General features: G+C 66.2%; 57 protein-coding genes and 1 tRNA gene (1 of these 58 cut by a window edge). 38 read left to right on the forward strand and 20 right to left on the reverse strand.

All coding sequences use genetic code 11. The features are described 5' to 3' along the window. From RT551_RS04535 to RT551_RS04550, 4 genes are all read right to left on the reverse strand, one after another. Positions 1-232, reverse strand: partial view of a hypothetical protein gene (locus RT551_RS04535; protein WP_313455999.1) — the 5' portion only. 266 nt of this gene lie to the left of the window's left edge; only the first 232 of its 498 coding nucleotides appear in the window; it begins with the start codon at positions 230-232; the stop codon falls past the left edge of the window. A 5-nt stretch (positions 233-237) separates the two neighbouring features. Then, a complete protein-coding gene (locus RT551_RS04540; protein WP_313456001.1) occupies positions 238-1635 on the reverse strand; it encodes a PhoH family protein in 1398 nt (465 codons plus the stop codon). 82 nt (positions 1636-1717) lie between these two features. Beyond that, positions 1718-2197: a peroxiredoxin gene (locus RT551_RS04545; protein WP_313456003.1), complete on the reverse strand. Its 480-nt coding sequence runs from the start codon at positions 2195-2197 to the stop codon at positions 1718-1720. Between the two features lie 79 nt (positions 2198-2276). Further along, positions 2277-2837 carry a glycine cleavage system protein R gene (locus tag RT551_RS04550; protein ID WP_311190870.1) on the reverse strand — a complete coding sequence of 187 codons (561 nt, stop codon included), beginning with the start codon at positions 2835-2837 and terminating at the stop codon, positions 2277-2279. 160 nt (positions 2838-2997) lie between these two features. On the opposite strand from RT551_RS04550, the gene dapA reads away from it, so the two are divergent. Both dapA and RT551_RS04560 read left to right on the forward strand, forming a co-directional pair. Then, on the forward strand, positions 2998-3891 hold the full coding sequence (gene dapA, locus RT551_RS04555; RefSeq protein ID WP_313456005.1) for a 4-hydroxy-tetrahydrodipicolinate synthase: 894 nt from the start codon (positions 2998-3000) through the stop codon (positions 3889-3891). 29 nt (positions 3892-3920) lie between these two features. Beyond that, complete coding sequence (locus tag RT551_RS04560) at positions 3921-4436, forward strand: hypothetical protein (protein WP_313456006.1); 516 nt, start codon at positions 3921-3923, stop codon at positions 4434-4436. A 584-nt stretch (positions 4437-5020) separates the two neighbouring features. Here the strand turns inward: RT551_RS04560 and fdxA are convergent. Further along, positions 5021-5344, reverse strand: coding sequence for a ferredoxin FdxA (gene fdxA / locus RT551_RS04565; RefSeq protein ID WP_313456007.1), 324 nt, complete (start codon positions 5342-5344; stop codon positions 5021-5023). A gap of 238 nt (positions 5345-5582) precedes the next feature. Here fdxA and RT551_RS04570 point away from each other — a divergent pair, with 238 nt between their 5' ends. After that, positions 5583-7004: a sugar porter family MFS transporter gene (locus RT551_RS04570; RefSeq protein WP_313456008.1), complete on the forward strand. Its 1422-nt coding sequence runs from the start codon at positions 5583-5585 to the stop codon at positions 7002-7004. Between the two features lie 89 nt (positions 7005-7093). Here RT551_RS04570 and RT551_RS04575 read toward each other — a convergent pair. After that, positions 7094-7168, reverse strand: a tRNA-Glu gene (locus RT551_RS04575). 50 nt (positions 7169-7218) lie between these two features. Between RT551_RS04575 and pcnB the strand changes: the two genes are divergently transcribed. The 6 genes from pcnB (at position 7219) to pgi (ending at position 13313) form a co-directional block, all read left to right on the forward strand. Then, positions 7219-8589, forward strand: coding sequence for a polynucleotide adenylyltransferase PcnB (gene pcnB, locus RT551_RS04580; RefSeq protein WP_313456074.1), 1371 nt, complete (start codon positions 7219-7221; stop codon positions 8587-8589). 3 nt (positions 8590-8592) lie between these two features. Beyond that, positions 8593-9081, forward strand: coding sequence for a 2-amino-4-hydroxy-6-hydroxymethyldihydropteridine diphosphokinase (gene folK, locus RT551_RS04585; protein ID WP_313456009.1), 489 nt, complete (start codon positions 8593-8595; stop codon positions 9079-9081). A 31-nt stretch (positions 9082-9112) separates the two neighbouring features. Further along, the gene (gene panB / locus RT551_RS04590; RefSeq protein ID WP_313456011.1) at positions 9113-9928 is read left to right on the forward strand and encodes a 3-methyl-2-oxobutanoate hydroxymethyltransferase; all 816 of its coding nucleotides are present in this window, start codon (positions 9113-9115) and stop codon (positions 9926-9928) included. Then, a complete protein-coding gene (gene panC, locus RT551_RS04595; protein WP_282298261.1) occupies positions 9925-10767 on the forward strand; it encodes a pantoate--beta-alanine ligase in 843 nt (280 codons plus the stop codon). Before panB ends, panC begins: the two co-directional genes overlap by 4 nt. A gap of 654 nt (positions 10768-11421) precedes the next feature. Next, the gene (gene panD / locus RT551_RS04600) at positions 11422-11802 is read left to right on the forward strand and encodes an aspartate 1-decarboxylase (RefSeq protein WP_125361711.1); all 381 of its coding nucleotides are present in this window, start codon (positions 11422-11424) and stop codon (positions 11800-11802) included. Then, positions 11799-13313 (forward strand): glucose-6-phosphate isomerase, encoded by a 1515-nt coding sequence (gene pgi, locus RT551_RS04605; protein ID WP_313456012.1) that lies wholly within the window; start codon positions 11799-11801, stop codon positions 13311-13313. The genes panD and pgi overlap by 4 nt, the downstream gene beginning before the upstream one ends. 98 nt (positions 13314-13411) lie before the next feature. Here the strand turns inward: pgi and RT551_RS04610 are convergent, their stop codons facing one another. Both RT551_RS04610 and RT551_RS04615 read right to left on the reverse strand, forming a co-directional pair. Next, positions 13412-13987, reverse strand: a complete 576-nt coding sequence (locus RT551_RS04610) for a response regulator transcription factor (protein ID WP_313456014.1) — start codon at positions 13985-13987, stop codon at positions 13412-13414. Then, positions 13984-15213, reverse strand: a complete 1230-nt coding sequence (locus RT551_RS04615) for an ATP-binding protein (protein WP_313456015.1) — start codon at positions 15211-15213, stop codon at positions 13984-13986. The genes RT551_RS04610 and RT551_RS04615 overlap by 4 nt, the downstream gene beginning before the upstream one ends. A 124-nt stretch (positions 15214-15337) precedes the next feature. On the opposite strand from RT551_RS04615, the gene ispG reads away from it, so the two are divergent. The 3 genes from ispG (at position 15338) to RT551_RS04630 (ending at position 18172) form a co-directional block, all read left to right on the forward strand. Beyond that, a complete protein-coding gene (gene ispG, locus RT551_RS04620; RefSeq protein ID WP_313456017.1) occupies positions 15338-16603 on the forward strand; it encodes a flavodoxin-dependent (E)-4-hydroxy-3-methylbut-2-enyl-diphosphate synthase in 1266 nt (421 codons plus the stop codon). Then, a complete protein-coding gene (locus tag RT551_RS04625; protein ID WP_313456019.1) occupies positions 16584-17327 on the forward strand; it encodes a phosphatase PAP2 family protein in 744 nt (247 codons plus the stop codon). The genes ispG and RT551_RS04625 overlap by 20 nt, the downstream gene beginning before the upstream one ends. A gap of 197 nt (positions 17328-17524) precedes the next feature. Further along, on the forward strand, positions 17525-18172 hold the full coding sequence (locus RT551_RS04630) for a response regulator (RefSeq protein ID WP_313456021.1): 648 nt from the start codon (positions 17525-17527) through the stop codon (positions 18170-18172). A gap of 7 nt (positions 18173-18179) precedes the next feature. On the opposite strand, the gene eda is transcribed toward RT551_RS04630, so the two are convergent. The 5 genes from eda to zwf all read right to left on the reverse strand — a co-directional run bounded on the left by eda (position 18180) and on the right by zwf (position 24228). Further along, positions 18180-18839, reverse strand: a complete 660-nt coding sequence (gene eda, locus RT551_RS04635) for a bifunctional 4-hydroxy-2-oxoglutarate aldolase/2-dehydro-3-deoxy-phosphogluconate aldolase (RefSeq protein WP_313456022.1) — start codon at positions 18837-18839, stop codon at positions 18180-18182. Between the two features lie 259 nt (positions 18840-19098). Then, a complete protein-coding gene (edd, locus tag RT551_RS04640) occupies positions 19099-21015 on the reverse strand; it encodes a phosphogluconate dehydratase (RefSeq protein WP_313456024.1) in 1917 nt (638 codons plus the stop codon). Between the two features lie 50 nt (positions 21016-21065). Beyond that, positions 21066-21788 (reverse strand): 6-phosphogluconolactonase, encoded by a 723-nt coding sequence (pgl, locus tag RT551_RS04645; RefSeq protein WP_313456026.1) that lies wholly within the window; start codon positions 21786-21788, stop codon positions 21066-21068. Further along, positions 21785-22792: a glucokinase gene (gene glk, locus RT551_RS04650; protein ID WP_313456028.1), complete on the reverse strand. Its 1008-nt coding sequence runs from the start codon at positions 22790-22792 to the stop codon at positions 21785-21787. Before glk ends, pgl begins: the two co-directional genes overlap by 4 nt. Next, on the reverse strand, positions 22789-24228 hold the full coding sequence (gene zwf / locus RT551_RS04655; RefSeq protein ID WP_313456030.1) for a glucose-6-phosphate dehydrogenase: 1440 nt from the start codon (positions 24226-24228) through the stop codon (positions 22789-22791). The genes glk and zwf overlap by 4 nt, the downstream gene beginning before the upstream one ends. Positions 24229-24582: 354 nt before the next feature. Here zwf and ugpC point away from each other — a divergent pair, with 354 nt between their 5' ends. Beyond that, positions 24583-25677, forward strand: a complete 1095-nt coding sequence (gene ugpC / locus RT551_RS04660; RefSeq protein WP_313456031.1) for a sn-glycerol-3-phosphate ABC transporter ATP-binding protein UgpC — start codon at positions 24583-24585, stop codon at positions 25675-25677. Between the two features lie 93 nt (positions 25678-25770). Here ugpC and RT551_RS04665 read toward each other — a convergent pair whose 3' ends face one another. Then, complete coding sequence (locus RT551_RS04665; RefSeq protein WP_313456033.1) at positions 25771-26643, reverse strand: folate-binding protein; 873 nt, start codon at positions 26641-26643, stop codon at positions 25771-25773. 39 nt (positions 26644-26682) lie between these two features. Here RT551_RS04665 and RT551_RS04670 point away from each other — a divergent pair, with 39 nt between their 5' ends. From RT551_RS04670 to RT551_RS04715, 10 genes are all read left to right on the forward strand, one after another. Then, positions 26683-26856: a DUF1674 domain-containing protein gene (locus RT551_RS04670; RefSeq protein WP_125360152.1), complete on the forward strand. Its 174-nt coding sequence runs from the start codon at positions 26683-26685 to the stop codon at positions 26854-26856. Between the two features lie 56 nt (positions 26857-26912). Further along, the gene (gene sdhC / locus RT551_RS04675; protein ID WP_125360151.1) at positions 26913-27305 is read left to right on the forward strand and encodes a succinate dehydrogenase, cytochrome b556 subunit; all 393 of its coding nucleotides are present in this window, start codon (positions 26913-26915) and stop codon (positions 27303-27305) included. Continuing rightward, a complete protein-coding gene (gene sdhD / locus RT551_RS04680; RefSeq protein WP_311190890.1) occupies positions 27302-27688 on the forward strand; it encodes a succinate dehydrogenase, hydrophobic membrane anchor protein in 387 nt (128 codons plus the stop codon). The genes sdhC and sdhD overlap by 4 nt, the downstream gene beginning before the upstream one ends. 31 nt (positions 27689-27719) lie before the next feature. Beyond that, a complete protein-coding gene (gene sdhA / locus RT551_RS04685) occupies positions 27720-29510 on the forward strand; it encodes a succinate dehydrogenase flavoprotein subunit (protein ID WP_313456034.1) in 1791 nt (596 codons plus the stop codon). 66 nt (positions 29511-29576) lie between these two features. Beyond that, positions 29577-30362, forward strand: coding sequence for a succinate dehydrogenase iron-sulfur subunit (locus RT551_RS04690; RefSeq protein WP_313456036.1), 786 nt, complete (start codon positions 29577-29579; stop codon positions 30360-30362). Positions 30363-30562: 200 nt separating this feature from the next. Beyond that, positions 30563-30811, forward strand: a complete 249-nt coding sequence (locus tag RT551_RS04695) for a succinate dehydrogenase assembly factor 2 (RefSeq protein ID WP_313456038.1) — start codon at positions 30563-30565, stop codon at positions 30809-30811. Then, entirely contained in the window at positions 30762-31211 is a 450-nt protein-coding gene (locus RT551_RS04700; RefSeq protein ID WP_313456040.1) for a hypothetical protein, read from the forward strand. Before RT551_RS04695 ends, RT551_RS04700 begins: the two co-directional genes overlap by 50 nt. A 23-nt stretch (positions 31212-31234) precedes the next feature. Continuing rightward, entirely contained in the window at positions 31235-32476 is a 1242-nt protein-coding gene (locus RT551_RS04705) for a lipoprotein-releasing ABC transporter permease subunit (RefSeq protein WP_311190894.1), read from the forward strand. Continuing rightward, positions 32469-33182 (forward strand): lipoprotein-releasing ABC transporter ATP-binding protein LolD, encoded by a 714-nt coding sequence (gene lolD, locus RT551_RS04710; protein WP_313456042.1) that lies wholly within the window; start codon positions 32469-32471, stop codon positions 33180-33182. Before RT551_RS04705 ends, lolD begins: the two co-directional genes overlap by 8 nt. 89 nt (positions 33183-33271) lie before the next feature. Next, complete coding sequence (locus RT551_RS04715) at positions 33272-33718, forward strand: DUF6491 family protein (RefSeq protein ID WP_313456043.1); 447 nt, start codon at positions 33272-33274, stop codon at positions 33716-33718. Between the two features lie 94 nt (positions 33719-33812). Here RT551_RS04715 and RT551_RS04720 read toward each other — a convergent pair whose 3' ends face one another. From RT551_RS04720 to ftsY, 3 genes are read right to left on the reverse strand one after another with little or no spacing between them, the layout of a single operon-like run. After that, positions 33813-34082 (reverse strand): oxidative damage protection protein, encoded by a 270-nt coding sequence (locus RT551_RS04720; protein WP_313456044.1) that lies wholly within the window; start codon positions 34080-34082, stop codon positions 33813-33815. A 4-nt stretch (positions 34083-34086) separates the two neighbouring features. Beyond that, positions 34087-35175 carry an A/G-specific adenine glycosylase gene (gene mutY, locus RT551_RS04725; RefSeq protein WP_313456046.1) on the reverse strand — a complete coding sequence of 363 codons (1089 nt, stop codon included), beginning with the start codon at positions 35173-35175 and terminating at the stop codon, positions 34087-34089. Beyond that, positions 35175-36479 carry a signal recognition particle-docking protein FtsY gene (ftsY, locus tag RT551_RS04730; protein WP_313456048.1) on the reverse strand — a complete coding sequence of 435 codons (1305 nt, stop codon included), beginning with the start codon at positions 36477-36479 and terminating at the stop codon, positions 35175-35177. Before ftsY ends, mutY begins: the two co-directional genes overlap by 1 nt. Positions 36480-36612: 133 nt before the next feature. Between ftsY and RT551_RS04735 the strand changes: the two genes are divergently transcribed. After that, positions 36613-36912: a hypothetical protein gene (locus RT551_RS04735; RefSeq protein WP_313456049.1), complete on the forward strand. Its 300-nt coding sequence runs from the start codon at positions 36613-36615 to the stop codon at positions 36910-36912. 77 nt (positions 36913-36989) lie between these two features. Here the strand turns inward: RT551_RS04735 and htpG are convergent, their stop codons facing one another. Next, positions 36990-38888, reverse strand: a complete 1899-nt coding sequence (htpG, locus tag RT551_RS04740; protein WP_313456051.1) for a molecular chaperone HtpG — start codon at positions 38886-38888, stop codon at positions 36990-36992. Positions 38889-39255: 367 nt separating this feature from the next. Between htpG and rsmD the strand changes: the two genes are divergently transcribed. From rsmD to RT551_RS04770, 6 genes are all read left to right on the forward strand, one after another. Beyond that, complete coding sequence (gene rsmD, locus RT551_RS04745) at positions 39256-39873, forward strand: 16S rRNA (guanine(966)-N(2))-methyltransferase RsmD (protein WP_313456052.1); 618 nt, start codon at positions 39256-39258, stop codon at positions 39871-39873. Continuing rightward, positions 39870-40379 carry a pantetheine-phosphate adenylyltransferase gene (gene coaD / locus RT551_RS04750; RefSeq protein WP_125360136.1) on the forward strand — a complete coding sequence of 170 codons (510 nt, stop codon included), beginning with the start codon at positions 39870-39872 and terminating at the stop codon, positions 40377-40379. The genes rsmD and coaD overlap by 4 nt, the downstream gene beginning before the upstream one ends. Positions 40380-40433: 54 nt before the next feature. Beyond that, positions 40434-40925: a hypothetical protein gene (locus tag RT551_RS04755; protein ID WP_311190903.1), complete on the forward strand. Its 492-nt coding sequence runs from the start codon at positions 40434-40436 to the stop codon at positions 40923-40925. 126 nt (positions 40926-41051) lie between these two features. Further along, positions 41052-41333, forward strand: coding sequence for a YfhL family 4Fe-4S dicluster ferredoxin (locus RT551_RS04760; protein ID WP_282297235.1), 282 nt, complete (start codon positions 41052-41054; stop codon positions 41331-41333). After that, a complete protein-coding gene (gene ggt, locus RT551_RS04765) occupies positions 41330-43066 on the forward strand; it encodes a gamma-glutamyltransferase (protein ID WP_313456054.1) in 1737 nt (578 codons plus the stop codon). The genes RT551_RS04760 and ggt overlap by 4 nt, the downstream gene beginning before the upstream one ends. A gap of 316 nt (positions 43067-43382) precedes the next feature. Continuing rightward, on the forward strand, positions 43383-44270 hold the full coding sequence (locus tag RT551_RS04770; RefSeq protein WP_313456055.1) for an MBL fold metallo-hydrolase: 888 nt from the start codon (positions 43383-43385) through the stop codon (positions 44268-44270). 103 nt (positions 44271-44373) lie between these two features. On the opposite strand, the gene upp is transcribed toward RT551_RS04770, so the two are convergent. Next, entirely contained in the window at positions 44374-45009 is a 636-nt protein-coding gene (gene upp / locus RT551_RS04775) for a uracil phosphoribosyltransferase (protein WP_313456057.1), read from the reverse strand. A gap of 140 nt (positions 45010-45149) precedes the next feature. Here upp and RT551_RS04780 point away from each other — a divergent pair, with 140 nt between their 5' ends. The 6 genes from RT551_RS04780 to RT551_RS04805 all read left to right on the forward strand — a co-directional run bounded on the left by RT551_RS04780 (position 45150) and on the right by RT551_RS04805 (position 53371). Beyond that, positions 45150-47693, forward strand: coding sequence for a TonB-dependent receptor (locus tag RT551_RS04780; protein WP_313456059.1), 2544 nt, complete (start codon positions 45150-45152; stop codon positions 47691-47693). Then, complete coding sequence (locus tag RT551_RS04785) at positions 47690-48796, forward strand: phytase (RefSeq protein WP_313456060.1); 1107 nt, start codon at positions 47690-47692, stop codon at positions 48794-48796. The genes RT551_RS04780 and RT551_RS04785 overlap by 4 nt, the downstream gene beginning before the upstream one ends. Further along, entirely contained in the window at positions 48796-50172 is a 1377-nt protein-coding gene (locus RT551_RS04790) for a metallophosphoesterase family protein (protein WP_313456061.1), read from the forward strand. Before RT551_RS04785 ends, RT551_RS04790 begins: the two co-directional genes overlap by 1 nt. A 62-nt stretch (positions 50173-50234) precedes the next feature. Beyond that, the gene (locus RT551_RS04795; protein ID WP_313456063.1) at positions 50235-50852 is read left to right on the forward strand and encodes an inorganic diphosphatase; all 618 of its coding nucleotides are present in this window, start codon (positions 50235-50237) and stop codon (positions 50850-50852) included. A gap of 271 nt (positions 50853-51123) precedes the next feature. After that, entirely contained in the window at positions 51124-52539 is a 1416-nt protein-coding gene (locus RT551_RS04800) for a deoxyribodipyrimidine photo-lyase (RefSeq protein ID WP_313456064.1), read from the forward strand. A 136-nt stretch (positions 52540-52675) separates the two neighbouring features. Continuing rightward, positions 52676-53371 carry an OmpA family protein gene (locus RT551_RS04805; protein WP_313456066.1) on the forward strand — a complete coding sequence of 232 codons (696 nt, stop codon included), beginning with the start codon at positions 52676-52678 and terminating at the stop codon, positions 53369-53371. A 211-nt stretch (positions 53372-53582) separates the two neighbouring features. On the opposite strand, the gene RT551_RS04810 is transcribed toward RT551_RS04805, so the two are convergent. Continuing rightward, the gene (locus RT551_RS04810; RefSeq protein WP_313456067.1) at positions 53583-54602 is read right to left on the reverse strand and encodes a LysR family transcriptional regulator; all 1020 of its coding nucleotides are present in this window, start codon (positions 54600-54602) and stop codon (positions 53583-53585) included. A 142-nt stretch (positions 54603-54744) separates the two neighbouring features. Here RT551_RS04810 and RT551_RS04815 point away from each other — a divergent pair, with 142 nt between their 5' ends. Next, complete coding sequence (locus RT551_RS04815) at positions 54745-54972, forward strand: hypothetical protein (RefSeq protein WP_313456069.1); 228 nt, start codon at positions 54745-54747, stop codon at positions 54970-54972. After that, positions 54969-55171 (forward strand): NAD(P)-binding domain-containing protein (locus tag RT551_RS04820; protein ID WP_313456070.1); only part of this gene is annotated, 203 nt, incomplete at its 3' end. The genes RT551_RS04815 and RT551_RS04820, both read left to right, overlap by 4 nt.

Genomic DNA, 55171 nt, shown 5'->3' on the forward strand with positions numbered 1-55171 from the left:
CGATCTGCACGCGGCTGGGAGCCCAGTACCCGCTGAGCCGCCCCGGGGGCTGGCCGGGGCTGGGGCGGGAGCAGGTATCCAGCACCTGCGCGGCGATCACCGGACGGGTGACCACCCAGGACTGGCCGGTTTTGACCGCGGTGGGGACCGTGGCCCCCGGGCGGGTGTTGGATGGCGTGCAGGCGGCCGCCAGCGCAGCGAGCGCCAGCGGCAGCAGGACACGGAGTGACATGCGGATCACAGCACCTCCGAAGCGTAATCGGCCAGGCGCGAACGCTCGCCCCGGCGCAGGGTGATATGCGCACTGTGCGGCCAGTTCTTGAAGCGGTCCACCGCGTAGGTCAGGCCCGACGTGGTTTCGGTCAGGTACGGGGTGTCGATCTGCTCCACGTTGCCCAGGCAGACGATCTTGGTGCCGGGGCCGGCACGGGTGATCAGGGTCTTCATCTGCTTGGGGGTGAGGTTCTGCGCCTCATCGAGGATCAGATAGCGCGACAGGAAGGTGCGCCCGCGCATGAAGTTCAGCGAGCGGATCTTGATCCGGCTGGCCAGCAGGTCATTGGTGGCCGCACGGCCCCAGGCTCCGCCTTCCTGCGGCTGGGTCAGCACTTCCAGGTTGTCGGTCAGCGCGCCCATCCACGGCGTCATCTTTTCTTCTTCGGTGCCGGGCAGGAAGCCGATGTCCTCGCCCACGCTGACCGTCGCGCGGGTCATGATGATCTCGCGGTAGCGCTGCTGGTCCATGGTCTGCGCCAGGCCGGCTGCCAGTGCCAGCAAGGTCTTGCCGGTGCCGGCGGTGCCGAGCAGGGTGACGAAGTCGATCTCCGGATCCATCAGGGCATTGAGGGCGAAGTTCTGCTCACGGTTGCGCGCGCTGATGCCCCATACCGCATGGCTGCCATGGCGGTAGTCGTTGACCAGCGACAGGGTGATCTTCTCGCCCTCGACCTTGGCCACCCGCATTTCCACTTCGTCATCGCCGGGCAGGTAGACGTACTGGTTGGGATACCAGTCCTCGCTGTCGGTGGCGCGTACTTCGTAGGTGGTACGGCCCTTGTCGCTCCAGCTGCGCAGGTCGTCGGTGTGCTGCTTCCAGAAGTCTTCCGGCAGCTGCGTGGCACCGGTGTAGAGCAGGCTGAAGTCGTCCAGTGCGCGGTCGTTCTCGTAGTCTTCCGAGACGATGCCGGCAATGGCGGCCTTGATCCGCAGGTTGATGTCCTTGGATACGAACACCACCGGAATTTCCGGGGTGAATTCCTTCAGTGCCAGGATTGCGCCGAGGATCGCGTTGTCCGGAATCACCGCGCCGAAGCTCTTGCCGGCTTCGAAGTGACTGGTCTGGAAGCGCAGCTTGCCGGCGCTCTGCTTGCCGCGCAGCTGCAGCCCGTTCGGGCGCTGCAGCGGAATGCCTTCGGCCAGGTTGTCCAGGCCCGAAGCTTCGACCAGTTCGTTGAGGAAGCGGCTGACCTGCCGCGCGTTGCGGCTGGCTTCGGAGGTGCCCTTCTTGCCGTTGTCCAGCTCTTCGATCACCTGCATCGGCAGGTAGACATCATGCTCCTCGAATTTGAACAGCGCGGTTGGATCGTGCATCAGCACGTTGGTATCCAGTACGTAGATGCGCTTGCCTCGGGTCATCGTCATTTCCTGGTGGCAGAACAGGGACAAGCCATCACGGCCTGCGGGGCAGGGTGATGGCCATTGGGGGGTACCGGGTAGCTCACTGGGTTTTCGCGGCCTTCAGGGCTTCAAGGACGGATTCTGCGTGGCCGGCCACTTTGACCTTGCGCCACGATTCCACAATACGACTGTCGGGCGAAATCAGGAAGGTGCTGCGTTCAATGCCGCGCACCTGCTTGCCGTACATGTTCTTCAGCTTGATCACATCGAACGCGCTGCACAGCGCTTCATCGCTGTCGCTGATCAGCGGGAACTTGAAGCCCTGCTTGGCGCAGAAGTTGTCATGCGACTTCACCGAATCGCGCGAGACGCCGAACACCTGCGCGCCGGCGCGCTTGAACTTCGGCAGCAGCGCGTTGAAGTCGATGCCTTCGGTGGTGCACCCGGGGGTGCTGTCCTTGGGGTAGAAGTACAGCACCAGCCACTGGCCGGCGAGTGCGCCGAGGGTGGTGTGTTCGCCGCCGGAAAGTGCCAGCGGAAGCGAGAGGGTCGTGCTGTCCAGGGTGTCGCCGTTGTTCATGAGGTCCTTGTTCCGGAGCCTGGGGTACGTCTGCTACAACTGCATGAAACGCTGCGCGCCCGTGATGGACGCGCGAAAATCAGAACTTCATCGGGTCCATGATCGCGTCCAGGTTCAGGTGGTCGCAGAATTCCAGGAAGTCGTCGCGCAATGCGGCGATGTGCATGTTGGCGGGCACGCCGATGGTGACCTGTGCGGAGAACATTTCCGCGCCGGTCTGCATGGCGCGGTAACGCGTGCTCTGCAGGTTTTCGATGGTGATGCCCTGGCGGTCGAAGAAGTCGGCCAGCTGGAACAGGATGCCCGGCTTGTCGGCGGCAATCACTTCCACGATGTAGGGCAGCAGGTTGGACTGCGCCTGCTTGGCCCCGGTGCGGTACCACACCAGCTTCAGACCTTCCTCGCGCTCCAGCCGGGTCAGCATCGCTTCCAGCTTGGCGACCGCGTCCCACGAGCCGGTGGCCAGGGCGGTTACCGAGACATCGCGGCCGACGGTGGCGAGGCGGGCATCGACCAGATTGCAGCCACTGTCGGCGATGCGCCGGGTCACAGGCAGCAGGGGGGACTCCGGATGCGTCGTATAGGCGTTGATCAGGAGGTGGTTTTCGGTCGGCGCAGGCCGCGGCGTGGAGTCGGTCAAGGGGGTTCCGGTAATGCAGGGTGAGTCTGAACGGTGCCGAACGGCACGTTCGCCGGAGTCCAGCATACTTGCCCGCGCTTTCGGCCCGCAAGTAACATGCAGAAGGCATCCGGCCGGCACCTGCGCGGCCTGCCTTTCCCCTTCTTCCGAGCATTGTTCCTTGTCTCTTTCCGGTCTCATCACCGCGCTGGCCACGCCTTTCCAGGTCAATGGCGCATTGGATCCCGACGGTTGGCAGCGCCTGCTGCACCTGCAACTGGAGGGGGGCGTTCACGGGGTCGTGGTGGCCGGTTCCACCGGCGAAGCGGCCACCCTGTCCGACGACGAATACGACCAGCTGCTGCGCAGCGCGGTGAAAGCCGTGGCCGGCCGCATTCCGGTCATCGCGGGCACCGGGCTGTCGGGTACCGCCAAAACCATCGAGCAGACCCGCCGTGCGGCGGCCAACGGGGCGACCCATGCGCTGGTGGTGACGCCGCCGTACGTGCGCCCGACCCAGGCCGGGCTGATCGCGCATTACCGCGCGGTGGCAGACCAGGGCGGCCTGCCGGTCATCCTGTACAACGTGCCGGGCCGTACTGGGGTGGACATGCTGCCGGAAACGGTCGCGGAACTGGCCAGCCACCCGAACATTGTCGGCATCAAGGAAGCGGTGGGCGACAACGGCCGCGTGCAGGCGCTGCTGGCCCTGCGTTCGCCGGATTTCGTGATCCTCAGCGGTGACGACGGCACGGCGGCCCGCTCCATTCTGTCGGGCATCGATGGCCTGATCTCGGTGGGTTCCAACGCGCTGCCGGGGGCCTACCGGCGCATGTGTGACCTGGCCGCGGCCGGCGAGCGCGAGGCGACCGAGTCCTGGAACGCCCGCCTGGATCCGTTCCACGACTTCTGCGGGGTGGAGCCGAACCCGATTCCGGTGAAGGAACTGCTGCACCGGATCGGCATCGGCCATGGCCTGCGGCTGCCGCTGCTGCGGCTGTCCGAGCCCCACCATGCTGCAGCCGAACACCTGGCGTCCGACATCGGGGCGCTTGAAGCACTTTCCAGCCACTGAACCGCAGTGGCCTGAACCTGGAGATTCACATGCGTCAATCTGTTTCCGCCACCCGCGTGCTGTCGTTCGCACTGCTGGCCACGGCTACCCTGGTGGGCACCACTGGCTGCTTCAATCGGGGTGCGAAGGGCGACTACGCGCTGGCCCCGGAAATGCGTCCGCTGGAAATTCCGCCGGACCTGAATGCCCCGGGCAACCCGGCCGCGCAGGTGCCGGTGCTGGCCTCGCAGGCCGCCCGTCCGGCCCCGGGCCCGGCGGCTGACCCGGCCACTGCCGGTGCTGGCTTCAACGTGGCAGGCAGCAAGGAAGAGGTGTTCGGCAAGGTCGGCACCGTGCTGGAATCCATGCCGGGCGTGACCATCGCCAGCAAGGCCCAGCTGCTGGGTTCCTACGACGTGGCCTTTGAGGACAACAACTTCCTGGTCCGCGTGGTCGCCGTCGAAGCCGGTGCCTACGTCTCCACCGTCGACCCGCGCGGCCTGCCGGCCACCGGCCCGGCCCCGACCAAGCTGCTGGCCGAACTGAAGGCCAAACTGGCTCCGTAATCCTGCGGCGTGCCGGATTGCACGATTTGCACGCCCCGACGGATTGCATGATCTACGTAGAGCCGGGCTTGCCCGGCTGCTTTTGGATCCGGGCGAACAGCCGGCAGCCATCGGTTTCCGAGCTTGGTCGCACCGGGGTGGGTTTGCGGGACACGCCGTAAACCCATCCATGGGGGCTCGTCAAAAACATCCATGTTTTTGACGGTCCCGCAAACCCACCCCGGCACGCCCCAGAAAGTTGGCCGGTGGCCACGGAAGATCAAAACCCGCCCGCGGGCCAGGTGGCGTCGGTCGACAGACGACGGCCGTGAACAGGCCAACACCCGGTAACGCGTGATCCCAAGGCGTAACGGCTGTTGCCGTTGCTTTGCCCGCCGCCTCGCGACCAACCATCGGGGCGGGGGCCGGGTACCCTCCGGAGGGACGCTCCAAAACATGGATGTTTTGGAGCAGCCCCCATGGATGGGTTCACGGCGTGTCCCGGAGCGAGGGTGCCCGGCCCCCGCCCAGCACGGATGAATTGAAACGCCGTGGCCTTTCGCGACGAACCAAACAAAAAAGGCACCCGAAAGTGCCTTTTTGTCTCAGCGCTCCAGCAACTCCAGTTTCCCGGGCTTGCCATCCCACTCACCGGCGTCGGCCGGCGGGTCCTTGCGCACGGTCAGCACCGGCCAGGCCTTGGCCAGCTCGGCATTCAGGCCGACAAAGGCTTCCTGCCCGGCGGGCACGTCGTCTTCCGGGAAAATCGCGTTCACCGGGCACTCCGGTTCGCAGAGGGTGCAGTCGATGCACTCATCCGGGTCGATCACCAGGAAGTTCGGGCCTTCGTGGAAACAGTCCACGGGGCAGACTTCCACGCAATCGGTGTGCTTGCACTTGATGCAGTTTTCGGTGACGACAAAGGGCATGGCTGGATCAGAATCGGACGGTAAGCCGGACAATTCTAGAACAGTTGCGGCTTTGTCGCAGTGCACGATGCGCCGTCGCCGCCCCCCGGGTATAGATAGCCGTGCCCACCGGTAGACAGCCAGGGCCCGGGAAGTGGGGCTTCCCCCAGGCCGCCGGGCGCTGAACACCTGTGAGAACCCGCTTCAGCTGTACCTGCCGCGTTGACCGTCCGCTGTCTCCTTTCTGCCAGGGCCTTCCATGTCGATACCCGTTGCTGCCACCGCCGCACCCGGCGAAAACACCTCCTTCATCGTCCTTATCAGCTGCGTGGCCACGCTGGGCGGCTTCCTGTTCGGCTTCGACAGCGGGGTCATCAACGGCACCGTGGACGGCCTGAAACAGACCTTCCAGTCCAGCCAGGCCGGGATCGGCTTTGAAGTGGCCTCGATGCTGCTCGGCTGCGCGATCGGTGCGTTCTTCGCCGGCCGTCTGGGCGACCGGCTGGGCCGGCGTGGCGTGCTGATCATCGCCGCGGTGCTGTTCCTGCTCTCCGCCCTGGGGGCAGGGGCCGCGCACAGCTCGCTGGCCTTCGTGATCGCCCGTGTGGTCGGCGGCTTCGCGGTCGGCGCGGCCAGTGTGATGTCACCGGCCTACATTGCCGAGGTGGCCTCGGCCCGCTATCGCGGCCGGCTGGCCACGGTGCAGCAGATCGCCATCATCAGTGGCCTGTTCTGCGCGTTCCTGAGCAACTACCTGCTGGCCCGCGCCGCCGGTGCGTCCACCGAGGCGCTGTGGCTGGGCCAGGCCGCCTGGCGCTGGATGTTCTGGATGCAGGCCATTCCCTCGGCCCTGTTCCTGGTGCTGCTGCTGGTCATTCCGGAAAGCCCGCGCTATCTGGTGGTGAAGGGGCGACGTGAACAGGCGCTGGAGGTGATGACCCGCCTGTACGGGCCGGTTGAGGCCCAGGCCAAACTGGGCGAGATCGATGCGTCGCTGTCCCAGGACCAGCACCGTCCGCGCCTGTCCGACCTGGTCGACAAGCACACCGGCAAGCTGCGCCGGATTGTCTGGGTCGGTATCGGTCTGGCCGTGTTCCAGCAGCTGGTCGGCATCAACGTGGTGTTCTACTACGGCGCGGTGCTGTGGCAGGCGGTGGGCTTCTCGGAAAGCGACGCGCTGCTGATCAACGTGCTGTCCGGCGCGCTCAGCATCGGGGCCTGCCTGCTCACCGTGGTGCTGATCGACCGCATCGGCCGCAAGCCGTTGCTGTGGGTGGGCTCGGCCGGCATGGCGGTGACCCTGGCCCTGGTGGTGGTGGCGTTCTCCAGCGGCTCGCTGGTGGACGGAAAGCTGCAGCTGTCCGACCAGATGGGCGTGCTGGCGCTGGTCGCGGCCAACGCCTACGTGGTGTTCTTCAACATGTCCTGGGGCCCGGTCATGTGGGTGATGCTGGGCGAGATGTTCCCCAACCAGATCCGCGGCTCCGGGCTGGCGGTGGCCGGCGCGGCGCAGTGGACGGCCAATTTCGCCATCACCGTGAGCTTCCCCGTGCTGTTGACCGGGATCGGCCTGGCCGGGGCCTACGGGCTGTATACGGCCGCGGCCGTGGCCTCGGTGTTCTTCGTGTTGCGCTATGTGCACGAGACCAAGGGCAAGGAGCTGGAGCAGATGGTCGGGTGACAGGGGTTGCCGGCCAGCGGCCGGCACTACCCGCGCAACACGAAAAAACCCCGCAGAGGCGGGGTTCTTTTCGCGTTGCGCTTCACGATTGGCGCTCCCTAGGGGACTCGAACCCCTGTTTTAGCCTTGAGAGGGCCACGTCCTAACCACTAGACGAAGGGAGCGTGCTTTGTCGCGAGCGGCGCAGCGCGCTAGTATATTGGCGACGATGCCATTGGGCAATCCCGAAACTTCAACCGGAAGCGCCAACATCAATTCCTCTGCACCATCCTCGTTCGGTCTGCGCGTGATCCCCCGCGACCAGCACAACATCTCCCGCAAGGACATCAGCCCGAACGCGCTGCGCGTGTTGTACCGGCTGCGTGATTCCGGCTTTGGCGCTTACCTGGTCGGCGGGGCCGTGCGCGACCTGCTGGTCGGCGGGCACCCGAAAGACTTCGACGTGGCCACCGACGCCACCCCGGAGCAGGTCAAGGCGCTGTTCCGCAACTGCCGCCTGATCGGCCGCCGGTTCCGCCTGGCCCACGTGGTGTTCGGCCGCGAGATCATCGAAGTGGCGACCTTCCGTGCCAACAGCGACGACGGCAGCGGCGACCGCGAGATGGAAAACGGCATGCTGGTACGCGACAACGTGTACGGCACCATCGAAGACGATGCGGTGCGCCGCGACTTCAGCTGCAACGCGCTGTACTACGCCATCGAGGATTTCTCGGTGCGCGATTACACCGGTGGCTTCGAAGACGTGCAGGCTCGCCTGATGAAGCTGATCGGCGATCCCGAGCAGCGCTATCGCGAAGACCCGGTGCGCATGCTGCGCGCGGTGCGTCTGGCGGCCAAGCTCGGCTTCCAGATCGAACACGCCACTGCCGAGCCGCTGCCGCGCCTGGCCGGGCTGCTGTCCGAAGCCGCCCCGGCGCGTCTATTCGAGGAAGTGCTCAAGCTGTTCCTGTCCGGACACGGCGTGGCCAGTTTCGAGGGCCTGGAACGCTACGGCCTGCTCAACGTGCTGTTCCCGGAAAGCGCTGCCGCGCTGCGCAGCAACCGCAACGGCGCGTTGCGCCGCATGGTGATCGCAGGGCTGCACAGCACCGATCTGCGCGTGGCCAACGACGAGCCGGTGTCGCCGTCGTTCCTGTTCGCGCTGCTGCTGTGGCCTGCGTTCTGTCGCGCCCTGGCCACCCTGCAGAAGCAGGGCGTCGCAGTTGAAGAGGCGCAGCGTCGTGCCGCTGACCGGGTCACCCTGCATCAGCTGACCACCATCGCGCTGCCGCGCCGTTTCTCGCTGCCGATGCAGGAAATCTGGCTGCTGCAGGGCCGCTTCAGCTCGCGCCAGCGCAAGCGCGTGTTCCGCACCCTCACGCACCCGCGCTTCCGTGCCGCCTTCGACTTCCTGGCGCTGCGCCAGGTCGCCTCCAGCGAGCACGAAGCCGATGTGCAGTTCTGGCGCGAGGCCCAGCAGCAGTCGGGTGCCGAACTCGATTCCACCTTGGAAGCGGCACAGGCCGAGGTCGCGCTGGACGAGGAGGGGGCTCCGCGCAAGCGTCGCCGCCGTCGTCGGCGCACCGGTGGCCCGGCCGGCGAGTAAGCCATGACCCTGGCCTGCATTGGCCTGGGTGGCAACCTGGGCGACGCCGCGCAGACCCTGCGCGGTGCCTTTGCCGCGCTGGCGGCACTGCCGCAGACCACGCTGCTGGCGCAGTCGCAGCTGTATTCCACGCCCGCCTGGGGCAACGAAGACCAGCCGCCCTTCGTCAATGCGGCCGTGTTGCTGGACACCGGGTTGTCCGCGCCGGCGCTGCTGGATGCCCTGCTGGAGGTCGAACGGGCCTCCGGACGGGTGCGTGACCCCGCCGTGCACTGGGGCCCGCGGACCTTGGACCTGGACCTGCTGCTGTATGGCGAGCAGGTGATCGACCTGCCGCAGCTGAAAGTGCCGCACCCCTACCTGCACGAGCGGGCGTTCGTACTGGTGCCCCTGGCTGAGATCGCCCCGGACGCGCTGATTCCGGGGCAGGGCCGGGTACGGGATGCAGTGATGCGTATCGAGGCCAGCGGGATCGCGTCAATAGGAGGATAATGCGGGGCTTATCGCCACCGGTTATCAGTACATGAGCACCCACGCAGACAGCAAACCCTGGACCGTTCCCGCCCTGGCCGAGGCCAAGCGCAACGGGCAGAAGCTGGTCATGTTGACCGCTTACGACGCAGGCTTTGCGCGCACCTTCGACGCCAACGGCGTGGACCTGATCCTGATCGGCGACTCGCTGGGCATGGTGGTGCAGGGGCATGATTCGACCCTGCCGGTAACCGTGGCCGACATGGTCTACCACACCCGCGTGGTCGCCCGCGTACTGCAGCGGGCGCTGCTGGTGGCCGACCTGCCGTTCGGTGCCGACGCCACCCCCGAGCGCGCGCTGGAGGCCTCGCTGCAGCTGCTGCAGGCCGGCGCGGAGATGGTCAAGATCGAAGGCGCGGGCTTCAAGCTCGACATCATTCGTTACCTCGTCGAGCGTGAGATTCCGGTCTGCTCGCACCTGGGCCTGACTCCGCAGTCGGTGCTGCGCCTGGGTGGCTACCGGGTTCAGGGTCGTGGCGACGCGGCTGAGCAGCTGCGCGCCGATGCGAAGGCCGCCGTCGATGCCGGTGCCACCCTGGTGGTGCTGGAGTGCGTGCCGACCCCGATTGCGACCCAGATCAGCGCCGAGATCAGCGCGCCCACCATCGGCATCGGTGCCGGCCCGGGCTGTGATGGCCAGGTGCTGGTGATGCACGATTTCCTCGGCCTGGACAGCGGCCACCGCCGACCCAAGTTCGTCAAGGATTTCCTTGCCGAAGGCGGTTCGGTGGCCGGTGCGGTCCGCGCCTACGCCGACGCCGTGCGCGACGGCTCCTTCCCCGACGCAGAACACGCCTACGCATCATGATTGAAACCGTCACCGAACTGTCCCGTCTGCGCGCCGTCGTCAACGGCTGGAAGCGCGAGGGCCTGCGCGTCGCGCTGGTCCCGACCATGGGCAACCTGCACGCGGGTCATTACTCGCTGGTCACGCTGGCGCGCCAGTACGCCGACCGCGTGGTCTCCAGCGTGTTCGTCAATCCGACCCAGTTCGGCCCGAACGAGGACTTCACCCGCTATCCGCGTACGCCGGAAGCGGACACCTCGGGCCTGGAGCAGGCCGGCTGCGACGTGCTGTGGCTGCCGACGGTGGAATCGATGTACCCGTTCGGCGTCGAGCTGGCTGCCAACGTGCACGTGCCGGGCATCAGCAGCCTGCTCGAGGGTGCGCACCGTCCGGGCCATTTCGATGGCGTGTGCACGGTGGTGAGCCGCCTGTTCAACCAGGTGCAGCCGGACGTGGCCGCGTTCGGCAAGAAGGACTACCAGCAGCTGGCGGTGATCCGTCAGCTGGTGGAAGACCTGGCGTTCCCGATCCAGATCGTTGGCGGCGACATCGTCCGCGAGGATGACGGCCTGGCGATGAGCTCGCGCAACCAGTACCTCAATGGCGAGCAGCGCCCGGTCTCCACCACCATCCACCAGGTGCTGCTGGGCATGCGCGAAGGCTTCATCGCCGGCAAGGCGCGCAGCCTGATCGAAGCCGAGGCCACCGCCGCCCTGCAGGCCGCCGGCTTCCAGGTTGACTACGCCGTGATCCGCCTGCCGGACCTGTCCGAGCCGGCCGACAGCGACGTCGGCAACCGCGTCGCCCTGATCGCCGCCCGCATCGGCTCCACCCGCCTGATCGACAACCTCGAGTTCTGACGGCATGGGAGCGTAGAGCCGGGCTTGCCCGGCTGCTGTTGGATTCAGGCGAACAGCTGGCGGTCACGTGTATCCGTGTCTGGTCGGCCCGGGATGGGTTTGCGGGGGACGCCGTAAACCCATCCATGGGGGCTTGGTCGCCGCATCCATGCGGCTCACACCCCCGCAAACCCACCCCGAACCGCCCTCGACAGAGGGTCGGTGGCCATGGAAATGCCAGATCAACGGCGGTGTCGATCCGGGGTCATTCGTTACCGAAAGCTGGCTGTTTCATGGCGATCGTCTGTCGACCGATCCCACCAGAGCCGCGAATGGGTTTTGATCTTCGATGGCCGCCGACCCATTGTCGTGGCGGCTCGGGATGGGCTGGAGGGGGCATGAGCCGCATGGATGCGGCGACTGAGGCTACACGGACGTACTTGCGCCGTCCCCCGGAACGCCCGTCCCGAGCCGCCAAGCCAGGGATGCCGTGAACCGAGGGCTGTTCGCCTGAATCCAACAGCAGCCGGGCAAGCCCGGCTCTACGGAAATCGTGCAACCGCAGAAGCGACGGCCATCACCTGCCTGAACCGCCGCCAGCAGGGCGGGGCACACCCCTGTCGTATCCGCCCCGGGTGCTAGAATTCGGCTTTCCTTTTGCCGTTGTGTCGCCCCATGCAACTCTCCCTGCTGAAGACCAAGATCCACCGCGCCACCGTCACGCATTCCGAGCTGAACTACGAAGGTTCCATCGCCATCGATGACAACCTGCTGCAGGCCACCGGCATCCGTGAATTCGAACAGGTGCACATCTGGGACGTCACCAATGGTGCGCGTTTCTCCACCTATGCGCTGCGCGCGGAAGCCGGCAGCGGCGTGATCTCGCTCAACGGCGGTGCTGCGCGTCACGTGCAGGTCGGCGACATCATCATCATTGCCGCCTTCGCCAACATGAGCGAAGAAGAAGCTGACAGCTTCAAGCCGAAGTTGGTATATGTGGACGGCAAGAACCAGATCTCCCACACCAACGACAGCATTCCGACCCAGGCCGCATGACACAGCACAACGGATTCGACCCGCTTCACTCCCATGCCCAGCGCCTGCGTGGCGCAAGCATCCCCGCACTGATCGCCGCCGAACCCGGCCGCGCACTATCGCTGGGGTTGCGGGTCGGTCCGTTGTACGCCAACTTCGCGCGGCAGAAGTATGACCGCGCCGCGTTGGACGCCCTGCTGCAGCTGGCCGCCGAGCGCGATGTCGCCGGCGGCTTCCAGCGCCTGTTCCGGGGCGAAACGGTCAACGTCACCGAAGGCCGCGCTGCGCTGCACACCGCCCTGCGCGGTGACCTCAGCGGTGCACCGGTTGCCGGTGAGGCGTATGCCACCGCCGCGCAGGTGCGCGCGCAGATGGGCGAGCTGATCGCCGCGCTGGAAAACAGCAACGTCACCGACATCGTCAGCGTCGGCATCGGCGGCTCCGACCTCGGTCCGCGCCTCGTCGCCGACGCCCTGCGCCCGGTCACCGGCGCACGCTTCCGCGTACATTTCGTGTCCAACGTCGACGGGGCCGCGATGCAGCGCACCCTGGCCACGCTGGACCCGGCTACCACCGCCGGCATCCTCATTTCCAAGACCTTCGGTACCCAGGAAACCCTGCTCAACGGGCAGATCCTGCACGACTGGCTGGGCGGCAGCGAGCGCCTGTATGCGGTCAGCGCCAATCCCGAACGCGCCGCCAAGGCCTTTGCCATCGCCGCCGGCCGCGTGCTGCCGATGTGGGACTGGGTGGGCGGGCGCTACTCGCTGTGGTCGGCGGTCGGTTTCCCGATCGCGCTGGCGATTGGTTTCGAGCGCTTCGAACAGCTGCTGGCTGGTGCGGCCGAGATGGACGCGCACGCGCTCAACGCGCCGCTGGAACAGAACCTGCCGGTGCTGCATGCGCTCACCGACATCTGGAACCGCAACCTGCTGGGTCACGCTACCCACGCGGTGATGACCTACGACCAGCGCCTGGCGCTGCTGCCGGCCTACCTGCAGCAGCTGGTGATGGAAAGCCTCGGCAAGCGCGTGCAGCTGGACGGCCGTCCGGTCGACAGCGACACCGTGCCGGTGTGGTGGGGCGGTGCCGGTACCGACGTGCAGCACAGCTTCTTTCAGGCCCTGCACCAGGGCACCAGTGTGATTCCGGCCGATTTCATCGGCTGCGTGCACAACGATGATCCGTACACGGTGAATCACCAGGCGCTGATGGCCAACCTGCTGGCGCAGACCGAGGCGCTGGCCAACGGGCAGGGCTGTGATGATCCGCACCGTGAGTATCCGGGTGGGCGTCCGAGCACGTTGATCCTGCTGGATGCGCTGACCCCGCAGTCGCTGGGTGCGCTGATCGCAATGTACGAACACGCGGTGTACGTGCAGTCGCTGGTGTGGAACATCAACGCGTTCGACCAGTTCGGTGTGGAGCTGGGCAAGCAGCTGGCGAGCCAGTTGCTGCCGGCGCTGCAGGGTGAGGCGCATGGCATCACCGATCCGGTGACGCTGGAGTTGCTGGGCCGGTTGAAGGGTTAATCGCGCGGTTCGATTGTTTTCATGCGTTACCGGCCGTGGATGATTTCACGGCCGTCGTCTGTCGACCGACGCTACCAAAACGTCGGTGCAATCACGCATCAACGCGACGGGTCGCGCTCCGGGCTGGGCCGCTTGGCCAATTTGCGCTGCAGCGAACGCCGGTGCATGCCCAGCAACCGCGCGGCCGCCGACACGTTGCCGCCGGTTTCATGCATGGCCTGCTGGATGTGTTCCCACTGCAGGCGGCTGATCGGGGTCATCGCATCCGGCGGTTCCATCTCGCCGTCATCGGCCGGGCCGTCATCTTCCTCGCCCAGTGCGCGCAGAATCATCGGCACCGTCGCCGGCTTGGGCAGGTAGTCGTCCGCGCCCAGTTTGATCGCTTCCACCGCGGTGGCAATGCTGGCGTAGCCGGTCACCAGCAGGATGCGCATGTCCTCGCGCAATGCACGCAGTGGCTGGATCAGGGCCAGCCCGGATTCCGAACCCAGCTTCAGGTCGATCAGCGCGAACGCCGGCGGCTGCTGGCGGGCCAGCACCAGGGCCGAGGCGATGTCACTGGCGATCATGGTTTCCAGCCCCTTGCGGGCGAGGCTGCGCTGCAGCGTGCGCAGGTACAGATCATCGTCATCGACCAGCAGGCCGTGGGTGGAAGAGGGGGAGGGCGTGGTCATGCTGAAGTCTCCTGGGCGGCCAGGGGCAGGCGGAAGCCGACGCGGGTGCCGGCGCCATTGGCCGGTCGCATCCACAGCTCGCCGTCCAGGCGCTCGATGGTGGCATGGGAAAGGGCCAGGCCTACGCCCATGCCCTGGGTTTTGCCGCTGTTGAACAAGGTGCCGGGCAACACCGCCTGGCGCGCGTCGAAGCCGCGCCCGTAGTCGCGCACCTCGCCAATCAGATCGTCGCCTTCAATGCGCAGGCTCAGGTCCACCTGGGGCCGCTGCGCCTGCTCGCCGGCATCGGCGGCATTGTTCAGCAGCACCATCAGCAGGTGGCCGATGCCCGGGTCCAGCGGCAGCTGCAACGGTGCATCGTCGTTGCGGACCAGGGTGATGGTCGGGCGCACCAGCCGCCACTGTTCCAGCACCTGCGGCAGGGTCACGGTGTCACGGCCCGGATGCTGGCCGGCGGCAGGGCGGGCCAGCGCCAGCACCCGCTCACGGCACTGCACCAGCAGCTCGCGCAGGGTGTCCACGTCCTCGCGGACTTCGGCGTTGTCGCTCTGCTCGGCGATGTCGTCCGCCAGCAGGGTCATGGTCGCCAGCGGCGTGTTCAGTTCATGCGCCACCGACGCGGCATGGGTGGCCAGCGCCACGATGCCCTCGTTGCGCACGAAGCGCTCGCGCAGCAGCGACAGCTCGTGTTCGCGCCGACGCAGTGCGATCGCCAGGCGGGTGGAGAAGGCCAGTACCACGGCGGCCGACAGCAGGAAGTTGGCCACCACGCCCCACTGGTGCAGGTCCATCGCGCTGAAATAGCCGTCCGGCAACGGCAGGCCGAACACGCCGCTGACCGCGTAGCCGATCAGGCAGGCGGCCGCCACCGCCAGGGTCCAGCGGGCCGGCAGGGCCAGCGCCGCCAGCGCGATCAGGATCAGGAACAGCGAGCCGAACGGATTGGCCACGCCGCCGCTCCAGCCCACCATCCAGGTCAGCACCGTGACGTCCACCAGGATGTGGCAGAACGCGGTCACCGGCGCGGTGTTGTCCTCGTCACGGACCCGCAGCTGGGCATACACGTTGAACAGGGCCAGCGCGACCACGCCTGCCCACAGCGGCGTCTGCGGCAGTTCCAGCCCCAGCACCCAGGTCGCGACCAGGATGGTGGCGGCCTGACCGGCCACGGCCAGCCAGCGCAGGCTGCACAGGGTGCGTAGGAAGGGGGCGTCGGTACCGGTCATGGGTGTCCATCGTATGCGCTGGCGCGTCGCACCGCCTGCGACAATCGGCCGCATCGCCCGCCGATGCCCGCCGACGGATGAATGGGGGTGCGCCATTGCGCCGTGGCAGAGCGTAAAATGGGGCATGCACGACGCCGTCTCCAAACCGACCGAACCCTCTGATTCCACCGTCTGGACCCGCCGCCAGACCCAGGCCGTGTCCATCGGCGGGGTCGTCGTGGGCGGGGGACGCCCGGTGGTGGTGCAGTCGATGACCAACACCGACACCGCCGACGTTGCTTCCAGCGTGAAGCAGGTCGCCGAGTTGTGGCGGGCCGGTTCGGAAATGGTGCGGCTCACGGTCAACAATCCCGAATCGGCTGCCGCCATTCCGCGCATCGTGGAAAAGCTGCAGATGATGGGCATCGATGTGCCGCTGATCGGCGATTTCCACTACAACGGCCACCAGCTGCTGACCCAGGAACCGGCCTGCGCCGAAGCCCTGGCCAAGTACCGCATCAACCCGGGCAACGTCGGCTTCGGCAAGAAGAAGGACACCCAGTTCGCGCAGCTGATCGAGTTCGCCATCCGCTACAACAAGCCGGTGCGGATCGGGGCCAACTGGGGTTCGCTGGACCAGTCGCTGGCCGCGCGCCTGATGGACGAGAACAACGAACGCGAAAAGCCCTGGGACGCCGGCCGTGTGCTGCGCGAGGCGCTGATCCGTTCGGCACTGGATTCGGCCAACACCGCCGTCGACCTCGGCCTGCCGCGCGACCGCATCGTGCTGTCGGCCAAGGTCAGTGGCGTGCAGGAACTGATCGCCGTTTACCGCGACCTGGCCCAGCGTTCGGATTTCGCCCTGCACCTGGGCCTGACCGAAGCCGGCATCGGCAGCAAGGGCATCGTCGCTTCGTCGGCGGCGCTGGCGGTGCTGCTGCAGGAAGGCATCGGTGACACCATCCGCATCTCGCTGACCCCCGAACCCGGGCAGTCGCGTACCCAGGAAGTGATTGTCGCGCAGGAACTGCTGCAGACCACCGGGCAGCGCGCCTTCACCCCGCTGGTCACGGCCTGCCCCGGCTGTGGCCGCACCACCTCCGAGTTCTTCCAGGAACTGGCGAAAGTGGTGCAGAACCACGTGCGCGAAAAAATGCCACTGTGGAAGGTGCATCACCCGGGCGCGGAAAACATGACCCTGGCGGTGATGGGCTGCGTGGTGAACGGTCCTGGCGAGTCGCGGCACGCCAACATCGGCATCTCGCTGCCCGGCACCGGTGAAGCCCCGTCTGCGCCGGTGTTCGTTGATGGTGAGAAGTCGGTCACACTTCGCGGCGAGAACATCGCCCAGGACTTCGTGACGCTGATCGACGAATACGTCGAACGAAAGTATGTCCGAAGCGCAGGATAAGCCGCCCGTTCTCGGTACGCCGGAAGCGGCGTCCGGTGTCCGCCACTGGCTGGCCCACAACGCGTGGCGCTTCGTGCTGCTGTTCGTCGGCGTGCTGCTGCCGCTGGCGGCGTTCGTGGAGCTGGCCGACGAAGTGCATGAATTCGAGGAATTCCACTTCGATGCGCCGTTGCTGTGGAAGATGCACGCGGTTTCCACTCCGTGGCTGGACAGCTTCTTCGTATTCATTTCGAAGATCGGCTACCAGTGGGGCGTGATTCCCGGCGACATCCTCATCGTGCTGGCACTGCTCGGCTTCCGCCGCTGGCGTGAGGCCGCCTTCGCCGCCATCAGTTTCAGCGGCTCGGCCCTGCTCAACCTTGGCAGCAAGCAGTTCTTCCAGCGTGATCGCCCCAGTCTGTGGGAATCGATCGCCCCGGAAAGCACCTACAGCTTCCCCAGTGGCCACGCGATGGGCTCCGCCACCCTGGCTGCCGTCGTCATCCTGCTGGCCTGGAACACCCGCTGGCGTTGGCCGGTGCTGATGGCGGGGCTGGTGTTTGCCGGCCTGGTAAGCCTCTCCCGGGTCTACCTCGGCGTGCATTACCCGTCGGACATTCTCGGCGGATGGTGTGCCGCGCTGGTTTGGGTGGTAGGGTGCTTTCTTGTGATGTTCCGCCGCCGCCATCCCTGGCGCCGGCGGCAAGGTTCCACCCGGGGAGCGGGTGGGCCGGAAACGGCATGATCGAGGGGCCTGTTTCACAGGCTGTGATGGCCCCGGTTTGAGCACGGCACGATGGCCGCTGGGCCTTGTGGTGTGGACGTTGCAAGGGGATCGGTGGTCAGGTCTGGAAGGCGCGGGCGGGGAGCCTGTTTCCTTGTTATCGCAATATCGCGCGGCTAGGCTTGCCCCGAACGCAGTAGATGAACAAGGGTGCGTAGATGACGATTCGAGTGTATCTGGTGGACGATCACGCGCTGGTGCGAACCGGCATGAAGATGATTCTGTCCAATGAAACCGACATCGAAGTGGTCGGCGAAGCCGAGTCGGGTGAAGATGCACTGCCGGACATCCGCCAGCTGCGTCCCGACGTGGTGCTGTGCGACCTGCACCTGCCCGGCGTCAGTGGCATGGAGGTCACCGAACGGGTGATCCGCGGCGACCACGGCACCCGCGTTGTCATCGTCTCCGTACTCGAAGACGGCCCAATGCCCAAGCGTCTGCTCGAAGCCGGTGCTTCCGGCTACATCGGCAAAGCCTGCGATGCCCAGGAACTGCTGCGCGCCGTGCGCGACGCCGCATTGGGTCGCCGTTACCTCGGCAGCAGCATCGCCCAGAACATCGCCCTGGCCAACGTCGAAGGCAGCCAGTCACCGTTCGACACCCTGTCACCGCGCGAGCTGGAAGTCGCCCTGCTGCTCACCCAGGGCCTGCGCCAGGAAGACATCGCCAAGCGCCTCAGTCTCAGCGCCAAAACGGTCAACACCCAGAAGGCCCGTCTGTTCGAGAAGATGGGCATCCAGGACAACATTGCACTGGCTCGCATGGCGAGCCAGTACGGATTGGTGGATCCCGCGCAGACCTTGTGATCGGCGTTTAACGCGCGCGAACGCGGGCAACGATCTGTGCCGCCGCCGCCGCGCTGGTTTTCACCTTGTCCCAGTCGCCGTCAGCGATCCAGTTGTTCGGCACCATCCACGAGCCGCCGATGCAGACCACGTTCTTCTGCTCCAGATACTCGGCCGCCGTCGTTTCAGTAATGCCGCCGGTCGGGCACAGCTTCAGATCCGGAATCGGACCCGCCAGTCCCTTGATCATCGCCAGCCCGCCCACCGCCGACGCCGGGAACAGCTTGCACACCCGGAAGCCGCGCGCGTAGAGCGCCAGCAGTTCCGTCGGCGACGCCGCACCCGGCACCACCGGCAGCGGGGCCGCCGCCAGCGCATCGGCCATGTGCGCCGGCGTACCCGGCGTCACCAGGAAATCCGCGCCCGCATCGATCGCCTGCTGCATCTGTTCCACGGTCAGCACCGTGCCCGCGCCCACCACCACATCCGGCAGTTCGCGCTTGAGCATCGCCAGCGCTTCCATCGCCACCGGCGTGCGCAGGGTCAGTTCAATCGCCGGCAGCCCACCTTCCAGCAGCGCCGCGCTGACCGCGCGCGCCTGGTCGAGGGTGTGCACGGTGACCACCGGCAGAATGCCGGCAGCGTGGAGCAGGGATTCAGCGCGTTGTTGATGTGCGGCGATGGTCATGGAAGTGTGTTCCGTCATTGTGCGAGGCCGTACGCGGCCGAGCGTTGTGAGAATGCGTGGGCCGGCCAACGGCCGGCGCTACCGAAGCGCCGAGATGCGTCGAGAGGCAGCGGTGGGGGCCCTTTCCGGGACCGTCCAAAACATGGATGTTTTGGACGAGCCCCCATGGATGGGTTCACGGCGTGTCCCGGAAAGGGCCCCCGCCGCTGACTCTCCACAGTGAACCTCACCGCCGCCGTTCGCGCGAAATTTCAGCAGGTCAGGCGTCCTTGGCCTCATGCGGTGCAGCCGCCGCCGAAGCGCCGCCGCCCAGTTCGTACTCGGCGTCGTAGTTCCAGATGTCGCCGTCTGCTGCCGCCGGGCCGCACGAGATCGAGATCGCGCCCTGGTCCGCCGGACCCACCATGCGGCGGTTCAGCGCGAACAGATTGCGACCCATGTCGTGGCCTGCCGGGGCCGTGTTCGGTGCCGGTTCGCGCGCTGCGAATTCCGCCGCGTCCACCAGCACCTCCAGTGTGCCCGCTTCGCCGTCCAGACGGATCATGTCGCCCTCGCGCACCCGCGCGATGGCACCGCCACGCGATGCCTCCGGGGTCAGATGAATCGCCGCCGGGAACTTGCCCGACGCGCCCGACAGACGACCGTCCGTCACCAGCGCCACGCGCCGCCCCTGGTTCTGCAGCAGCCCCAGCAGCGGTGCCAGCGAATGCAGCTCCGGCATCCCGTTCGAACGCGGCCCCTGGTAACGCACCACCGCCACGAAATCGTGCGGCAGCACGCCCGCCGCGTGCAGCTTGTTCAACACCTGCGGCGCATCCACCACCACGGCCGGCGCTTCGATCGTGCGGTACTGCGGCTTCACCGCCGACAGCTTGATCAGCGAACGCCCCAGATTGCCGCGCAGCAGGCGCAGGCCACCCTGGGCCTCGAACGGCTCCGCCACCGGGCGCACCACTTCCAGGTCCGCACTTTCCGTGATGCCCTCGATCCAGGTCAGTGCACCGTCGCGCAACGCCGGGTCCTGCGTGTACTGGTGCATGCCGTCCTCGGCCACCGTCACCAGGTCCGCATGCATCAGCCCCGCATTGATCAGCTCGCGGAACACGAACGCCGTGCCGCCCGCCGCCGCAAAGCGGTTCACGTCCGCCTCGCCGTTCGGGTACACCCGCGCCAGCAGCGGAATCAGCTGCGACAGCTCGTCCATGTCGTCCCAGGTGAGCACGATGCCCGCCGCCCGCGCCACCGCGATCCAGTGGATCGTGTGGTTGGTCGAACCGCCCGTCGCCATCAGCGTGATCACCGCGTTGATGATCGCCTTCTCGTTGATCAGACGGCCCAGCGGACGGAAGTCGTCGCCCAGCGCCGTGATCTCCAGCGCACGCTGCGCCGCATGGCGGGTCAGCGCATCGCGCAGCGGCGTGCCCGGGTTCACGAACGATGCCCCCGGCAGCTGCACGCCCATCGCTTCCAGCAGCGTCTGGTTCGAGTTGGCGGTGCCGTAGAACGTGCAGGTGCCCACCCCGTGGTACGACGCCGCTTCCACTTCCAGCAGCTCTTCGCGCGTGGCCTCACCGGCCGCGTAGCGCTCGCGCACTTCCGCCTTCTGCTTGTTCGGGATACCCGGCGTCATCGGGCCTGCAGGCAGGAACACCGCCGGCAGATGGCCGAATGCCAGTGCCCCGATCAGCAAGCCCGGCACGATCTTGTCACACACGCCCAGATACACCGTCGTGTCGAACATGTCGTGGCTCAGCCCGATTGCCGTCGACTGCGCGATCACATCGCGCGAGAACAGCGACAGCTCCATGCCGGCCCGACCCTGGGTCACACCGTCACACATCGCCGGCACGCCGCCGGCCACCTGCGCAGTCGCGCTGAGCGAGCGTGCGGTCTCGCGCAGGATCTCCGGGTAATGCTCGAACGGCTGGTGCGCCGACAGCATGTCGTTGTAGGCGGTGATGATGCCCAGGTTGGGCGTCACGCCGCCGCGCAGGCGCGACTTGTCGGTCGGGCCGCAGGCCGCGAAGCCGTGCGCCAGGTTGCCGCAGCTCAGGCGCGAACGGAACGGGCCGTCGCGCAGCGCGGCATCCACGCCGGCCAGGTAGGCCGCACGCGAGGCGGCGCTGCGCGCGATGATCCGCGCGGTGATGGCTTCAAGTTGGGGATGCAGGCTCATTGGCTACCGGCTATGAGTGGGGAACGCAGTAAAGGAAGGTCGGTCACGGCTCAGTCGCACCAGTGGATGCGCAGCTTCGGGCCGTCCATGTCGATGGCGTTGAGGATGGGATACAGCTGGGCGTTGTTGCTTTCCAGCGCCTGCTTGAGCACTTCCAGCTTCTGCTTGCCGCGCAGTAGCAGCAGGCGCTGGCGGCACTTGCGCAGCCCATGCGGGGTCAGCGTGATGCGCAGCGGCCACTGGTTCGCGCCCGGGCATCCGGTGGCGTCCAGTGCGGCGTAGGGCAGGGTGCTTTCCAGCGCACGGCCGAGGTCTTTCGAACCCGGGAACAGCGACGCGGTGTGGCCGTCGTTGCCCATGCCCAGCACCGCCAGGGTCGGTGACTGTGAATGTTGTGCCTGCAGATTGGCGGTGTACACGCACTCGGCAATCGGCTTGCCGACCCGCACCAGCGGATCGAAGTGGGCGCTCTCGGCACGCTTGAGGAAGCTCTCGCGCACCAGCCAGGCGTTGCTGTCGCGGTCGTTCGGCGACAGCCAGCGTTCGTCCACCAGGCTGACTTCAACCCGGTCCCAGTGCACGTCCAGTTCGGCCAGCGCCTGGTACACCGGTGCCGGCGTGGTGCCACCGGACAGCAGCAGGCGCGCACGACCGGTTTCGCGGATGTCCACGTTCAGGCTTTCCGCCATCTCGTTGGCGACCGCTTCAATCCAGGCATCGGCTTCGCCGTGACGGATCAGTTCAAAGCGTTCGGAAGTGTCGAGTCGGTTCATGCAGTGCCTCCCGGCAGGTCGCGTTCGATGTCGGCGGCATACGCAGCTGCGCCCAGCAGGCCCGCATGGCGGTGCATCACCGCCAGCGACGGCACCCGCGACATGATCGAAGAGAAGCGGCCCTTGTGTTCAAAGCGCTGGCGGAAGCCGGAATGCTGCAGCGAATCGAGCATCTTCGGTACCAGCCCGCCGGTCAGGAACACGCCGTCCCAGGCACCCTGGATCAGCACCAGGTCGCCGGCAATCGCACCGAACACCGCGCAGAACACGTCCACCGCGCGCATCGCCTGCGGGTCGCCCTGCAGCGCACGTGCGGTGACATCGGCCGGCTGCAGCAGGCCCGGATCAAAACCGGCCATCTCGCAGACCGCGCGATGGATGTTGACCAGGCCCGGGCCGCAGATCAGACGCTCGTTGGAGACCCGGCCGAACTGCTCGGACAGGATTTCCAGAATGCGGATTTCCTCTGGCGTGCCCGGCGGGAAGCTGACGTGTCCGCCTTCGGTTTCCAGCGGATAGCAGCGGCCATGGCGCAGGATCAGACCGCCCACGCCCAGCCCGGTGCCCGGGCCGATCACCGCGTAGTTGCGCGGCTGTCCCGGCTTGCCTGGCACCCACGCGGCACCGCCCACCTGCACCACGTCGCTGGGCTGCAGCAGGGAGATCGCCATCGCCTGCGCGGCGAAGTCGTTGATCAGGTGCAGCTGGCCGAAGCCAAGCATGTGTGCGGTGCGCGCACGCGAGATCACCCACGGGTGATTGGTGATGCGCGCTTCGTCACCGTCAACGCGGCCGGCCACCGCGAACACGCCACGGTCGGCGTCGGCCCCGATCTGTTCCAGGTAATGCCGTGCGGCGTCACCCAGCGAAGGGAAGTCGGCCACCGCGAATTCGCGCACGGTGTCAGCCAGCAGCGGTGCTGCCTGCTGGGTGTCAGCCAGTGCGAAGCGGGCGTTGGTGCCGCCAATGTCGGCGACCAGCGCCGGAAGGCTGGCGACCGTCATGCCGGATCCTTGCGGCCGGCATCCGCGTCCACGTCAGCCGGCAGGAAGCCGGCCGCTTCGGTCGGACCCCACTGGCCAGCGGGGTAGGGCTGCAGCGGCAGCGGCGCAGCCTTCCAGGCTTCGCTCACACTGTCGATCCACGCCCAGGCTGCGCGCACTTCGTCGTCGCGCACGAACAGCGCGTGGTTGCCATTGAATGCATCCAGGAACAGGCGCTCGTAGGCGATGCGACGGTGCAGGCCGGTCGGCACCGACAGTTCCAGTTCCAGCGGGTGCAGTTCCAGCGCGCCCCATTCCGGGCCGGCCAGGCTGCTCATCAGGCCGAGTTCGATGTTTTCCTGCGGCTGCAGCTGGAAGGTGATGCGGTTCGGGGTGGCGTTGCCGCGATGCGGGCGCTCGAACAGCCAGTGCGTGACCGGCTTGAGCGTCACCACCACGCGCGTGGTGCGTTCGGGCAGGCGCTTGCCGGTGACCAGGTGGAACGGCACGCCCGACCAGCGCCAGTTGTCGATGTGCGCGGTGACCCCAGCGAAGGTTTCCACGTCGCTGCCTTCCGGCGGCTGGTAGGCCTGGGCCGGCTGGCCGTTGATGCTGCCGGCGGTGTAGCGGCCGCGCACGCTGTCGCGCGCCGCGTGCTTGGCATCGAGCGGACGCAGGGCGCGCAGCACCTTGACCTTCTCGTCGCGCACGCGGTCGGCTTCCAGCGAAGCCGGCGGTTCCATCGCCACCAGGCACAGCAGCTGCAAAATGTGGCTCTGGACCATGTCACGCAGCGCGCCGGAGCGCGCGTAATACGCGTCGCGGCCATCCACGCCTTCGCTTTCGGCAACCAGGATGTGCACCGACTCGATGTAGTTGCGGTTCCACACCGCTTCCAGCAGCGTGTTGCCGAAGCGCAGCGCGATCAGGTTCTGCACCGCGGCCTTGCCCAGGTAGTGGTCGAGGCGGAACACGCGGTCTTCGTCGATCCACTGGCCGATGGTGGTCAGGATGTGTTCGGCGCTGGCGCTGTCGCTGCCGATCGGCTTTTCCAGCATCAGGCGCGCCGGCGCGGCGAGCGCGCCGCCCAGGGCCAGACCTTCGCAGGTGGAGATGTACAGGCCCGGCGGAATGGCCAGGTAGCTCACGCACTGGCGGTGCACCAGGTCGCGGACCGAATCGGCCACCGACTGCGGATCGCGCAGATCGACCGAACGGTAATCAATGCGCTGCAGCAGCGACTGGATGTCCTCCTGGCTGGCCTGCGGCATCGCCTGTTGCAGGCGCGGGCGCAGAATTTCGCGGAAGGCCTCGGTGTCGTGCGGCGACAACGCCAGTGCGCGGACCTTGAAGTCTTCCGGCAGCAGGCCATCGCCGAGCAGGCGCAGCAACGAAGGGAACAGGTAGCGTTGGGCAAGGTCGCCGGTGGCGCCAAACAGGAAGAGGGTGTCGTGCATCGCTCGAGTTTCAGATCCGGGTGACATCGTTGTCAATCGCTTCTCGTCTATGTTCTCGGGGGTGTTGCTGGTGGCGCTGTCCGATTGCTGCAGGTGCAACATGAACAGGCGCGTACCCGCCCATCATGGGCCAAACACCGCTGCAATCGGGAGACTGGCGTCTCATCCGCGCACACCGGTGAAGACCGAACCAAGGATACTGCCACGTGAAAACGTTTACATGGCAGAATGCGCAGACTGTATTCGATTGCAGTGGTCGCCGTCATGCGGCACCACGCCATCGACCTGCCATCGGGAGGGCCGAAGGCAGTTCCGCACAACAGCCCGGAGAACGGGCGGACTGGAATGGGTGATATGGCAAAAGTGCAGTTGCAGGGCGTGCGCAAGGTGTACGACAACGGCCAGGTGGCCGTGCAGGGAGCCACCTTCGAAGTGGCCGACGGCGAATTGATGGTGCTGGTGGGGCCGTCCGGCTGTGGCAAGTCGACCCTGCTGCGCATGGTGGCGGGTCTGGAAGAGATCAGCGGTGGCACCCTGACCATCGGCGACCGGGTGGTCAACGACGTGGCCCCCAAGGACCGCGACATCGCCATGGTGTTCCAGAGTTATGCCCTGTACCCGCACATGACCGTGGCCGAGAATCTGGCCTTCGGACTGAAGCTGCGCGGCCACGACAAGGCGACCATCGCCAAGCGCGTCAACGAGGCGGCACAGACCCTGGGCCTGACCGAGATGCTGGACAAGCTGCCCAAGGCGATGTCCGGCGGCCAGCGCCAGCGCGTGGCGCTGGGGCGTGCACTGGTGCGCGAGCCGGCGGTGTTCCTGCTGGATGAGCCGCTGTCCAACCTCGATGCCAAGCTGCGCCACAGCGTGCGCACCGAAATCGCGCAGCTGCATCGCAAGCTCGGCACCACCATGATCTATGTGACCCACGACCAGGTAGAAGCAATGACCCTGGGTCAGCGCATCGTGGTGCTCAAGGACGGCATCATCCAGCAGATCGACACGCCGATGGCGCTGTACGACCGCCCGGCCAACCTGTTCGTGGCCGGCTTCCTCGGCAGCCCGGCGATGAACGTGCTGCGCGGCACGCTGGAGCGCGGCAGCGAAGGGCTGGTGGTGGCACAGGCGTCGCTGCGTGCCCCGCTGGGCGACGCAACCGTGGATGCGGCGTGGGTCGGCACGTCCATTGCCGTCGGCGTGCGACCGGAGCATCTGCAGCCGGCGGCGGCGGGTGATGCGCATGGCTTCGATGCCGAGATTGAAGGCATTGAGCCGGTGGGCAACGAGATCTTCGTCAACATGCGCCAGGGTGATCAGGCGCTGGTGATGCGTGTTGCACCGCAGGTGTTGCCGGCGGTCGGGGAATCGATCCGGGTGGCGATCCAGCCGCAGGGGCTGCATTTCTTTGATGCTGAAACCGGGGAACGGTTGAATCACGACGCGTGATAATGGATGGCGCAGCCACGCAGGGCGTGGCTCTACGTACGGTGTGATATCCGTAGAGCCACGCCCTGCGTGGCTGCGCGGTCCATCAGCAAGTCAGCGCGCCAACCCTTCCAACAACGGCACCGCGTGCGCCTCCGCACCCCCCACGCTCAACGCGCCTTCCGCCAGCTCCAACGGCAACACCGCCAACGCCAGATCACCGGCCACGCTGGCCGCGGTGCCAATGGCCGCACCGTTCTGTTCCACTGACGCCCCACTGGCCACGCCGTCGCCTACGCGCAGCAGCTGCAGCGCCCGCTTGGCCTTGCCCAGGAAGTGCGTGCGCGCCACGATCTCCTGGCCCGGGTAGCAGCCCTTCTTCACGCTGTAGCCGTTCAACCGGTCCAGGCCGAGTTGCTGCGGCGTCCACGCCTCCCGCTGGTCAGCCTCCAGGCGGGGCAGCCCGTAGCGCAGGTCGGACTGGCGCCAGGCCAGGGCAAAGCCCGCGTCCTCGGCCAGCGCTGCCTCCGCGGGGCCGATCCACAGCGAGCGCGGCAGTGCATCGCTGCCGACATCCAGCTCCAGGCTCTGATCATTCTGCGCAAACACGGCCCCGCTGGCCGCCTCCGGCGCAGTGAAGCTGCCGGCAACGCTCAGGTCACTGCGCAGTTCCACTTTCAACTTGCGGCGGAAGACGAAGCGCTGCAATTGCGACGCAATCGCATCGGCATCGCCGTCGGCCAGCACCAGCATCACGTGATCGTCCTCGACCCGCAGCAGCTGGAACACCGCCAGCGTGCGGCCTTTCGGGCTCAGCCAGGCGCTCCACTGCCAGTGCCGCAGGGGCAGGGTGGTGACGTCGTTGGCGAACTGGGCCTGGGCAAACACCACCGCGTCGGGCCCGCGCAGGCTGAGCAGACGGTGACCGGAAAGACGCGTAAACGCGCCGGTAAGACCATTGGATGGCAGGGGCAGGTTGTCAGGCACGTGAACGGGGTCTAAAATTTGTGCGTTGCGAGACCACCCATGATAGGCCAAACAACCCCCACTCCCGACGTCGAACCTGAAGCCCCGCTGGTACCGGAGGAGCATGCGCTCGTCCCGACCCCGGCACCGGCTCCGGAATTTGGCGGCCGCGGCGGACTCGATCCGGTGCGGTATGGCGATTGGGAGAAAAACGGACGCTGCATCGATTTCTGATCAGCATTGAGCCAACGCGGCATTGCGCCGCCCAGCCGAGACAACGAGCCCAGCGAATGGCCGCCAGAGAACGTCCCCTTTCCCCGCACCTTCAGGTGTATCGCTGGCAGATCCAGATGGCCACCTCGATTCTTCATCGAGCGACCGGCATCTTTCTGTCTGTTGGAGCCCTGATCATCGCCGGCGGCCTGCTCGCCCTGATGATGGGTCCTGAATCCTGGAACTGCTTCACCGGTCACGCCGGTGCATGGTATGGAAAGCTGTTCCTGTTCGCATGGACGTGGTCGTTTGCCTATCACTTCTGCAATGGCATCCGCCATATCGTGCAGGACTTCGCCATCGGCTTCAGCATTCCGGCGTTCGTGCGCAGCAGCTGGCTGTCGGTCGTCGGTTCGCTGGTGATCACCGCGCTGGTCTGGGCCTATGTGTTCGTCGGAGGTGCCGCATGAGCAAGTTCCGTACTCCGTTGAAGAACGTGCGTGGCCTGGGTGCTGCCAAGACCGGCACCGAGCACTTCGTGCACCAGCGTTTGACCGCCACCGCGCTGATTCCGCTGACCCTGTGGTTCCTGGTGTTCGTGCTGAGCCTGGTCGGTTCGGACTACGCGGCCGCCACCGAAGCGGTGTCCAAGCCGTGGAATGCGGTGCTGCTGGTCGGCTTCCTGATCGCCATGTTCTGGCATGCGCAGCTCGGCCTGCAGGTCGTGCTGGAAGACTACATCCATAACTCGCTGCTGGCCCTGGCGCTGCAGACCACGGTGAAGTTCATCGCCGTGCTCGGCGCGATCGTCAGTGTTTTTGCGGTCGCCCGCATTGCGCTCGGCGTTGCCTGAGTCCAGGCACCAAGACAGGAATCCAGATTAGATGTCCGCTTACAAGATTACTGAACACAAGTACGACATGGTCGTGGTCGGTGCCGGCGGTGCCGGTCTGCGCGCCACGTTCGGGCTTGCCGCCAAGGGCCTGCAGACGGTCTGCCTGACCAAGGTCTTCCCGACCCGTTCGCACACCGTGGCCGCGCAGGGCGGTATCTCCGCCGCGCTGGGCAACATGGGCGAAGACGACTGGCGTTACCACTTCTACGACACCATCAAGGGCTCGGACTGGCTGGGCGACCAGGACGCCATCGAGTACATGTGCCGTGAGGCCATTCCGGCCATCATCGAGCTGGAACACTACGGTGTGCCGTTCAGCCGTACCGAAGAGGGCAAGATCTACCAGCGCCCGTTCGGTGGCATGACCACCAAGTACGGCGAAGGCCCGGCGGCGCAGCGTACCTGCGCGGCGGCCGACCGTACCGGTCACGCCATGCTGCACACGCTGTACCAGCAGTCGCTGAAGCACGACGCGCGCTTCATGATCGAGTACTTCGCGCTGGACCTGATCTTCGATGAAGAAGGGGCCTGCCGCGGCGTGCTGGCGCTGGACATGGCCGATGGCTCGCTGCACCTGTTCCGCGCCCAGGGCGTGGTGCTGGCCACCGGCGGTTACGGCCGCGCCTACTTCAGCGCCACCTCGGCGCACACCTGCACCGGCGACGGCGGCGGCCTGGCCATGCGTGCCGGCATCGCCATGCAGGACATGGAGTTCGTGCAGTTCCACCCGACCGGCATCTACGGTGCCGGCTGCCTGATCACCGAGGGTGTCCGCGGTGAAGGCGGCATCCTGCGCAACAGCAACGGCGAGCGCTTCATGGAGCGCTATGCACCGCACTACAAGGACCTGGCGTCGCGCGACGTGGTCGCCCGTTCCATGACCATCGAAATCCGCGAAGGCCGCGGCGTCGGCGAGCACAAGGACCACATCCTGCTCGACCTGACCCACCTCGGCCCGGGCGTGATCGACGAGAAGCTGCCGGGTATTGCCGAAAGCGCCCACATCTTCGCCGGCGTCGACGTGCACAAGCAGCCGATTCCGGTCATCCCGACCGTGCACTACAACATGGGCGGCATTCCGACCAACTTCCACGGTGAAGTGGTGCGCAAGGTCGGCGACAACAACGACGCCGTGGTGCCGGGCCTGTACGCGATCGGCGAAGCCGCCTGCGTGTCGGTGCACGGTGCCAACCGCCTCGGTTCGAACTCGCTGCTCGACCTGGTGGTGTTCGGTCGTGCGGTGGCCAACCGCTGCGCTGAAACCATCAAGCCGGGTGCGGCGCACAAGCCGCTCGCTTCGGACGCCTGCGACAAGGCGCTGGGCCTGCTCGACAAGCTGCGCTACGCAAACGGCGACACCCCGACCTCGGTGATCCGCGACAACATGCAGCGCACCATGCAGGCTGACGCGGCCGTGTTCCGCACCAGCCAGACGCTGAAGGAAGGCTGCGAGAAGATGGCCACCGTGTTCGATTCGTTCCAGGACGTGAAGGTCAGCGATCGTTCGCTGGTCTGGAACTCCGACCTGATCGAAACCTACGAGCTGAACAACCTGCTGCTCAACGCAGTGGCAACGATCAACTCGGCCGAACAGCGCAAGGAAAGCCGCGGCGCACACGCGCACGAGGACTTCCCGGACCGCGACGACGTCAACTGGCACAAGCACACGCTGGTGCACGTGGACGAGAAGGGCAAGTGCAGCTTCGACTACCGTCCGGTGCACATGTACACGCTGACCGACGAGGTCGCCGTGGTGCCGCCGAAGCCGCGCGTGTACTGATCGCGATCCCGACTACCGAGCATCCGCGCCTTCGGGCGCGGGCCGCCTGAGCCAACGAGAACAGCCATGGCCGAGTTTTCCCTGCCAAAGAATTCCAAGATCACGAAGGGCAAGCACTTCCCCGCCAAGACCGGCGGCAAGAACCTGCGCACCTTCAAGGTCTACCGCTGGAGTCCTGACGACGACAGCAATCCGCGCACCGACACCTACGAGATCGATCTGGACGCCTGCGGCCCGATGGTTCTGGACGCGCTGATCAAAATCAAGAACGAAATTGATCCGACCCTGACCTTCCGTCGTTCGTGCCGCGAGGGCATCTGCGGTTCGTGCGCGATGAACATCGACGGCACCAACACGCTGGCCTGCACCCGCGCCATTGCGGACTGCGGCAAGGCCGAAGTGCCGATCTACCCGCTGCCGCACATGAGCGTGGTCAAGGATCTGGTGCCGGACCTGACCCACTTCTACGCGCAGTACGCGTCGATCAAGCCGTGGATCCGCACCCAGACCCCGGCTCCGCCGGACCGTGAGCGCCTGCAGTCGCCGGAAGACCGCAAGAAGCTGGACGGCCTGTACGAGTGCATCCTGTGCGCCTGCTGCTCGACCAGCTGCCCGAGCTACTGGTGGAACGGCGAGCGTTACCTGGGTCCGGCGATCCTGCTGCAGGCCTACCGCTGGATCATCGACTCGCGCGATGAAGACACCGGTGCGCGCCTGGACGACCTGGAAGACCCGTTCAAGCTGTACCGCTGCCACACCATCATGAACTGCGCCCGGACCTGCCCGAAGGGCCTGAATCCGGCGCTGGCCATTGCCGAGATCAAGAAGCTGATGATGGCGCGCCGCGCCTGATGATGGTTGGGTTGTCCGGCACCGCGATGACACGCATGGCGTGTCACTACGGGGTGCTGGTCGGCACCGCGATGACACGCATGGCGTGTCACTACGCCAGGTTGAACGTGTAGGGACACGCCATGCGTGTCCATGGTGCAATGATCGAAACCGGTAGAGCCACGCCCTGCGTGGCTTTGCCACTTCTGGAAGCACACCTGGTGGACGAACACACCCTCCTGAAAAAACTCCGCTGGCGCTGCCGCCGCGGTATGCGCGAACTGGACCAGCTGTTCGAGCGTTATCTCAACCGCGAATGGAGCACTGCGCCCACAGAAGAGCGCGAGGTTTTCCTGTTCCTGCTCGACTGCGAGGACGATAAGTTGTGGCGCTGGTTCATGGGATACGAACAGTGCCCGCATGCCCACGCCGTCCCGCTCCTGGAGAAGATCCGCGCCCTGCCTGCTTGATTGGCGTCCGTCGCGCTGGCAGTGCGCCGCGCATGCGCTGCTGGCCCTGTTGACGCCGCTGGTCGTGCTGGGCAGCGGGCTCCCCGATCCCTGGCGCTGGCCAACCGCACTGCTGGCCACGGCGTGGGCTGCAGGGCAGGGCTGGCACCATGCCCGACGTCCCGCCTGCCGCATCGTCATCTGCGCCGGCGATGCCCCGGTGACCGTCAACGGCGAGCCGGTGGATGACGTGTCCCTGCAGGACCGTGGCTGGCTGCTGCAACTGCGCTGGCGCACGGGTGGCCGCTGCCATGCCCGACTGTTCTGGCCCGACACCCTGCCACCCGCCGCGCGACGTGAACTGCGACTGGCCGTGCGGGCCCACTGCATTTCCCGTTCACGCCCGGCAGTGGCACCATAGTGTGAATTGTCCGGCGTACCTGCATGTTCAAACCCATTCCTGTAGCCATCGGCCTGCGTTACCTGCGGGCCAAACGCCGCAACGGCTTCATCTCCTTCATTTCGATGGCCTCGATCCTGGGCATTGCCCTGGGCGTGACCGTGCTGATCACCACGCTGGCGGTGATGAGCGGCTTCCAGAAGGAAATCCGCGACCGCCTGCTGCAGATGACCGCGCACACCACGGTCACTACCGACGGTGCGCCGATGTCCGACTGGCAGCATGCGGTGGAGGTGGCGCGCAAGGACCCGCGGGTCGCCGGTGCCGCCCCGTACATCGAAATCCAGGCCATGCTCAGCGGTCCGCGCGTGCAGGGGGCGATCGTGCAGGGTATTGACCCGGCGCAGGAACCGGCCGTGTCGGTGATCAACCAGAAGGTCAAGAAAGGCAGTTACGACAGCCTGACCCCCGGCAGCTACAACCTGCTGGTCGGCAAGGAGCTGGCACTGTGGCTGGGCGTGGATGTCGGCGACACCGTGCTGGTCACCCTGGCCGAAGTGCAGGGCACCCCGGTCGGAGCGATGCCCCGACTGAAGCGATTCACCGTCAGTGGCATTTTCGAGGCCGGCTACAACGAAATCGACCGTGGCGTGGCCTACGCCAATATGGACGACCTCGAGCGCGTGCTGCGCATCGACGGCGTCACCGGCGTGCGCCTGAAGCTGCACGACATGGACAAGGCCTTCGACGTCGGTTACGACCTGGCGCGTGGGCTGGGCGGTGCCTATCGGGTCAGCGACTGGACCCAGCAGAACGCCAACCTGTATCACTCGCTGCGCATGGAGAAGGTGGTGATGGGCATCCTGCTCTCGCTGATCATCGCCATGGGTGCGTTCAACCTGGTGTCGTCGCAGGTAATGCTGGTCACCGACAAGCAGGCCGACATCGCCATTCTGCGCACGCTCGGCCTCACTCCCGGCGGGGTGATGCAGGTGTTCATGGTGCAGGGCTCGCTGATCGGCATCATCGGCACCGTGCTGGGCGTGGTCGGCGGCATCACCCTCACGCTCAACCTGGAGCGCATCCTGGAGCTGATCGAGTCGGTGTTCCAGGTCAAGCTGCTGCCGGAAGACGTCTACTACATCACCGGGCTGCCGACCGACATGCAGACCCCGGACATCGTCATCATCACCGTGGTTGCGCTGGCCATGAGCTTCCTCGCCACCCTGTACCCCGCGTGGCGTGCTGCCCGCACCCAGCCGGCCGAGGCCCTGCGTTATGAATGAGCCGATCAACCGCGGCGACGAAGTGATCCGGGCCCAGGGCCTGGCCAAGACCTATGCCGAAGGGCGCATGCAGACCCCGGTGTTCAAGGGCCTGGACCTGACGGTGACCGCCGGCGAAACCGTGGCCATCATCGGTGCCTCCGGTGCCGGCAAAAGCACGCTGCTGCACCTGCTGGGCGGGCTGGATACGCCGACCGCCGGCGAAGTGTTCGTGACCGGGCAGCAGATGTCGGCGCTGTCGGACGGCCAGCGTGGCCGCCTGCGCAATGCCGCGCTCGGCTTTGTGTACCAGTTCCACCACCTGTTGCCGGAATTCACCGCGCTGGAAAACGTGATGATGCCGGTGCTGTTGAATCGTCGCGAGGTCGCCGACGCCAAGGCGCGTGCGGAAGCGCTGCTGGAGTCCGTCGGGCTGGGGCATCGCCTCACCCACAAGCCGGGCGAGCTGTCCGGCGGCGAGCGTCAGCGTGCGGCCGTGGCCCGCGCGCTGGTCAACCGCCCGGCCTGCGTGCTCGGTGACGAGCCCACCGGCAACCTGGATGACAAGACCGCCGGCACCGTGTTCGAACTGATGCTGGAGCTCAATCGCGCCCACCACACCAGCCTGGTCCTGGTCACCCACGACCGCAGCCTGGCGCGGCGTCTGGATCGCGTGCTGGAGCTGCGCGAGGGCCGCCTGCACGCGCTGGCGCACAGCGAGGTCTGATCTGGAAGCTGAATGACCGGTTCATGACAGTGCCGGGTGGCGGTTTTCCGGTGCATCATCCGTCCATTCATCACAAACGGAGGTGTGCCATGAAGTCGCTGATCGCCGTTGCTGCCCTGAGCCTGACCCTTGCCGCCTGTTCCAGCACCGGCCGCCTGAGCACGGCGGACAGGCTGGAGCTGTACCGTTCCCACGCCGGTGCGCCGCAGCCGGACCTGCAGTATTTCGGCTCACTCAACGGCTGGACCGAGCTGGGCGACAGCGCGCTGGCGGTATGGACCCGCCCCAGCGAGGCCTACCTGCTGGAACTGCGTGGCCCCTGTGACGGGCTGAGCTACGCGCCGGCGATCGGGCTGACCAGCCAGATGGGCCGGGTGTCCTCGCGCTTCGACAAGGTGCTGGTGCGCGACACCACCGGCGGCCCGCGCGTGCCGTGTTTCATCGGCAGCATCCGCAAGCTGGACGTGCCGGCATTGCGGGCGTCGGAGAAGGAGCTGCGCAAGGCGGACGTGGCCGAGCGCGAAGCGACGACCTGAGGTAGTGCCGGCCGCTGGCCGGCAACCTCATGAACGTCGGATGTGTATGCGTGGTTGCCGGCCAGCGGCCGGCACTACCGGCGTAGGCGTTCGCCTACGCCTCCGGGGTAAACCCGGCCGGCTTCTCCGCACCCTCGCCGAACAGGAACTTCTCCAGTTCCTTCTCCAGAAACGCACGATGCTCCGGATTGCGCGGCGACAGCCGGTTTTCATTGATCAACATGGTCTGATGCGCCAGCCACGCGGCCCAGGCACTCTTGCCGATGCCGTTGAAGATGCGTTGACCCAGTTCGCCCGGGTAAGGCACGAAGTCCAGGCCTTCGGTGTCGCGTTGCTCTTTCTGGCAGAAAACGGTGCGGGACATGGGATTACTCAAGAGAAAGCAGAAGTTTGCGGATCGGGGCCGGCAGGCCCAGTGAACCCAGCGCGGCGGGCGCGACCCAGCGCAGGCGCTCATTGTCGCCCAGCCCGTCGCGCAGGGCGACCGGACCCAACTGCAGCACCCGCAGGTGCAGCCGGTAGTGGCTGAAGGTGTGTTGCAGCACCGGCAGCGGCTCGGCCAGTTCCAGCGCGCCCTCTACATGGGCGTCGAACCAGTCCTGCAACGCCGGGCTGTTGTCGGCCTGTGGCAGTGTCCATAACTGCGCCCAGATGCCGGTATCCGGGCGCTTGCCGAGCAGGATGTGGCCGCGCGCATCGCGCAGCAGCAGGGCAGTGGCTTCGCGTTCGGGCAGGGTCTTGCCCGGCTTCGGGGTCGGCAGCTGCTCTACCCGTCCGTCGCGGCGTGCCACGCAGTCGTCGGTGAGCGGGCAGATCACGCAGGCGGGCTTGGCGCGGGTGCAGACCGTTGCCCCCAGGTCCATCTGCGCCTGGGTGTAGTCGGCCAACCGGCCGTTGGGAACATGGGCGACATGGTCGTTGGCCCGCGCCCACAGCACTTTCTCCACGGCCGGCAGGCCGGGGAAGCCTTCAATGCCGTGGAAGCGGCTCATTACCCGTTTGACGTTGCCGTCCAGGATGGCGAAACGGTCATTCCAGGCCTGGCTGAGAATCGCGCCCGCAGTACTGCGGCCGATGCCGGGCAGCGCCAGCAGCGCATCAAAGTCGCGGGGCAGGTCGCCGCCATGCAGTTCCACACAGCGTTGCGCGGCGGCATGCAGATTGCGAGCACGCGCGTAGTAGCCCAGCCCCGCCCACTGCGCCATCACGGCGTCATTGCTGGCAGCGGCCAGGTGGGGCAGGGTGGGGAAGTGCTCGAGGAAGCGCAGGAAGTACGGAATGACCGTGGCCACCTGGGTCTGCTGCAGCATGATCTCCGACAACCAGACCCGGTAAGGCGTGCGCGGATGCTGCCAGGGCAGGTCGTGCCGCCCATGGTCGTCAAACCAAGGCAGCAACCGCCCAACAAACGCATCGTGCCCCGTAGAGCCACGCCCTGCGTGGCTGACCGCGCGCATCAACCACTCAACGCTTCAGGCAACAGCGCATCCACGAACGCTTCCGGATCAAACACGCGCAGATCCTCGGGACGCTCGCCAATGCCGGCAAAGCGGATCGGAATCCCGAACTCCCGTGCCAGCGCGAACACCACGCCGCCCTTGGCGGTGCCGTCGAGCTTGGTCACCACCAGCCCGGTCACGGTGACCACGGCGTGGAACTGGCGCAGCTGCGACAGCGCGTTCTGGCCGGTGGTGCCATCAATCACCATCAGCACTTCATGCGGGGCGGCCGGATCGATCTTGCCGAGCACGCGGCGGATCTTGCCCAGTTCGTTCATCAGCCCGCCCTGGGTATGCAGGCGGCCGGCGGTATCGGCGATCAGCACACTGGTGCCACGCGCCTTGCCGGCCTGCAGGGCATCAAACGCCACCGATGCAGCGTCGGCGTTCTGGCCCTGCGCGACCACGGCCACGCCGTTGCGCTCGCCCCAGGCCTGCAGCTGGGCCACGGCAGCCGCGCGGAAGGTATCACCCGCAGCCAGCATCAGGCTGTGGCCCTCATCCTTGAAGCGCTTGGCCAGCTTGCCGATGGTGGTGGTCTTGCCGACCCCGTTGACGCCCACGGTCAGCACCACGAACGGCTTGGCGTTGCGGTCGATGACCAGCGGCTGCGACACCGGCTGCAGGATGGCGATCAGTTCGGCACGCAGGGCGGCCTGCAGGGCGCGCGCGTCGGCGAACTCGCGCGCCTTCATGCGCTTGCGCAGGCCTTCCACCAGTGCGGTGGTGGCGGTAACGCCGACGTCGGCGGTGATCAGCGCGGTTTCGATTTCATCCAGCAGGTCGTCGTCGAGCTTGGGATTGCGCGAGAACAGGCTGCCCACGCTGCGTGCGAACACGCTGTTGCGCAGGCGGTCACGCCAGCCGGACTTGCCCGGCGCGGCCGGGGCGACCTCGTCGGTGACCTCCGGAGTGGCCAGTGGCTGGACGGCTTCCTGGACGATTTCGGTGGCGACCACGACCGGGGCAGTGGTCTGCACGGCCGGTTCGGGGGTGACCTGGGGCGCGATGGGCGCGGTTTCGATGACCGGGGTCGGTGCCGGCACGGAATCCGTAAAGCCGGGCTCTGCCCGGCTGTGCGGCGATGCATCACCTTCCAGCCGGGCAGAGCCCGGCTCTACAACGGCGTCCGGCGTCGCGTCTTCCGTCTGCGGGGCCGCGCCGGGAAACGCGGCCGCCAGCTCTTCGGCCGAATAATGCTGGGTCTTGGGCGCGTCCTGCGGCGCGTCCTGGGGCTTCTTGCGGCGGAAAAAACTGAGCATGGGCAAAAGGTGCTGATATTCAGAGGGATATGCTACCACCCGGGCCTGTCGGGCCCGCGTGCATTCAAGTTCCGCGGCCGGGTGCCGTTAACAGCCACGGAGGACCGCATCGTGCCGGTCCAGGGGGCACCGCATGAGCAGCATCATGGCCATTACCGGCAGCGGCATGCGCGCCGCCCAGCAGGGTGTGCAGGTCGCCGCGCACAACGTGGCCAATCTGCCGACCGCCGATGCCCAGCGGCTGCAGCTGCAGCGCAGTACCGCCGCCGAGGGCGGGGTGCAGACGTCGGTCGGCACCACCGTCGAAGACCCCGCCGCGCCGGTCGCCGACCTGGTTGCCGCACGCACCGAGGTGCTGGCGTTCAAGGCCAACGCGATGGTGTTGCGGCGGGCCGATGAGATGCTGGGAAGCCTGTTCGACGATAGAGCCTAGGGTAGTGCCGGCCGCTGGCCGGCTCCACGCGCCACCCGGAAGGATCATGAAGAGCCGGCCAGCGGCCGGCACTACCTTCAGGCGGACAATTCCAACAACAGCTTGTTCAACCGCCGCACATACGCCGCCGGGTCCTTCAGCGAATCGCCGGCAGCCAGCGCGGCCTGATCGAACAGCACGCGGCTGAGGTCGTCAAACCGACCACTGTCGGTTTCCTGATCCAGCTTGCCGATCAACGGGTGCCCCGGGTTGAACTCGAACACCGGCTTGCTGTCCGGCACCTTCTGTCCGCTGGCTTCCAGAATCTGGCGCATCTGCAGACCCAGGTCCTGCTCGCCAATGGCCAGAATGGCCGGCGAATCGGTCAGGCGGTGCGACACGCGCACATCAGCGACATCGGCACCCAGCGCGGTCTTCAAGCGCTCGACCAGCGCCTGCTTGTCCTTGGCGGCTTCTTCCTGGGCCTGCTTGTCTTCGGCACTTTCAAGTGCGCCCAGATCAAGATCACCACGGGCAACGTCGACGAACGACTTGCCGTCGAACTCGGTCAGGTAGCCCATCAGCCACTCGTCGATGCGGTCGGTGAGCAGCAGCACTTCGATGCCCTTCTTGCGGAACACTTCCAGGTGCGGGCTGTCCTTGACCTGGGTGTGGCTCTCGCCGGTGAGGTAGTAGATCTTGTCCTGGCCCTCGACCATGCGCTCGATGTAATCGGCCAGCGACACGCTCTGCTCGCCGCTGGCGTCATGGGTGGAGGCGAAGCGCAGCAGGCCGGCAACCTTTTCGCGGTTGCCGTAGTCTTCAGCCGGACCTTCCTTCAGCACCTGGCCGAACTGCTTCCAGAACCCGGCATAGACCTCGGGCTTGTCGCTGGCCAGTTTTTCCAGCATGTCCAGCGAGCGCTTGGTCAGTGCGGACTTCATCGAGTCGATGACCGGGCCGCTCTGCAGGATCTCGCGCGAGACATTCAGCGACAGGTCGTTGGAGTCGACCACGCCCTTGATGAAGCGCAGGTACAGCGGCAGGAACTGCTCGGCCTGGTCCATCACGAACACGCGCTGCACGTACAGCTTCAGGCCCTTGGGCGCGTCGCGGTGGTACAGATCAAACGGGGCGTGGCCGGGCACGTACAGCAGCGAGGTGTACTCGAGCTTGCCTTCCACCTTGTTGTGGCTCCAGGCCAGCGGATCCTGGTGGTCGTGGGCGGCGTGCTTGTAGAACTCCTGGTACTCGGCGTCAGTGATCTCGGTGCGCGGACGGGTCCACAGCGCGCTGGCGCGGTTGACGGTTTCCCATTCGACCTCGGCCGGTGCGTCTTCGCCGTGGTGTTCCTTGACCATCTGGATCGGCAGGCCGATATGGTCGGAGTACTTCTTGATGATGCCGCGCAGGCGCCAGCCATCGGCGAAGTCCTGCTGGTCGTCCTTCAGGTGCAGGACGATGCGGGTGCCTCGCTCGGCTTTGTCGATGGTTTCGACGTCGAAGTCGCCTTCGCCGCGCGAGGACCAGTGCACGCCTTCGCTGGCGGGCAGGCCGGCGCGACGGGAATACACGTCCACCTGGTCGGCGACGATGAAGGCGCTGTAGAAGCCAACGCCGAACTGGCCGATCAGCTGCGAGTCCTTCTTCTGGTCGCCGGAGAGCTGGCGCAGGAAGTCACCGGTGCCGGACTTGGCGATGGTGCCGAGGTGGGCAATGGCGTCGTCACGGCTCATGCCGATGCCGTTGTCGTCGATGGTGAGGGTGTGCGCGGCGGGGTCGAAGCTGACCTGGATGCGCAACTCGCCATCGCTTTCCAGCAGGGCCGGCTGGGTCAGCGCTTCAAAGCGCAGCTTGTCGGCGGCGTCGGCGGCATTGGAGATCAGCTCGCGAAGGAAGATTTCCTTGTTGGAGTACAGCGAGTGGATCATCAGCTGCAGCAGCTGCTTCACTTCGGTCTGGAAGCCCAGGGTCTGCTTCTGGCTTGGCTCGGTCATGGGGCGATGCTCCTTGAGGTCGATGGCGCGCAACGCGCGGCGGCTGGCTCAAGGGGTAGGGATGGATTGTCCCGTTTTCAAGCGGGCGGCGTCTCCATTGTTCCGTGCGGGGCGGCCTCCGGGCGGCCCCGCTCCGGGACACGCCGTGAACCCATCCATGGGGGCTGCTCCAAAACATCCATGTTTTGGAGCGTCCCTCCGGGGGCCACCCGGAGGCCGCCCCCGATGGATCATCGCCATCGGACAGAAAAGCAGGATTCTGCTTTGGTAGCGTCGGTCGACAGACGACGGCCGTGAACGTCACCACGCCCGGTAACGCATTAAAACCACCGAATGCACCCGTCGGCCCTACGGTATCCTCCCCGCCATGAAACCACGCTCCTCCGCCCCCACCCCGATGGGCCAGGTCCGCATCATCGGCGGCAAATGGCGCAACACGAAACTCCCGGTCCCCATGTCCCCGGGCCTGCGCCCGAGCAGCGACCGGGTCCGTGAAACCCTGTTCAACTGGTTGATGCCCAAGCTCGGCGGGGCGCAGGTGCTGGACCTGTTCGCCGGCAGCGGCGCTCTGGGGCTGGAAGCGGTATCCCGCGGGGCGGCGCAGGCCACCCTGGTGGAACGGGATGGCGCGCTGTGCCGTCAGCTGCGGGAATCGGTGGCGAAGCTGGGTGCGCAGGACCAGGTCCAGGTGGCGCAGGCCGATGCACTGCAATGGCTGGCGCAGCCGGCGGCAGGGCAGGCGGACATCGTGTTCGTGGACCCGCCGTTTGCCGACGGGCTGTGGGAGGGGGTGCTGGCGGGGCTGGGCCCGCATCTGGCCGCCGATGCGTGGCTGTATCTGGAGTCGCCGGGCGACCGGGTGCCGGTGGTGCCGGCCCCGTGGCTGCTGCACCGCGAGGGCGGGACCCGGGAGGTCCGTTTTGCCCTGTACCGGCGCGCCGCTGCTACACTTTCACCAGATCACAACAGCGTATCTGCCGTATGACCGTGGCCAACCGCCGCATTGCCGTGTACCCGGGCACTTTCGATCCGATCACCAACGGTCACATCGACCTGGTGAACCGGGCCGCGCCGTTGTTCGAGAAGGTGGTGGTGGGGGTGGCGCAGAGCCCGTCGAAGGGGCCGACGCTGCCGCTGGAGCTGCGGGTGTCGCTGGCTCGCGACGCGCTGGCCCACCATAAGAACGTGGAAGTGCGCGGCTTCGATACGCTGCTGGCACATTTCGTACGTTCGGTGCAGGGCGGCATCCTGCTGCGCGGCTTGCGCGCGGTGTCCGACTTTGAATACGAGTTCCAGATGGCCAGCATGAACCGCCATCTGATTCCGGAGGTGGAGACCCTGTTCCTCACCCCGGCCGAGCAGCACAGCTTCATTTCGTCGTCGCTGGTCCGCGAGATCGCCCGCCTGGGCGGCGACGTGTCCGGCTTCGTGCCAGCGTCGGTGCTGGAGGCACTGCGCAAGGTGCGCGAGGCGAAAGCGGGCGCGTCGTAACATCCGTCACACCCTGTCATTCACATTCCAAGCATTACCAGAGGGAGGAAACCCATGAACAACACCATGCGTGCCATGCTGATCGCGTCGTTCGCGCTGGCCTTCACCGCCTGCAAGAAGGAAGAAGCCGCACCGGTCGCCGAAGCCCAGCAGGCGCTGGTCGCCCCGGCCAAGGACGACGATGCAGGCTGGAAGAAGTACCTGCAGGCCGTGGCCATCCAGAACATGGGCAACATTTCCAACAGCCCGTTCCTGTACTACCTGTCGCCGGAATCGGATCCGGAGTTCCAGGCCAAGTACGACCGTCAGGTGGAAAGCGCCACCGCCGCTGTCGCCCGTGGCGTGCAGCCGGGCAACATGCTGGCCTTCGGTTCGTCAGCTTCCTCGAAGATGGCCGACATGATCCAGGCCGTGTTCAAGGACGTCGGTGCCGACTCGATGAAGGGTGTCCGCGTGGTGTTCATCGGCCAGGCCGCTGACAACGCCCGCGTGCAGTCGATCGTGCAGCCGACCGGTGCCGAGTACATTTTCGTCGAAGCCAAGTAAGCCGTGCCCTGGCGGCCACGCTTTCGGGCGTGGCCCGGGCGGTTTCCCTGCGGAAGCCGCCGATGACCGGCCAGCGCCACGGCGTTGGCCGGCTTTCCTTTGCCGGCACTGGCGTGGAGTAACGCCATGTCGCTGAAAATCAACGAGCTCTGCGTCAACTGTGACGTATGCGAGCCGGCCTGTCCCAACCAGGCCATTTCGATGGGTGAAACCATCTACGTGATCGACCCTGCACGCTGCACGGAATGCGTGGGGCACTTTGACGAGCCGCAGTGCGTGGTCGTCTGCCCGGTGGAATGCATCGATCCCGATCCGGACATTCCGGAAACCCAGGAACAATTGCTGGCCAAGCTGTTTGGGCTGCAGCGTGATCATCCCGAACTCTATGTGGAGTCTCCGTCCGAATGAAAACCCCGTCGCGTCGCTGGTTGTTGCTGGTCCTGCTGTGGACCCCGTTTGCCTGGGCGGCCCAGCCGGCCGCCACCACGCTGGCCAAGCACCCTGACGGTGCCGCCATCGCCAGTGGCCACCATCTGGCCACGGAAGCGGGCATGGAGATCCTGGCCAAGGGCGGCAACGCGTTCGACGCAGCGGTGGCGGTGTCCTCGACCCTGGCGGTGGTGGAGCCGATCAGCTCCGGGCTGGGCGGTGGCGGCTTCTTCCTGCTGCATGATGCGGCCACCGGCAAGGACGTGATGCTGGACGCGCGCGAGACCGCGCCGGCGGCGGCGACCCCGGCGGCATTCCTCGACAAGAACGGCAACCTCGACCGCGACCGCTCGGTCAACGGTGCCTGGTCGGCGGGCATTCCCGGCCTGCCGGCGGCGCTGGTGGAACTGTCGGCCAAGCACGGCAAGCTGCCGCTGCAGACCTCGCTGGCCCCGGCGATCCGGATCGCGCGTGACGGCTTCCCGGTGTATGCGCGCATGGCCAAGGGCTATGCCTCGCGCCGCGAGGTGATGGAGCGTTACCCCGGAACGCGTGATGTCTACCTGCGCAACGGCAAGCCGATTGCGGAAGGCGACGTGTTCAAGCAGCCGGAGCTGGCGCAGACGCTGGAGCGTCTGGCCGCCGGTGGATTTGACGGCTTCTACAAGGGCCAGACCGGCAAGCTGCTGCTGGCCGGGGTGAAGCAGGCCGGTGGGCGCTGGACGGCGGAGGAGCTGGCCGGCTACCGGGTCAAGCAGCGCGAACCGATCGTGTTCAACTACCGCGACTGGAAGATCACCACGGCGTCGCCGCCGTCGTCCGGCGGCATCGCGCTGGCGTCGATGCTGCAGATTCTGGAAGGCTGGGACATCAAGCAGATGGACGCGGCGCACCGCACGCATCTGGTGGTGGAAGCGATGCGCCGCGCGTTCCGTGACCGCACGTTCTTCCTGGGCGATCCGGACTTCGTGCAGATTCCGCAGAAGGTGCTGACCAGCAAGGATTACGCGCAGGGCCTGCGCGCGACCATCCATCCGGAGAAGGCGACGCCGAGCGACCTGCTGTCGGGCAACCCGACGCCGCTGGAAGACGACGAAACCACGCACTTCTCGATCATCGACGGGCAGGGCAACCGCGTGGGCGCGACCCAGACGGTGAACCTGCTGTATGGCTCGGGTCTGATTCCGTCGGGCACGGGCGTGCTGTTGAACAATGAAATGGACGACTTCGCGCTGAAGCCGGGCACGCCGAACGCGTTCGGGGTGATGGGTTACGAGGCGAATGCGCCGAAGCCGGGCAAGCGCATGCTGAGCTCGATGACGCCGACCTTCATGGAGTCGTCGGACAAGGTGGTGGTGCTGGGCACGCCGGGCGGCAGCCGGATCATCACGATGGTGCTGCTGGGGGTGCTGGGCTACGACGATGGCCTGGACGCACAGCAGGTGGCGGCACTGCCGCGCTTCCACCACCAGTGGCTGCCGGACGTGATCGAGGCGGAGAGCAATACCTTCGACGAGGCGACGATCAGGCAGCTGCAGGCAATGGGCCACAAGATCGACCTGCCGGGCAACAGCGCGGCCGGCGGCCGCGGCTCCAGCCACGTCTGGGGCAACCTGCAGACGGTGGAATGGAACCGCGCCAGCAACCAGCTAAGCGTCGGCAGCGACCCGCGCAACCCGGTCGGCTCCGGCGCAGTCTCGACGTCCCCCTGATTGCGTGGGATCCGTAGAGCCACGCCATGCGTGGCTGCTGCTGGATTCATGCGAACAACCCACGGCCATCGTATCTCTGCTTTGGCGGGTCGGGGTGGGTTTGCGGGGGACGCCGTAAACCCGTCCATGGGGGCTTGGTCGCCGCATCCATGCGGCTCACACCCCCGCAAACCCACCCCGACCCACCTTCGACAGTGGGTCGGTGGCCAACGGAAATCAAAACCGCCTTCCGCTGGTCCCCAACGTCCCGCCCAGTGGATGCTCCATCCCGCCACGCCTATCGAATTATTAACGCGCGCCGCCGGATAATTTACCCATGAAACTATGGTCGATCCGCGGTAACTCACAGAAGCTCGATGGCGGCGCGATGTTCGGCAATGCGCCGCGCGCGGTGTGGGAGAAATGGGCGGCACCGGACGATCTCAACCGGATCGAACTGGCCTGCCGTGCGCTGCTGGCGAGCCCGCTGGCGGGTAAGACGGTGCTGTTTGAAACCGGGATCGGTGCGTTCTTTGAACCGAAACTGCGCGACCGTTATGGCGTGCAGGAATCGCGGCATGTGTTGATCGAATCGCTGCGCGAAGCGGGGTTCGAACACGAAGACATCGACGTGGTGGTGTTGAGCCATCTGCACTTCGATCACGCGGGCGGCCTGCTGGCACCGTGGAGTGAAGGGCGTGGGCTGGAACTGCTGTTCCCGAATGCGATCTTCCTGGTCGGTGCGGAACACTGGGCGCGTGCGCTGCAGCCGCATCCGCGTGATCGCGCCAGTTTCATTCCGGAGCTGCCGCAGCTGCTGCGCGACAGTGGGCGATTGGAGATTGTCGAGGGGCCCTACTCGAAGGCACTCGGGCAGAGTGTGCGTTTCAGCTTCAGTGATGGGCACACGCCAGGGCTGATGCTGGCCGAGATTGTCGGGCCGGAACGGGTGGAGGGTGAGCCGCGGGGCGGGGTGGTGTTCTGCGCCGACCTGATTCCTGGCCGGTCATGGGTGCACGTGCCGATCACGATGGGCTACGACCGCAATGCGGAACTGCTGATTGACGAGAAGCGCAGCTTCCTGGAAGACAAGCTGGCGCGCAACGTGCACCTGTTCTTTACCCACGACCCGCAGGTCGCGCTGGCGCAGGTGGTGCGCGACGAGAAGGGGCGGTTTGCCACCGCCCATGAGCTGGGTGAGCTGAAGGCCCGCGCGTTGGCGTGAGATTGCAGGCACCGCGATGACACGCATGGCGTGTCACTACCGGTCGGTCGACCAAGGGTCGTAGTGACACGCCATGCGTGTCATCGACCCGGTCTGAACCGTCCTATCCCGCCACGCGCGTACCGAAAATACGGTCGCCCGCATCGCCCAGCCCCGGCAGGATGTAACCCTTGTCATTGAGCTGCGCATCAATGGCAGCGGTATAGATCTCCACGTCCGGGTGCGCGGCCTGCACGGCGGCGATGCCCTCCGGGGCGGCAACCAGGAAAATGCCCTTGATCCGGCGTGCACCGGCGCGCTTGAGCATGTCGATGGTGGCGATCAGGGTGCCGCCGGTGGCGAGCATGGGGTCGAGGATCAGCGCATCGCGCTCTTCCAGGCGGCCGGTCAGGCGCTCGAAGTAGGGCACCGGCTGCAGGGTCTCTTCGTCGCGCTGCAGGCCGACCACGCTGACGCGGGCGGCAGGAATCAGCGACAGCACGCCGCCCAGCATGCCCAGGCCGGCGCGCAGGATCGGCACCAGGGTGATCTTGGCCCCGGCAATGCGCTGCACGGTGACCGGGCCAGCCCAGCCGGCCAGGGTGTGGGGTTCGGTCTCGAGGTCAGCGGTGGCCTCGTAGGCCAGCAGTTCGCCCAGCTCGTTGGCCAGTTCGCGGAAGTCCTTGGTGCTCAGGGACGCGTCGCGCATCAGGCCGATCTTGTGCTGCACCAGCGGGTGGCGGACTTCAACGATTTTCATGAGAGGTAACCAGAACGGGGATTAAGGCCATTTTAGCGAACCCCGGTCGCAAACCCTCACACCGGGTTTCTGAATGTCATGTTCATGAAACCTGACGGACATACCGTGCTGACCCAATCTTTACACCGTTGGGACTTCCCGTGCAGAACAAATCGCCGTTGGGGCTGGCCATCAGCCTGTCGTTGCTGGTCATGTCCACCACCCCCGCGCTGGCTGCCGGCGACGTTGCCGCCAGCGGCAATGCCACCGACCTGGACCGCATCGAGGTGCGTCCGCAGCTGGAGTCGCAGACCCGCGCGGTCGACCTCAAGCGCAGCAGCGACGCGATTGAAGACGCGGTGTCCTCCGACTCGCTCGGCGTGTACCCGGACAAGAACGTGGCCGAATCGCTGCAGCGCCTGCCGGGCGTCAGTGTCACCCGCGACCAGGGCGAAGGCCGCTTCGTGGTGGTGCGCGGCCTGGATGCCAACCTCAACAGCGTCAGCGTTGATGGCATTGCCATCGGCACCCCGGAAGATTCCAGCCGCGCTGCGCCGCTGGACGTGATCCCGTCCGACTCCACCGAGCGCCTGCGCGTGGTCAAGTCGCCGACCCCGGACATGCCGGGCGACGCCATCGGCGGTGCGATCCTGGTCGAATCGGCCTCGGCGTTCGACCGCGACGGTCGCAGCCTGCGTGGCAAGATCGAAGGCAGCCACCAGCAGCTGTCCGGTCACACCAGCCCGAAGGCGGCATTCAACTACAGCGAAGTGTTCGCCGACACCTTCGGCGTGGCACTGGGCGTGAACTACCAGAACCGCAAGTTCGAATCGGACAACTCCGAAGTGGAGTACGACGAAGTCGACGGTCTGGCCGAGGGCGAACTGTTCCCGATCAGCCTGCAGCACCGCAAGTATGAGATCGAGCGCAAGCGCGTCGGTGCCAACCTCAACTTCGACTGGCGTCCCAGCGAGGGCAACAGCTACTACCTGCGCACCCTGTACAGTCAGTTCGACGACGCCGAAACCCGCCAGCGCACCATCTTCAACTTCGGCGATGGCGAGATCACCGCGCTCGGCGATCGCCGCTACCAGGTCGACGAGCTGCCGGCCGATGCGATCCAGAAGCGCATGCGCTACCGCACCAAGAAGGAAAACACCTTCGCTGCGAGCCTGGGCGGTGAAAACCGCCTGACCAATGCCGTGGTTGATTACAAGGTCGGTTACACCCGTACCGAAGAGCGCGTCAACGACGAGATGGAAGCGCGTTTCGAGTACAACGGTGACGACCTGGGGGCCACGGTTGACCAGAACTCCGGCATTCCGCGCTACACGCTGACCGATGCCAGCTGGATGGACAACGGCAACTACGACTTCGACCGCGTGGTGCTCTCGCCCAAGCGCGTGGATGACGAAGAACGCAGTGCGCAGATCAACGTGCGCTTTGACGGCGACCATTCGAGCTACAAGTTCGGCCTGCTCGGCCGCTGGCGCGACCGTGACGTGAACATCGACGAGAACGAGCTGCGCGTCGGCCCGGACATCGCGCTGTCCGACTGGACCACCTCCACCCCGGATCATCGCGGTGGCAGCCTGGGGCAGGGCATGAGCTCGGACGCGATGCGCCGTTACTGGTCGCAGTTCGGCAGCCAGTACAGCGCCCGTCCGCAGGACGTCGGTGCCAACGCCATGACCTCGCTGGAAGAAGACTACACCGCCAGTGAGGACATCTTTGCCAGCTACGCCATGGGCACCTGGGACATTGGTTCGCTGCGCGTGATCGGCGGCGTGCGCGTGGAAAACACCCAGGTCAAGTCCACCGGCAACAGCATTGATGTGGCCAGCAACGGCCGCAGCTACACGGTTACCCCGATCAGCGCCGACAAGAGCTACACCAACGTGCTGCCGGGCCTGCACCTGCGTTATGACGCCGGCAGTGACTGGGTGCTGCGTGCGGCCGCCAACAAGACCGTGTCGCGCCCGTCGTTCGGCGACGCCGCGCCGCGCATAGGCTACAACCGCGGTGACGAGGAAGTCCGCCTGGGCAACCCGGACCTGGATCCGTACGAATCGAAGAACCTCGACCTGTCGATGGAGCGCTACATCGGCAGCACCGGCATCGTCTCGCTGGGCCTGTTCCACAAGTCGATCGACGGGTATATCGTCAACACGGTCAGCAACGACGATCCGGCGTATCCGGACTTCGAGGTCACCCGCGTGATCAATGGCGACAAGGCCAAGGTGTTCGGTGCCGAATTCAACTGGCAGCAGCAGCTGAGCTTCCTGCCGGCCGGCTGGGACGGCCTGTTGGTCGGGGCCAGCGGCACCTGGCTGGACACCGACTTCAACCCGGGCCTGGCGGATCGCGAAGGTGACGACTTCACCCTGCCGCGTGCGTCCAAGCATGTGTACAGCGCGCACGTGGGCTACGAAAAGGCCGGCTTCAGTACCCGTCTGGCCGCGGTGTACCGCAGCGAGTACCTCGACACCCTCGGCGACAGCCGCGCCTTCGACATCTACGTCGCCCCCAACACCCAGCTCGACTTCAGCCTGGACTACAAGATCACCTCGAACGTGAGCGTGTACTTCGAAGCCCAGAACCTGCTGGACAAGCCGTTGGAGCTGTACCAGGGCGTGCGCTCGCGCACGTTGCAGAACGAAGAGTATGGCCGCACCTATGCGCTCGGCCTGAAGGTGCAGCTGTGATGCGCGCGCTGCCTGTACTGAGCCTGCTGGCGGTTGCATTGCTGGCAGGCTGCAAGCCTGCCGCCGCGCCGGCACCTGCAGCCGACCCCGCTGCGGCCACCACCGGTCGCAGCATCGCCACCGTGGCCGAGGCCTTCCAGACCCCGATGACCCCGGCCGACAACATCGACTCGCCGGCCAGCTGGACCTCGCCGGAAGGGCAGGTGTGGCTGATCGCCACCGCCAAGGCCACCGACAAACTGGTGGTCTACGACGGGCAGACCGGCGCGCACCTGCGCGATGTCGGCAGCCTCGGCACCGCGCCGGGCCAGTTCGACCGTCCCAACGGCATCGCCGTGATCGATGACCTGGTGCTGATCGTGGAACGCGACAACCATCGCGTGCAGGTGCTGCAGCTGCCGGACTTCACGCCGCTGGGCATCTTCGCCACTGACGACCTGCGCAAGCCCTACGGCCTGTGGGTGAACAAGCAGGCCGATGGCTACGACGTGTACGTCACCGATTCCTACGACGCCGGTGAGGACGCGCAGGGCAATGACATCCTGCCGCCGCTGGCCGAGCTTGACAAGCGCGTGCGCCGCTATGCGATGAAGGTGGCTGATGGCAAGGCGCAGGCTACCCTGGTGTCGAGCATCGGTGACACCGGAGAAACCGGTGCACTGCGGGTGGTCGAATCGATCTGGGGCGACCCGGCCAATGACCGCCTGCTAATTGCCGAAGAAGACGAAACCTACGCCAGCGAGTTCAAGGTCTACACACTGGAAGGAAAATTCACCGGCACCACCTTTGGCCGTGATGCATTCAAGGCCCAGGCCGAGGGCGTGATGCTGCGCACCTGCGGCAAGGACGGCTGGTGGATTACCACCGAGCAGGGCAAGCAGCGCAGCGTGTTCCACCTGTTCGACCGCCACACGCTGAAGCATGTCGGCGCGTTCCAGGGCAACACGGTGGCCAACACCGACGGCATCTGGATGGATCAGAGCGCCTCGCCGCGTTTCCCGCACGGTGCACTGTACGCCGTGCACGATGACCAGGGCGTGGTTGCCTTTGATTGGGCCAGCGTGGCCAAGCAGCTGTCGCTGCCGTTGGAGTGTGCGAAGTGATGGGTGCACGTGAGTGTTTGACGGCGCTGACCTTGGCGCTGCTGTTGTGCAGTGGCGCAGCGTCTGCGAAGACCGCGACCCAGGTGGAACCCAACACCCAGGTGCCGGCGGGAAATCGTCACTACGCCGCCACCGGCTTCCCGGACCGTATCGTCGCCTCACCCGCGCAGGACGCCGCGCATGGCTTTGGCGTGGCCTGGCGCACCGATACCTCGGTCAGCGCCCCGGTGCTGGAATGGGTGGTCGCCGGTGACTCGCCGGATGTCGGCAAGGTCACCCGCGTAACCGCGACCACCACCGCGCTGCAGACCGAGAACGGCAGCTCGCACCATCACCGTGTGGATGTCACCGGCCTCGCCCCGGACACCCTGTACCTGTGGCGCGTGCAGGGCAAGGACACCTGGAGTGCGTGGAATCAGCTGCGTACAGCCGGCTCTGCCGAGCAGCCGTTGACCGTGTTGTATTTCGGCGACACCCAGAACAAGAACCTCAGCCATGTCTCGCGCGTGCTGCGTGCCGGCCTCAAGGCGGCACCGGATGCGCGCCTGAGTCTGTTCGCCGGCGACCTGGTCAGTGGCGGTGATGGCCAGGACGACAGCGAGTGGGGCGAGTGGTTCGCTGCTGCCGGCTGGCTGCCGCAGGAGACCGCGGTGGCACCGGCGATCGGCAACCACGAGTATTTCGAGGAATTCGAGGACACCCCGCAGGAGCGCCGCGTGCTGGGCAGGCACTGGCCGGTGACCTTCGCGCTGCCGCGCAACGGCATCACCGCCACCGACACCAGCACGTACTGGTTCGACTACCAGGGCGCACGCTTCGTGGTGCTCGACGGCACCTCCGCGCTCGACCTCGGCACCGCCCGGAGGCAGGCGCAGTGGCTGGACAAGGTGCTCACCGGCAACCCCCAGCGCTGGACCATCGTGATGCTGCATCAGCCGTTCTATTCGCCGCGCGAAGGGCGTGAGAACACCGCGCTGCGTGAGGAGATTCTGCCGGTGGTGCTCAAGCACAAGGTGGACCTGGTGCTGCAGGGGCACGACCACACCTACGGCCGTCGTGGTGAAGGCCAGCAGGCCACCCCGCAGTACGTGGTCACCGTGGCAGGACCGAAACAGTACCGGGTGTCTGATGAGGCGAGGGCGACCATGGCTCCCGTGGGAGAAGACACCCAGCTGTTCCAGGTGCTCACGATCGATCCACAGCACCTGCGGTACGAAGCAAGAACCGTCACCGGCCGGCTGTACGACGGCTTCACCCTGGACCGCCAGGCCGATGGCAGCAAGCGCAAGACCGAGTTGACCGAGGGCCGCATCGCCCCCCGCGACTGCGCGCGCAGCCAGACCCTGAAGGGCCGCGCCGACCGTTGCTGGGAGTGATCCGGCTTCACCCGGATCTCCGTACCGCCGTAGAGCCACGCCCTGCGTGGCTGGAGCCAACCATGCCCAACCGCCTTCTCCCCCTCGCCGCCATCGCCACCGCCCTGCTGCTCCTCACCGGCGCCAGCTTCGCCGCCCCCACGGTCCTGCACCCGTTCCTCGCCGCACAACCAAAGAACGCCCCCGAACAGGCCAACCTCGCCGTAGAAATCCCCGCCGGCAGCTTCACCAAATACGAGATCAAGGAAGACGGCCTGGTCCACGTCGACCGCTTCCAGTCCATGCCGGTCGCCTACCCAGCCAACTATGGTTCCATGCCGCGCACCCTGGCCGGCGACAACGACCCGCTGGATGCGCTGGTGCTCACCCGTGAACCCCTGCACCCCGGCGTGATCATCACCTTCCGCCCGATCGGGTACCTGAAGATGATCGACAAAGGCGAGCAGGACGAGAAAGTCATCGGCGTGCCCACCGACAAGATCGATCCCACTTACGCCAACATCCGTGATCTGAACGACCTGCCGGAGATCGAGCGCCAGCGCATCGAAGCCTTCTTCCGGGTCTACAAAGACCTCCCGGAAGGACGCAACCCGGTGCAGCTCAACGGCTGGGGCAATGCCGCCGAAGCGAAGGCGCTGATCACCGAATCCATGAAGCGGTTCGAGTCCTCGTCCCGCTGATCGTTGATCGGGAATCGGGACCGGTAGGGTCGCACGACAGTCGACCGCCGATAACAGATCAACGCTCAGGTAGGCATGACTGTTGATCGGAGAGGCTTCTTCGACGAAGTCCATGCGTCAAATCGCCGATCAATGCTGTCGGCCGTCGTCTGTCGACCGACGCTACCAAAGCTGGGGCATCTCGGTGGTGCGGGGCGCAGGCCCCGGCTCGTGCCGGATTTTTCACCCGCGATCCGTATCATCACAGCTCTTTCCGCTGTGGTCTTCGCCCGTGTCGTCAGCTCTGGTCTGGTTCCGTCGTGATCTGCGCCTGCAGGACAATCCCGCTCTGCACGCCGCACTTGAAGCCGGGCACACGCCCGTTCCGGTCTACATCCACGCCCCGCATGAAGAGGGCAGCTGGGCACCGGGCGAAGCCTCCAACACCTGGTTGCATCGGTCACTGGCCGCCTTGGACGCCGACCTGCAGGCGCGGGGTTCCGCACTGGTGCTGCGCCAGGGGGACAGCCAGGCCGAACTGGCCGCCCTGATCGCCGAAACCGGCGCGGAGGCGGTGTACTGGAACCGCAAGTACGAACCGGCCACCCAGCCGCGCGATGCCACCATCAAGCGCGAACTGCGCGAGCAGGGCATCGACGCGCAGAGCTGCAATGGCAGCCTGATGTTCGAACCCTGGGATCTTGCGACCCAGCAGGGCGGGCCGTACAAGGTGTTCACCCCGTACTGGCGCAACGCGCTGACCCGGCTGCACATTCCTGCGCCGATCAAGCTGCCGGACACACTTCCCGCGCACGACACCCGCAGCCTGCCACTGGCCGACCTCAAACTCACGCCAACGCTCAACTGGGACCAGCAGTTCTGGGAGCACTGGCAACCGGGCGAAGCCGGCGCGCAGGAAGCGCTGACCGTGTTCGTCGACGGCGCGCTCAACGGCTACCGCCAGCAGCGTGATCTGCCTGACCGCGTCGGTACCTCGCTGCTGTCTCCGCACCTGCATTTCGGCGAAATTTCGCCCTGGCAGATCGTGCGCCGATTGGAATCAGAACGCAGTGCCGGTCGCGATGCCGACATCGATGGCTACATCCGCGAGCTGGGCTGGCGGGAGTTCTCGTACCACCTGCTGCATCACTTCCCGAAAACCCCGGAGCACAACCTCAACCCGCGCTTCGACAGCTTCCAGTGGGCCCGCGACAATCCCACCCAGCTGGCCGCCTGGCAGCAGGGCCGCACCGGGATTCCCATCATCGACGCCGGCCTGCGCGAGCTCTGGGCCACCGGTTACATGCACAACCGCGTGCGCATGCTGGTCGCCAGCTTCCTGTGCAAGCACATGCGCCAGCACTGGCTGCACGGTGCCCGTTGGTTCTGGGACACCCTGGTCGACGCCGACCTGGCCAACAACACCATGGGCTGGCAGTGGGTGGCCGGCACCGGGGCGGACGCCGCGCCGTACTTCCGCATCTTCAATCCGGTGACCCAGGCGCAGAAGTTCGATCCCAATGCGCGCTACATCACGCGCTGGGTCCCGGAACTGGCAACGCTGCCAGTCAAGGCCCGCTTCGCGCCCTGGCAGACCCCGGATCTGCTGGCGCAGCATGCGCCAACATACCCGGCGCTGCCGATCGTGGACCTGGCAGCCGGTCGGGATGCCGCGTTGACGGCCTACCGGCGCACCGGCGGCGAGTAAAGCGCGCCCTCGCGGCTCCAGACAGCTACCTGAACAGAACACCCCTTGGTGCCCGATTCATCATCCCGGCATCGCGCGCGCGTGTTTATGCTTCAGGCCGTTCGCACGCCGCCGAAGCGGCTTTGAGGAGAAACCCATGAAGCTTTCCGCACCCCGCAATGTGGCCCTGGCCCTTTTCACCGCCGCTGCCCTGTCGGCCTGTGCCACGGGCGGCTCCTATGTGCAGAGCGACCAGTATGGCAACCCGACCCAGCAGCAGAGCCGCACCGGCCGTAACGCGCTGATCGGTACCGCGATCGGTGTGGCCGCCGGCCTGCTGACCGGCGACAGCGCCACCGAACGCCGCCAGCACGCGATGGTGGGTGCGGGTATCGGCGCACTGGCGGGTGCCGGCGTCGGTGCCTACCAGAACCGCCAGGAAGCCGCGCTGCGCCAGCGCACCGCCAACACCGGCATTGACGTGCAGCGCCAGGGCGACAACATCGTCCTCAATCTGCCGGATGGCATCACCTTCGACTTCGGCAAGTCGGCGCTGAAGCCGCAGTTCTACGGTGCGCTCAATGGCGTGGCCAGCACCCTCAACGAGTACAACCAGACCATGATCGAAGTGGTCGGCCACACCGACAGCATCGGCAGCGATGCGGTCAACAACAAGCTTTCGAAGGAACGCGCTGATTCGGTCGCTGCGTACCTGACCGCGCAGGGCGTGCAGCCGGTGCGTATTGAAACGCTGGGTGCGGGTAAGGCCTACCCGATTGCTGACAACAGCACCGACGCGGGTCGTGCCAAGAACCGCCGTGTTGAGATTCGTGTGATTCCGTTGCAGCAGTAACCGCTTCGCGGTTATTGCTGCGATGCGCAGCATCGCAAAAATGCCGCCTGAAAAGGCGGCATTTTTTGTAGAGCCGGGCTTGCCCGGCTGCTGTTGGGTTCTCGCGAAAAGCCAGCCGGGCAAGCCCGGCTCTACGGTGCATCGTCACTGGGCAAGACACCCATGGCGTCAATCCGTCATCGTCACCGCGCATGACACGCATGGCGTGTCACTACGCCGTCACCGTCTCCAGAATCCGCTTGCCGGTCTCCTGCAGTTCCGCTTCCACCTGCGTCTGCTGCTGCTTGGCCAGCTTCGCCGCCGGGCACTGCGCCAGCATGTAGTTGGCGTCGAAGTTCAGCTTCTCCACCAGAAAATCAACGAACACGCGCACCTTCGGCGACACCAGCCGACCGCCCGCGAACACCGCGTTGAAGTCCACTTCCGGCCCGGTCCAGCCGGCCAGCACGCGGCGCACCATGCCCGATTCGATGAACGGCTTGGCCATCACGTCGCCGGTCAGCAGCAGGCCTTCGCCGCACACCAGTGCACCGTTCAACGCCGACGGATCATTGGCCACCAGCAGCGGATTCACCGGGAAATCGCGCAGATCCCCGCCGTTCTCACCCAGCTGCCAGAAGAAGCGGTTGTTGTTGAGATTGCGCGCCTTGCGCATCGCCAGAATGCGGTGGAACTGCAGTTCGTCCGGATGCAGCGGCTCGCCATAGCGCTCGATATAGGCCGGGCTGGCAAACACCTGCGTGCGCAGGCTGCCCAGCTTGCGCGCCACCAGGTTCGAATCCGGCAGCGCACCGACCCGCAGCGCGAGGTCTGCTTCGCCGGCAATCAGGTCCAGCTTCTCGTTGCCAAGGTGCATGTCCAGCTGGATCTCCGGGTACTGCGCATGGAACTGCCCCAGCAGCGGCGCGATCCAGGTGATGCCGATGGAGTAGGGCACGGTGAAGCGCAGCCAGCCACGCGGGCCCGACTGCAGCTGGCTCACCGCGCCTTCGGCTTCTTCCAGCTCGCGCGCGATGCGCTGGCAGTGCTCGTGGTACACCGAACCCGCCTCGGTCAGGCCCAGTCGCCGCGTGGTCCGGTGCAGCAGGCGTGCGCCCAGCCGCGTTTCCAGTTCCTGCACCTTGCGGCTGACCGTGGTCTTGGGCAGGCCGAGCGCGTTCGCAGCTGCAATGAAGCTGCCTTGCTCGACCACTTTGACGAAGATCAGCGTGTCGTTGAGATCGTGGGCCATGACGGAGTCCAGGTCGGGGGTGGAGAGATAGTGCCCGAAAGATTGTGCCGGGTACGGGACGATTATTCCCCTTAATCCGGACTAATCAAGGGGGAGTTTGAGGACTAATCTGCCCCCATTCCCGAACTGAAGGACCCTGGCCATGCGCCTGCGGAACATTCTCGGCCACATCTTTGGTGGCCACAACACCTCGCTGGACCTGGCCATGACCGTTGAAAAGCGCCCGGGTCCGTTCTCCGACAAGGCTTTCCGCGAATTCACCCCGGCTCCCCGGGCCCAGCGTGGCGGCACCGTCCGTCTCGCTCCCCGTCAGCCCGGCCGACTGGCCGGAATTGGGATTATCCCGGTTGCGGGAGTGAAAGTCCCATGAGCGGGACGCTGGCCCCCGAAGTACTGGTGCTGGGCGGCACCGGCAACGTGGGGCAGGGTATTGTCGCCGCGCTGCTGGAAGCCGGCAGCCCGGTGCTGGTGGTCGGCCGCGACCCCGGCCGGCTGGCCGCGCTGCGCGAGCAGTTCGCTGACGAGCCCGGCCTGGAGACAATGCTGGGCTCGGTGGCGGACGACGGCTC

The sequence above is a fragment of the Stenotrophomonas sp. genome (assembly GCF_032103445.1).
In the GTDB taxonomy this organism is placed as follows: Bacteria; Pseudomonadota; Gammaproteobacteria; order Xanthomonadales; family Xanthomonadaceae; genus Stenotrophomonas.

Coding starts and splice junctions, on each gene's coding strand:
- RT551_RS04625 (WP_313456019.1), top strand. CDS start 16,584: ATGTCCGAAGCGCAGGATAAGCCGCCCGTTCTCGGTACGCCGGAAGCG.
- panB (WP_313456011.1), top strand. CDS start 9,113: ATGAGCACCCACGCAGACAGCAAACCCTGGACCGTTCCCGCCCTGGCC.
- RT551_RS04795 (WP_313456063.1), top strand. CDS start 50,235: ATGCCCAACCGCCTTCTCCCCCTCGCCGCCATCGCCACCGCCCTGCTG.
- RT551_RS04770 (WP_313456055.1), top strand. CDS start 43,383: ATGAAACTATGGTCGATCCGCGGTAACTCACAGAAGCTCGATGGCGGC.
- folK (WP_313456009.1), top strand. CDS start 8,593: ATGACCCTGGCCTGCATTGGCCTGGGTGGCAACCTGGGCGACGCCGCG.
- panD (WP_125361711.1), top strand. CDS start 11,422: ATGCAACTCTCCCTGCTGAAGACCAAGATCCACCGCGCCACCGTCACG.
- ftsY (WP_313456048.1), bottom strand. CDS start 36,479: ATGCTCAGTTTTTTCCGCCGCAAGAAGCCCCAGGACGCGCCGCAGGAC.
- RT551_RS04610 (WP_313456014.1), bottom strand. CDS start 13,987: ATGACCACGCCCTCCCCCTCTTCCACCCACGGCCTGCTGGTCGATGAC.
- RT551_RS04815 (WP_313456069.1), top strand. CDS start 54,745: ATGCGCCTGCGGAACATTCTCGGCCACATCTTTGGTGGCCACAACACC.
- RT551_RS04755 (WP_311190903.1), top strand. CDS start 40,434: ATGAACAACACCATGCGTGCCATGCTGATCGCGTCGTTCGCGCTGGCC.
- htpG (WP_313456051.1), bottom strand. CDS start 38,888: ATGACCGAGCCAAGCCAGAAGCAGACCCTGGGCTTCCAGACCGAAGTG.
- ispG (WP_313456017.1), top strand. CDS start 15,338: ATGCACGACGCCGTCTCCAAACCGACCGAACCCTCTGATTCCACCGTC.
- ggt (WP_313456054.1), top strand. CDS start 41,330: ATGAAAACCCCGTCGCGTCGCTGGTTGTTGCTGGTCCTGCTGTGGACC.
- RT551_RS04670 (WP_125360152.1), top strand. CDS start 26,683: ATGATAGGCCAAACAACCCCCACTCCCGACGTCGAACCTGAAGCCCCG.
- RT551_RS04540 (WP_313456001.1), bottom strand. CDS start 1,635: ATGACCCGAGGCAAGCGCATCTACGTACTGGATACCAACGTGCTGATG.
- upp (WP_313456057.1), bottom strand. CDS start 45,009: ATGAAAATCGTTGAAGTCCGCCACCCGCTGGTGCAGCACAAGATCGGC.
- sdhD (WP_311190890.1), top strand. CDS start 27,302: ATGAGCAAGTTCCGTACTCCGTTGAAGAACGTGCGTGGCCTGGGTGCT.
- RT551_RS04760 (WP_282297235.1), top strand. CDS start 41,052: ATGTCGCTGAAAATCAACGAGCTCTGCGTCAACTGTGACGTATGCGAG.
- rsmD (WP_313456052.1), top strand. CDS start 39,256: ATGAAACCACGCTCCTCCGCCCCCACCCCGATGGGCCAGGTCCGCATC.
- fdxA (WP_313456007.1), bottom strand. CDS start 5,344: ATGCCCTTTGTCGTCACCGAAAACTGCATCAAGTGCAAGCACACCGAT.
- sdhA (WP_313456034.1), top strand. CDS start 27,720: ATGTCCGCTTACAAGATTACTGAACACAAGTACGACATGGTCGTGGTC.
- zwf (WP_313456030.1), bottom strand. CDS start 24,228: ATGCACGACACCCTCTTCCTGTTTGGCGCCACCGGCGACCTTGCCCAA.
- ugpC (WP_313456031.1), top strand. CDS start 24,583: ATGGCAAAAGTGCAGTTGCAGGGCGTGCGCAAGGTGTACGACAACGGC.
- pgi (WP_313456012.1), top strand. CDS start 11,799: ATGACACAGCACAACGGATTCGACCCGCTTCACTCCCATGCCCAGCGC.
- RT551_RS04720 (WP_313456044.1), bottom strand. CDS start 34,082: ATGTCCCGCACCGTTTTCTGCCAGAAAGAGCAACGCGACACCGAAGGC.
- RT551_RS04630 (WP_313456021.1), top strand. CDS start 17,525: ATGACGATTCGAGTGTATCTGGTGGACGATCACGCGCTGGTGCGAACC.
- pgl (WP_313456026.1), bottom strand. CDS start 21,788: ATGAACCGACTCGACACTTCCGAACGCTTTGAACTGATCCGTCACGGC.
- RT551_RS04615 (WP_313456015.1), bottom strand. CDS start 15,213: ATGACCGGTACCGACGCCCCCTTCCTACGCACCCTGTGCAGCCTGCGC.
- mutY (WP_313456046.1), bottom strand. CDS start 35,175: ATGCGCGCGGTCAGCCACGCAGGGCGTGGCTCTACGGGGCACGATGCG.
- RT551_RS04810 (WP_313456067.1), bottom strand. CDS start 54,602: ATGGCCCACGATCTCAACGACACGCTGATCTTCGTCAAAGTGGTCGAG.
- RT551_RS04715 (WP_313456043.1), top strand. CDS start 33,272: ATGAAGTCGCTGATCGCCGTTGCTGCCCTGAGCCTGACCCTTGCCGCC.
- RT551_RS04545 (WP_313456003.1), bottom strand. CDS start 2,197: ATGAACAACGGCGACACCCTGGACAGCACGACCCTCTCGCTTCCGCTG.
- RT551_RS04790 (WP_313456061.1), top strand. CDS start 48,796: ATGGGTGCACGTGAGTGTTTGACGGCGCTGACCTTGGCGCTGCTGTTG.
- RT551_RS04705 (WP_311190894.1), top strand. CDS start 31,235: ATGTTCAAACCCATTCCTGTAGCCATCGGCCTGCGTTACCTGCGGGCC.
- RT551_RS04560 (WP_313456006.1), top strand. CDS start 3,921: ATGCGTCAATCTGTTTCCGCCACCCGCGTGCTGTCGTTCGCACTGCTG.
- coaD (WP_125360136.1), top strand. CDS start 39,870: ATGACCGTGGCCAACCGCCGCATTGCCGTGTACCCGGGCACTTTCGAT.
- sdhC (WP_125360151.1), top strand. CDS start 26,913: ATGGCCGCCAGAGAACGTCCCCTTTCCCCGCACCTTCAGGTGTATCGC.
- glk (WP_313456028.1), bottom strand. CDS start 22,792: ATGACGGTCGCCAGCCTTCCGGCGCTGGTCGCCGACATTGGCGGCACC.
- RT551_RS04690 (WP_313456036.1), top strand. CDS start 29,577: ATGGCCGAGTTTTCCCTGCCAAAGAATTCCAAGATCACGAAGGGCAAG.
- RT551_RS04735 (WP_313456049.1), top strand. CDS start 36,613: ATGAGCAGCATCATGGCCATTACCGGCAGCGGCATGCGCGCCGCCCAG.
- RT551_RS04805 (WP_313456066.1), top strand. CDS start 52,676: ATGAAGCTTTCCGCACCCCGCAATGTGGCCCTGGCCCTTTTCACCGCC.
- edd (WP_313456024.1), bottom strand. CDS start 21,015: ATGAGCCTGCATCCCCAACTTGAAGCCATCACCGCGCGGATCATCGCG.
- eda (WP_313456022.1), bottom strand. CDS start 18,839: ATGACCATCGCCGCACATCAACAACGCGCTGAATCCCTGCTCCACGCT.
- lolD (WP_313456042.1), top strand. CDS start 32,469: ATGAATGAGCCGATCAACCGCGGCGACGAAGTGATCCGGGCCCAGGGC.
- RT551_RS04700 (WP_313456040.1), top strand. CDS start 30,762: ATGCCCACGCCGTCCCGCTCCTGGAGAAGATCCGCGCCCTGCCTGCTT.
- panC (WP_282298261.1), top strand. CDS start 9,925: ATGATTGAAACCGTCACCGAACTGTCCCGTCTGCGCGCCGTCGTCAAC.
- RT551_RS04570 (WP_313456008.1), top strand. CDS start 5,583: ATGTCGATACCCGTTGCTGCCACCGCCGCACCCGGCGAAAACACCTCC.